The organism is Methanolinea sp., assembly GCA_030055515.1.
Lineage (GTDB): Archaea > Halobacteriota > Methanomicrobia > Methanomicrobiales > Methanospirillaceae > Methanolinea_A.
Genome location: JASFYI010000001.1, coordinates 1 through 56,561, shown reverse-complemented (window position 1 = coordinate 56,561; position 56,561 = coordinate 1). Strand labels below are relative to the sequence as shown.

The 56,561-nt window shown below is 64.2% G+C and carries 57 protein-coding genes and 2 tRNA genes (1 of these 59 running past the window's edge); 22 read left to right on the top strand and 37 right to left on the bottom strand.

Features of this window, described 5'->3' with window-relative positions; translation table 11 throughout:
- The 4 genes in view from QFX32_00295 to QFX32_00280 are tightly spaced (at most 50 nt apart) and all read right to left on the bottom strand, a layout consistent with a single transcriptional unit that may run on beyond the window.
- A protein-coding gene (locus QFX32_00295) for a CBS domain-containing protein (protein MDI9632485.1) crosses the window boundary here: on the bottom strand, window positions 1–126 show its beginning. Its footprint begins 714 nt before the window's first position; the window shows 126 of its 840 coding nt (coding positions 1–126); it begins with the start codon at window positions 124–126; its stop codon lies off the left edge, out of view.
- Window positions 127–132: 6 nt separating this feature from the next.
- Window positions 133–1,077 carry a CBS domain-containing protein gene (locus QFX32_00290; protein MDI9632484.1) on the bottom strand — a complete coding sequence of 315 codons (945 nt, stop codon included), beginning with the start codon at window positions 1,075–1,077 and terminating at the stop codon, window positions 133–135.
- A 50-nt stretch (window positions 1,078–1,127) separates the two neighbouring features.
- A complete protein-coding gene (locus QFX32_00285) occupies window positions 1,128–1,886 on the bottom strand; it encodes a CBS domain-containing protein (protein MDI9632483.1) in 759 nt (252 codons plus the stop codon).
- A complete protein-coding gene (locus QFX32_00280; GenBank protein MDI9632482.1) occupies window positions 1,883–2,452 on the bottom strand; it encodes a CBS domain-containing protein in 570 nt (189 codons plus the stop codon). Before QFX32_00280 ends, QFX32_00285 begins: the two co-directional genes overlap by 4 nt.
- Before the next feature lie 197 nt (window positions 2,453–2,649).
- Between QFX32_00280 and QFX32_00275 the strand changes: the two genes are divergently transcribed.
- From QFX32_00275 to QFX32_00265, 3 genes are read left to right on the top strand one after another with little or no spacing between them, the layout of a single operon-like run.
- Entirely contained in the window at window positions 2,650–3,291 is a 642-nt protein-coding gene (locus QFX32_00275) for an Era-like GTP-binding protein (protein MDI9632481.1), read from the top strand.
- Window positions 3,292–3,300: 9 nt separating this feature from the next.
- Entirely contained in the window at window positions 3,301–3,666 is a 366-nt protein-coding gene (locus QFX32_00270; protein ID MDI9632480.1) for a DUF2073 domain-containing protein, read from the top strand.
- A gap of 5 nt (window positions 3,667–3,671) precedes the next feature.
- Window positions 3,672–4,079, top strand: a complete 408-nt coding sequence (locus QFX32_00265) for a Zn-ribbon containing protein (protein MDI9632479.1) — start codon at window positions 3,672–3,674, stop codon at window positions 4,077–4,079.
- Between the two features lie 12 nt (window positions 4,080–4,091).
- Here QFX32_00265 and yciH read toward each other — a convergent pair whose 3' ends face one another.
- Window positions 4,092–4,397: a stress response translation initiation inhibitor YciH gene (yciH, locus tag QFX32_00260; protein MDI9632478.1), complete on the bottom strand. Its 306-nt coding sequence runs from the start codon at window positions 4,395–4,397 to the stop codon at window positions 4,092–4,094.
- Between the two features lie 107 nt (window positions 4,398–4,504).
- A complete protein-coding gene (locus QFX32_00255) occupies window positions 4,505–6,157 on the bottom strand; it encodes an adenosylcobalamin-dependent ribonucleoside-diphosphate reductase (GenBank protein MDI9632477.1) in 1,653 nt (550 codons plus the stop codon).
- Between the two features lie 54 nt (window positions 6,158–6,211).
- Between QFX32_00255 and QFX32_00250 the strand changes: the two genes are divergently transcribed.
- Window positions 6,212–7,651 carry a cobyric acid synthase gene (locus QFX32_00250; GenBank protein MDI9632476.1) on the top strand — a complete coding sequence of 480 codons (1,440 nt, stop codon included), beginning with the start codon at window positions 6,212–6,214 and terminating at the stop codon, window positions 7,649–7,651.
- A 107-nt stretch (window positions 7,652–7,758) separates the two neighbouring features.
- A complete protein-coding gene (locus tag QFX32_00245; protein MDI9632475.1) occupies window positions 7,759–8,097 on the top strand; it encodes a type II secretion system protein E in 339 nt (112 codons plus the stop codon).
- 30 nt (window positions 8,098–8,127) lie between these two features.
- Here QFX32_00245 and QFX32_00240 read toward each other — a convergent pair whose 3' ends face one another.
- From QFX32_00240 to larB, 4 genes are read right to left on the bottom strand one after another with little or no spacing between them, the layout of a single operon-like run.
- Complete coding sequence (locus tag QFX32_00240; protein MDI9632474.1) at window positions 8,128–8,394, bottom strand: hypothetical protein; 267 nt, start codon at window positions 8,392–8,394, stop codon at window positions 8,128–8,130.
- Window positions 8,395–8,400: 6 nt separating this feature from the next.
- Window positions 8,401–9,672 carry a hypothetical protein gene (locus QFX32_00235; GenBank protein MDI9632473.1) on the bottom strand — a complete coding sequence of 424 codons (1,272 nt, stop codon included), beginning with the start codon at window positions 9,670–9,672 and terminating at the stop codon, window positions 8,401–8,403.
- A 16-nt stretch (window positions 9,673–9,688) separates the two neighbouring features.
- Window positions 9,689–10,213: a nicotinamide-nucleotide adenylyltransferase gene (locus tag QFX32_00230; protein MDI9632472.1), complete on the bottom strand. Its 525-nt coding sequence runs from the start codon at window positions 10,211–10,213 to the stop codon at window positions 9,689–9,691.
- Window positions 10,210–10,986, bottom strand: a complete 777-nt coding sequence (gene larB / locus QFX32_00225; GenBank protein ID MDI9632471.1) for a nickel pincer cofactor biosynthesis protein LarB — start codon at window positions 10,984–10,986, stop codon at window positions 10,210–10,212. Before larB ends, QFX32_00230 begins: the two co-directional genes overlap by 4 nt.
- A gap of 50 nt (window positions 10,987–11,036) precedes the next feature.
- Between larB and QFX32_00220 the strand changes: the two genes are divergently transcribed.
- From QFX32_00220 to QFX32_00205, 4 genes are read left to right on the top strand one after another with little or no spacing between them, the layout of a single operon-like run.
- Entirely contained in the window at window positions 11,037–11,378 is a 342-nt protein-coding gene (locus tag QFX32_00220; GenBank protein MDI9632470.1) for an ABC transporter permease, read from the top strand.
- Between the two features lie 8 nt (window positions 11,379–11,386).
- Window positions 11,387–12,622: a histidine--tRNA ligase gene (gene hisS / locus QFX32_00215; protein ID MDI9632469.1), complete on the top strand. Its 1,236-nt coding sequence runs from the start codon at window positions 11,387–11,389 to the stop codon at window positions 12,620–12,622.
- Window positions 12,606–14,411: a DNA topoisomerase VI subunit B gene (locus tag QFX32_00210; protein ID MDI9632468.1), complete on the top strand. Its 1,806-nt coding sequence runs from the start codon at window positions 12,606–12,608 to the stop codon at window positions 14,409–14,411. The genes hisS and QFX32_00210 overlap by 17 nt, the downstream gene beginning before the upstream one ends.
- Window positions 14,401–15,498 carry a DNA topoisomerase IV subunit A gene (locus QFX32_00205; GenBank protein ID MDI9632467.1) on the top strand — a complete coding sequence of 366 codons (1,098 nt, stop codon included), beginning with the start codon at window positions 14,401–14,403 and terminating at the stop codon, window positions 15,496–15,498. Before QFX32_00210 ends, QFX32_00205 begins: the two co-directional genes overlap by 11 nt.
- Here the strand turns inward: QFX32_00205 and QFX32_00200 are convergent.
- From QFX32_00200 to QFX32_00180, 5 genes are read right to left on the bottom strand one after another with little or no spacing between them, the layout of a single operon-like run.
- Window positions 15,485–16,678: a type II secretion system F family protein gene (locus tag QFX32_00200; GenBank protein ID MDI9632466.1), complete on the bottom strand. Its 1,194-nt coding sequence runs from the start codon at window positions 16,676–16,678 to the stop codon at window positions 15,485–15,487. The genes QFX32_00205 and QFX32_00200 overlap by 14 nt on opposite strands.
- Before the next feature lie 4 nt (window positions 16,679–16,682).
- On the bottom strand, window positions 16,683–17,606 hold the full coding sequence (locus tag QFX32_00195) for a type II secretion system F family protein (protein ID MDI9632465.1): 924 nt from the start codon (window positions 17,604–17,606) through the stop codon (window positions 16,683–16,685).
- Entirely contained in the window at window positions 17,603–19,843 is a 2,241-nt protein-coding gene (locus tag QFX32_00190; GenBank protein ID MDI9632464.1) for an ATPase, T2SS/T4P/T4SS family, read from the bottom strand. Before QFX32_00190 ends, QFX32_00195 begins: the two co-directional genes overlap by 4 nt.
- A gap of 42 nt (window positions 19,844–19,885) precedes the next feature.
- Window positions 19,886–20,599, bottom strand: a complete 714-nt coding sequence (locus tag QFX32_00185) for a roadblock/LC7 domain-containing protein (GenBank protein MDI9632463.1) — start codon at window positions 20,597–20,599, stop codon at window positions 19,886–19,888.
- A 7-nt stretch (window positions 20,600–20,606) separates the two neighbouring features.
- Window positions 20,607–20,957 carry a roadblock/LC7 domain-containing protein gene (locus QFX32_00180; GenBank protein ID MDI9632462.1) on the bottom strand — a complete coding sequence of 117 codons (351 nt, stop codon included), beginning with the start codon at window positions 20,955–20,957 and terminating at the stop codon, window positions 20,607–20,609.
- 152 nt (window positions 20,958–21,109) lie between these two features.
- On the opposite strand from QFX32_00180, the gene QFX32_00175 reads away from it, so the two are divergent.
- From QFX32_00175 to QFX32_00160, 4 genes are all read left to right on the top strand, one after another.
- Entirely contained in the window at window positions 21,110–21,787 is a 678-nt protein-coding gene (locus QFX32_00175; protein ID MDI9632461.1) for a hypothetical protein, read from the top strand.
- A gap of 6 nt (window positions 21,788–21,793) precedes the next feature.
- On the top strand, window positions 21,794–22,393 hold the full coding sequence (locus QFX32_00170) for a hypothetical protein (protein ID MDI9632460.1): 600 nt from the start codon (window positions 21,794–21,796) through the stop codon (window positions 22,391–22,393).
- A 67-nt stretch (window positions 22,394–22,460) separates the two neighbouring features.
- Window positions 22,461–23,246: a cell division ATPase MinD gene (gene minD / locus QFX32_00165; GenBank protein ID MDI9632459.1), complete on the top strand. Its 786-nt coding sequence runs from the start codon at window positions 22,461–22,463 to the stop codon at window positions 23,244–23,246.
- On the top strand, window positions 23,243–23,443 hold the full coding sequence (locus QFX32_00160) for a hypothetical protein (protein ID MDI9632458.1): 201 nt from the start codon (window positions 23,243–23,245) through the stop codon (window positions 23,441–23,443). Before minD ends, QFX32_00160 begins: the two co-directional genes overlap by 4 nt.
- Window positions 23,444–23,471: 28 nt before the next feature.
- On the opposite strand, the gene QFX32_00155 is transcribed toward QFX32_00160, so the two are convergent.
- Together QFX32_00155 and QFX32_00150 are read right to left on the bottom strand one after the other, a co-directional pair.
- Window positions 23,472–24,575 carry a 4-vinyl reductase gene (locus tag QFX32_00155; protein MDI9632457.1) on the bottom strand — a complete coding sequence of 368 codons (1,104 nt, stop codon included), beginning with the start codon at window positions 24,573–24,575 and terminating at the stop codon, window positions 23,472–23,474.
- Window positions 24,576–24,721: 146 nt separating this feature from the next.
- On the bottom strand, window positions 24,722–25,135 hold the full coding sequence (locus QFX32_00150) for a hypothetical protein (GenBank protein MDI9632456.1): 414 nt from the start codon (window positions 25,133–25,135) through the stop codon (window positions 24,722–24,724).
- Window positions 25,136–25,499: 364 nt separating this feature from the next.
- Here QFX32_00150 and QFX32_00145 point away from each other — a divergent pair, with 364 nt between their 5' ends.
- The 4 genes from QFX32_00145 (at window position 25,500) to leuS (ending at window position 31,399) form a co-directional block, all read left to right on the top strand.
- On the top strand, window positions 25,500–26,291 hold the full coding sequence (locus QFX32_00145; protein MDI9632455.1) for an A24 family peptidase C-terminal domain-containing protein: 792 nt from the start codon (window positions 25,500–25,502) through the stop codon (window positions 26,289–26,291).
- 4 nt (window positions 26,292–26,295) lie between these two features.
- Window positions 26,296–26,679 (top strand): phosphoribosyl-AMP cyclohydrolase, encoded by a 384-nt coding sequence (gene hisI / locus QFX32_00140; GenBank protein ID MDI9632454.1) that lies wholly within the window; start codon window positions 26,296–26,298, stop codon window positions 26,677–26,679.
- Between the two features lie 6 nt (window positions 26,680–26,685).
- The gene (locus QFX32_00135) at window positions 26,686–28,581 is read left to right on the top strand and encodes a PINc/VapC family ATPase (protein ID MDI9632453.1); all 1,896 of its coding nucleotides are present in this window, start codon (window positions 26,686–26,688) and stop codon (window positions 28,579–28,581) included.
- A gap of 61 nt (window positions 28,582–28,642) precedes the next feature.
- Window positions 28,643–31,399: a leucine--tRNA ligase gene (gene leuS, locus QFX32_00130; protein ID MDI9632452.1), complete on the top strand. Its 2,757-nt coding sequence runs from the start codon at window positions 28,643–28,645 to the stop codon at window positions 31,397–31,399.
- Window positions 31,400–31,412: 13 nt separating this feature from the next.
- Here leuS and QFX32_00125 read toward each other — a convergent pair whose 3' ends face one another.
- Window positions 31,413–31,730, bottom strand: coding sequence for a DUF5611 family protein (locus tag QFX32_00125; protein MDI9632451.1), 318 nt, complete (start codon window positions 31,728–31,730; stop codon window positions 31,413–31,415).
- 37 nt (window positions 31,731–31,767) lie between these two features.
- On the opposite strand from QFX32_00125, the gene QFX32_00120 reads away from it, so the two are divergent.
- The 4 genes from QFX32_00120 to QFX32_00105 all read left to right on the top strand — a co-directional run bounded on the left by QFX32_00120 (window position 31,768) and on the right by QFX32_00105 (window position 33,449).
- Window positions 31,768–32,496, top strand: coding sequence for a proteasome assembly chaperone family protein (locus QFX32_00120; protein MDI9632450.1), 729 nt, complete (start codon window positions 31,768–31,770; stop codon window positions 32,494–32,496).
- Window positions 32,497–32,501: 5 nt separating this feature from the next.
- Entirely contained in the window at window positions 32,502–32,894 is a 393-nt protein-coding gene (locus QFX32_00115; protein MDI9632449.1) for a DUF473 domain-containing protein, read from the top strand.
- A gap of 131 nt (window positions 32,895–33,025) precedes the next feature.
- A tRNA-Arg gene (locus QFX32_00110) sits at window positions 33,026–33,100 on the top strand.
- A gap of 97 nt (window positions 33,101–33,197) precedes the next feature.
- Window positions 33,198–33,449: a hypothetical protein gene (locus QFX32_00105; GenBank protein MDI9632448.1), complete on the top strand. Its 252-nt coding sequence runs from the start codon at window positions 33,198–33,200 to the stop codon at window positions 33,447–33,449.
- Between the two features lie 166 nt (window positions 33,450–33,615).
- Here QFX32_00105 and QFX32_00100 read toward each other — a convergent pair whose 3' ends face one another.
- From QFX32_00100 to QFX32_00060, 9 genes are all read right to left on the bottom strand, one after another.
- Window positions 33,616–34,062 (bottom strand): NusA-like transcription termination signal-binding factor, encoded by a 447-nt coding sequence (locus tag QFX32_00100; protein MDI9632447.1) that lies wholly within the window; start codon window positions 34,060–34,062, stop codon window positions 33,616–33,618.
- A 6-nt stretch (window positions 34,063–34,068) separates the two neighbouring features.
- Window positions 34,069–34,359, bottom strand: coding sequence for a 50S ribosomal protein L30e (locus QFX32_00095; protein ID MDI9632446.1), 291 nt, complete (start codon window positions 34,357–34,359; stop codon window positions 34,069–34,071).
- The gene (rpoA2, locus tag QFX32_00090; GenBank protein ID MDI9632445.1) at window positions 34,359–35,534 is read right to left on the bottom strand and encodes a DNA-directed RNA polymerase subunit A''; all 1,176 of its coding nucleotides are present in this window, start codon (window positions 35,532–35,534) and stop codon (window positions 34,359–34,361) included. Before rpoA2 ends, QFX32_00095 begins: the two co-directional genes overlap by 1 nt.
- A gap of 1 nt (window position 35,535) precedes the next feature.
- Window positions 35,536–38,175, bottom strand: coding sequence for a DNA-directed RNA polymerase subunit A' (locus QFX32_00085; GenBank protein MDI9632444.1), 2,640 nt, complete (start codon window positions 38,173–38,175; stop codon window positions 35,536–35,538).
- Between the two features lie 12 nt (window positions 38,176–38,187).
- A complete protein-coding gene (gene rpoB, locus QFX32_00080) occupies window positions 38,188–40,002 on the bottom strand; it encodes a DNA-directed RNA polymerase subunit B (protein MDI9632443.1) in 1,815 nt (604 codons plus the stop codon).
- Window positions 39,999–41,558: a DNA-directed RNA polymerase subunit B'' gene (locus tag QFX32_00075; GenBank protein ID MDI9632442.1), complete on the bottom strand. Its 1,560-nt coding sequence runs from the start codon at window positions 41,556–41,558 to the stop codon at window positions 39,999–40,001. Before QFX32_00075 ends, rpoB begins: the two co-directional genes overlap by 4 nt.
- A 28-nt stretch (window positions 41,559–41,586) precedes the next feature.
- On the bottom strand, window positions 41,587–41,838 hold the full coding sequence (locus tag QFX32_00070) for a DNA-directed RNA polymerase subunit H (GenBank protein ID MDI9632441.1): 252 nt from the start codon (window positions 41,836–41,838) through the stop codon (window positions 41,587–41,589).
- Between the two features lie 90 nt (window positions 41,839–41,928).
- Window positions 41,929–42,002 (bottom strand) — tRNA-Lys (locus tag QFX32_00065).
- A 110-nt stretch (window positions 42,003–42,112) separates the two neighbouring features.
- A complete protein-coding gene (locus QFX32_00060) occupies window positions 42,113–42,892 on the bottom strand; it encodes a response regulator (GenBank protein MDI9632440.1) in 780 nt (259 codons plus the stop codon).
- Window positions 42,893–43,075: 183 nt separating this feature from the next.
- On the opposite strand from QFX32_00060, the gene QFX32_00055 reads away from it, so the two are divergent.
- On the top strand, window positions 43,076–44,221 hold the full coding sequence (locus QFX32_00055) for a hypothetical protein (protein MDI9632439.1): 1,146 nt from the start codon (window positions 43,076–43,078) through the stop codon (window positions 44,219–44,221).
- Between the two features lie 82 nt (window positions 44,222–44,303).
- Here QFX32_00055 and QFX32_00050 read toward each other — a convergent pair whose 3' ends face one another.
- The 10 genes from QFX32_00050 to QFX32_00005 all read right to left on the bottom strand — a co-directional run.
- Window positions 44,304–45,893, bottom strand: a complete 1,590-nt coding sequence (locus tag QFX32_00050; protein MDI9632438.1) for a glutamate synthase-related protein — start codon at window positions 45,891–45,893, stop codon at window positions 44,304–44,306.
- Window positions 45,894–46,126: 233 nt separating this feature from the next.
- Window positions 46,127–47,248, bottom strand: coding sequence for a DUF362 domain-containing protein (locus QFX32_00045; protein MDI9632437.1), 1,122 nt, complete (start codon window positions 47,246–47,248; stop codon window positions 46,127–46,129).
- Between the two features lie 94 nt (window positions 47,249–47,342).
- Window positions 47,343–47,831, bottom strand: a complete 489-nt coding sequence (locus QFX32_00040; GenBank protein ID MDI9632436.1) for a ferritin — start codon at window positions 47,829–47,831, stop codon at window positions 47,343–47,345.
- Between the two features lie 112 nt (window positions 47,832–47,943).
- Window positions 47,944–48,687: a hypothetical protein gene (locus QFX32_00035; GenBank protein MDI9632435.1), complete on the bottom strand. Its 744-nt coding sequence runs from the start codon at window positions 48,685–48,687 to the stop codon at window positions 47,944–47,946.
- Between the two features lie 218 nt (window positions 48,688–48,905).
- Complete coding sequence (locus tag QFX32_00030; GenBank protein MDI9632434.1) at window positions 48,906–51,344, bottom strand: heavy metal translocating P-type ATPase; 2,439 nt, start codon at window positions 51,342–51,344, stop codon at window positions 48,906–48,908.
- 111 nt (window positions 51,345–51,455) lie between these two features.
- Window positions 51,456–52,694, bottom strand: a complete 1,239-nt coding sequence (locus QFX32_00025; protein ID MDI9632433.1) for an anion transporter — start codon at window positions 52,692–52,694, stop codon at window positions 51,456–51,458.
- 23 nt (window positions 52,695–52,717) lie between these two features.
- Window positions 52,718–53,398, bottom strand: a complete 681-nt coding sequence (locus tag QFX32_00020; GenBank protein MDI9632432.1) for a 2,5-diamino-6-(ribosylamino)-4(3H)-pyrimidinone 5'-phosphate reductase — start codon at window positions 53,396–53,398, stop codon at window positions 52,718–52,720.
- A 187-nt stretch (window positions 53,399–53,585) separates the two neighbouring features.
- Window positions 53,586–54,509: a DUF475 domain-containing protein gene (locus QFX32_00015; GenBank protein ID MDI9632431.1), complete on the bottom strand. Its 924-nt coding sequence runs from the start codon at window positions 54,507–54,509 to the stop codon at window positions 53,586–53,588.
- A gap of 293 nt (window positions 54,510–54,802) precedes the next feature.
- Window positions 54,803–55,978: a Coenzyme F420 hydrogenase/dehydrogenase, beta subunit C-terminal domain gene (locus QFX32_00010; protein MDI9632430.1), complete on the bottom strand. Its 1,176-nt coding sequence runs from the start codon at window positions 55,976–55,978 to the stop codon at window positions 54,803–54,805.
- Window positions 55,948–56,561: molybdopterin dinucleotide binding domain-containing protein (locus tag QFX32_00005; GenBank protein MDI9632429.1), on the bottom strand; the 614-nt coding region annotated here is incomplete at its 5' end. The genes QFX32_00005 and QFX32_00010, both read right to left, overlap by 31 nt.

The window sequence follows — 56,561 nt, the reverse complement described above, 5'->3', positions numbered from 1 at the left end:
CTTCCCGGCCTCGAGGACCGGCAGGCGGGATATCCTGTGCTTGAGCATGATCTTCCGGGCATGGGCAACGTTCTCGCCGGGGGCGACGATGTAGACTGGCGAACTCATGATGTCCTTGGCCTGCACGCCGCATCACGCTCCTGAGAGTGCCTTCACGAGGTCATACTCTGTCACGAGGCCGATGAGCCGGGCATCCTCGATGACCGGCAGGGCGCCGACACCCCGCCGCACCATCTCGGCGGCGGCCTCGTTTGCGCTCTTGTCCGGGGATATGGTGTAGAGGTTCCCCGAGACGAGCGTCCTCACGGGCAGCGACATCACCTCGGTGATGTCCCCGCTCTCTATCCTGTCAAAGACCTTCCGGCTCCCGATGTACCTCATGATGTCGGTCGCGGTGACAATCCCGAACAGGACGTCGTCGGAGACGACCGGCAGCCTGCGGAACTTGTACCGGACCATCTCGCGGGTGACCTGCCCGATGGGGCTGTCCGGCTCGGTCACGCGCAGGTTCGTGCTCATGATGTCCTCCACCCTCGCGGCGACCTTCTCGTTCGCGAGCACGGTCATGACATCCCTCTCCGTGACGATCCCCGCGAGCACGGACTCGTCCTCGACGATCGGGATCCCACCGGTCATCTTCTCCTTGATGATCGCGATGGCATCGGAGAGGGACGCGGTGTGCGGGAGCGTGGTCACGTTCGTCGTCATGATGGTGCGGATACTCTCGTTGACCGCCGCGATCAGGTTGCCCCTGTGCTTGACCTGGACGAGGTTGAACTTGCTCCCGCCGCCGAGGAAATCGATGATGTCGCCGGAGGTCACGATCCCCCGGAGCTTCTTTGAGCCCGCGTCCACGACCGGGAGCCTGCGGAATCCGCACTCCGTCATCGTGCTGACCGCCCCGATGATGGTCGTCGTCTGGGGGACGGAGACCACGTCCCTCGTCGCGATTGCCATGATCTCCCCCTGCTGTTCCGCGATCCGTGACTTGAACTCGATCGGGCCCCTGTCGAGTTTCCCGGGCATCTTCAGGAGTTTGTCCCCCTGCTTGTAGGATCTTTCGCCGTGGTGTGTCATTCCCTCTAAACCCCTTCTCACTCTTCCGTTCCCCAAAAACCGGGTATCCTTCACCCTTCCCGCGGGACGGCTTTCAGGACATCGTGCCTGTCGAGGATCCCGACGAGGCACTCGCCGTCGAGGACCGGGAGGCGGCTCACGTCGTGCTTGACGAGGAGGCCCGCGGCGTACTGCAGGTCATCGTCGGGCGCGACCGTAATCACGGGCGTCTTCATCACGCTCTCGACCTTGGTCTTTGCCGAACCCTCGCGCGAGGGACGCCACCTGCCGTCGCGGAGGAGGTCGCTGCGGGAGATTATCCCCACGAGGCGCTTGCGCTTCATGACGGGGATCGCGGAGTACCCGCTCTCAACGATGAGGTTGTATATCCTCGTGACCGTGTCCTCGGTCTCGCAGGTGACCACATCCCCCGTCATGAAATCCTTCACCTTCCCGGCGAGCGGGTGGCGCGACGTGATGACGGGGAATATATCGGAGAGGAGCACGCCCCCGAGCACCTTCCCCTGCTCGTCGACGATCGGGACGCTGTCCGTCCCGTTCGCCCTGATGCGCCCGACCAGCCTCTCAACAGGGTCGTCCGGAAGGGCAGGGCTCACCTCCCTCACGAAACCCTCCACCGTCACGTCCGACCTCGTGGCAGGCACCCGGAGGACGGCAGTGATGTCCACGTACCCGAGGAGCCGGCCCTTCTCGTCGTGGACGTACGCTTCCCTGATGAAGTTATCCCGCAATACGGACCGGACCCTCGTCACCTTCTCGTCGGAAGGGAAGTGGGGTACTTCCACCATGAAATCGCGGGCCCTCTTCATTGTAACAGTTCCTCCTCACGGCACGTGGGGCACAGGAGGTTATTGTCGATCTTCCGGAGGTCGTCTGACATCTGGCCGCACCTGCTGCACAGCCCCACTTCCACCTCTTCAAGACGGTTGATCTCCACGAGGTCTGCCATCAACTCGTTGATCTCCGTCGATACCGTGAGAATGTCGCGAACTGTGACGATCCCGATGACCCTGTTCTCATCGTCAACAACAGGGAGACGACGTACCCGGTGCTTGATCATCATGTGTGCCGCGTCCCCGACGGACTTGTCTTCGTTGATGGTGATGAGGGGCGTGCTCATGACGTCGCGGGCGAGGACCGATCCGGGCTTGAGGTCCTTGGCCACGACCTTGCAGTTGATGTCCTCCTCGGTGACGATGCCGACCGGGAGGTTGTCAGGGCCAAGGACGATGCAGCTGCCCACTTCGTCCCGGCACATGAGCATTGCCGCACGGGCAACCGTCCCCTCGTAGCCGATAGTCGTCGGGTTTCGTCGCATGACCTCGCGTATCGGCACCCGGGTGTTGAAGTGGATGTTGCCGGATGTTCTGTTCACTACGTCACCTCCATGGTGTTGACTCCCGTAGGGCAAGTTGCAGTTACCATTACGGCAAGTGAAATCTATATACCTTTCTCCCTTCCCCGGAAAAAAACGATAATAAACCTAATAACCACGGTCCCCAATAGTATCAGGTAAGCAGGCACGCGGCGATTGCGACCGGCCAATTCCGTATGCCCACCCCGAGGTGATGCATGAGTATCCTGATACAGGCGAGGAAGCGAATATCCAAATTTCTCTCGGCTTTTTTCAGGAAGAAAAAGGCAAGGATAGGAATCTACGGCCCGCCGAACGCGGGCAAGACGACGCTTGCAAACCGGATCGCGAAGGACTGGACGGGCGAAGACGTGGGGCTCGTGAGCGAGATCCCGCACGAGACGAGGCGGGCCGTCCGGAAGGCAGACATCAGCATCACGGGGTCGAACGGGAGCGTGATCACGATCGACATCGTGGACACGCCGGGCGTCACCACGAAGATCGATTACCGGGACTTCCTCGAGTACGGCATGGACAAGGAGACGGCCATCGCGAGGGCGAGGGAGGCGACCGAGGGCGTCGCAGAGGCCATGCACTGGCTCCGCGAGGACATCGACGGGGTCATCTACATGCTGGACTCGACCGAGGACCCGTTCATGCAGGTGAACATCATGATGATAGGGATCATCGAGAGCAGGAAGCTCCCCGTCATCATCGTCGCGAACAAGATCGACCTCCCGGACGCGATGCCACAGCGGATCAGGAGTGCATTTCCCCAGCACCCCGTCGTGCCGGTCTCCTGCACAGAGGGGAGGAACATCGAGGATCTCTATGAGAAGATGGTCCAGTACTTCGGGTAGGAGGGGGGCATGACGCAGGGTGTCCGGATAGACCTGATATCGTCCGAGAAACTGGAGAAGCTCACCTCCATGGAGAAGGTCCACCTCATCCTCGACCACGTCCGGCAGGGGACGATCATCATCCTCGAGAAGGGGCTCTCCCCGGAGGAGCAGAGCACGCTGATCGAGATGACGATGCGGGAGATCTTCCCCGACGGTTTCAACGGGATCGAGATAGAGACGTACCCCTCGCGGGAGGAGAGCCCCGGCTTCCTCAAGAGAATCCTCGGGATGACACCCCACGAATCGCGGCTGACCGTCATAGGGCCGGCAAACCAGCTCCGCCTGATACGCAAGGAGAAGGACGTGCTCTCCGCGTGGGTCTCCACGAGGTGAACGGGATGCCACACAAGTGCGCCCGGTGCGGGAGAGAGTACAGGACGAACGAGTGCGAGATCCTGAGGGGGTGCAGGGAGTGCGGGGGGAAGAAGTTCGTCTTCATCCCCCGCGTCGAGAGGACGGCGGAGGAGGGAGAAGGGGGTGCAGCCCCGGTCCCGGCTCCCGTGAACGCCGCGCCCGTGGCAGCCGCCGCGGGGGAGGAGGAGGGGGAACCACAGCCCGAGGCCCCGCTCCTCGGCGCCGACAGGCTGGAGAGCATCCGCATCGTGGCCCCGGGGACCTACGAGCTGAACATCGAGAAGCTCGCGATGACGGACGAGCGCGTCGTGGGGATCGGGCGGGGGGAGGGGAGCTACCTCGTCGACCTCCTCTCCATGGTGCGCTCCCGGAAGAAAAAACCGAAAAAATAGTCTGTATCCCTTTCAGCTGATATTTTCCACGCTGTATCCCTTGCTGATGAGGAGTTCCTTCACTCTTTCCTTGTGGTTCCCCTGCAGCTCGATGCACGTCCCCTTGACGGTCCCGCCACAGGCGAGCCTCCCCTTCATGTACTTCGAGAGGTCTTCAAGGTCGATATCCGTCGGATTGAGTCCCTCGATGATGGTGACTTCCTTCCCGTAGCGTCTCCTGTCGACCTTCACGCTGATTCTTTGCTGTTCTTTTGCGACTTCCTCACAGATGCAGAGTTCTTTAGGCAGTCCGCACGTCGGACATATCCCACCATTCATTACAAATACGTATCAGTTCTCTTAATATATTTGTTGGCATGGGGAAAAGCCTCCCCGGACCGTGCAATGCACCGATCGGGGGAGGCGTGGCAGTTCCCGCGGGGGGTTCACGGGACGAGGGTATCCACCCTGCACGAGTCGCACCCGCGGGAGAGTACCTGGTCTTTCCGGCTCCGGTACCTATACACGGTGATTCCCTTGCACCCGAGTTCCCGCGCGTAGAGGAAGATCCCGGCGATGTCGCCCGGGGTTGCGTCCGCGGGGAGGTTCACCGTCTTGGAGACGGCATTATCGACGTGCCTCTGGAAGGCTGCCTGCATCTCCACGTGGAACCGCGGTTCGATCTCGCACGCGTCCCTGAACAGCTCCTTTAAGTCGCGGGGGACGGGCAGGTCCTGTATCGACCCCTTCTTCTCCGCTTCCTTCAGGAGGTCTTTTCCGTCCGGCAGCCCGAGGAAATGCCGCCTGAGCTCGGGGTGGACGATCGCAAACCTCTTCCCGTCTATCACGCGCTCGCTCGCGCAGGCAAAGAGGGGTTCGATCCCGCTGCTCGTGCACGCGATGATGTGGAGGGATCCCGTCGGCGCGATGGTGGTCACCGTGGCATTCCGCATGGGCCCGGAGTAGGTGCTCTTGTCGATCGCCGGGAACGAACCCTTCTCCTCGCCGAGGCTGCGGGATGCCGCGTGCGATTCCTCCTCTATGAATGCCATCAGTCTCTCCGCGAGCGAGAGCGCCTCCCGCGACTGGTACGGGATCCCGAGCCGGATGAGCATGTCTGCAAATCCCATGACGCCGAGCCCGATCTTCCGGGTCCGCAGGGTGCACTCGCGGATCGCGGGGAGGGGGAACCGGTTCACGTCGATGACCGCGTCGAGGAACTCGACTGCGATCCATACGGTCTCCCGGAGGGAATCCCAGTCGATATCCCCCTTCCGAACGAAGCGCGAGAGGTTGATGCTCCCGAGGTTGCAGCTCTCCCACGGGAGGAGGGGTTGCTCCCCGCACGGGTTCGTGGCCTCGATCTCCCCGAGGCCCGGGACCGGGTTCTTCTCGTTGATGGTGTCGAGGAAGAGGACGCCGGGGTCCCCGCACCTCCACGCGGCTGTCGAGAGGGCAGAAAGGAGGTCGCCGGGGTCTATCCCGTCCCACACCTCCCCGGTCCGCGGGTTGACGAGGGGGTAGGTGCGCTTCTGCCCGAGGCACTCGAAGAACGCCGCGTCGAACCCGACGGAGAGGTTGAAATTCTGCAGGCCCCCCTCCTCCTTCGCGTGGATGAACTCGAGGATGTCGGGGTGGTGGCTCGAGAGGACGCCCATGTTTGCTCCCCTCCTCTTGCCCCCCTGCCGGAGGGCGTTCGTCGCCTCGTCAAAAACCCTGATGAAGGAGAGGGGTCCGCTCGCGACGCCCGCGCTCCCCGCGACGACGTCCCCCCTCGGGCGCACGCGCGAGAACGAGAATCCCGTCCCGCCCCCGCTCTTGTGGATGAGGGCCATGTACCTGAGCACCGAGAATATCTGGTCGATCGAGTCCTCGATGGGCAGAACGAAGCACGCGGAGAGCTGGCCGCAGGGTGTCCCCGCGTTCATGAGCGTCGGCGAGTTCGGGAGGAACCGGAGCTCGGCCATCGTGCGCGCGAAGAGATCGGCCTTCCCTGTCCCGACTGCCCTCGCGACCCGCCAGAACATCCCTTCCGGCGTTTCCCCGGGCAGCAGGTACCTGCTCGCGAGGAGGACCTCGGCGGGCCTGCACAGCTCCATCTGGACAGCTCTCAGGACTGCCCTTTATTTAAATCCATGGAAAAGTACGAGGTGATGTCCCTGATGGTCCTTGGGACCTCGTCCCACGCGGGCAAGAGCACCGTGGTTGCCGCACTCTGCAGGATCCTCTCCAACCGCGGCATCACCGCCGCGCCGTTCAAGTCCCAGAACATGAGCCTCAATTCCTACGTGACGCGGGACGGCCTGGAGATCGGAATCGCCCAGGCAATCCAGGCGCGTGCGGCACGGCTGGAACCCATGGCCGAGATGAACCCCATCCTCCTCAAGCCAAAAGGGGACGCGGTCTCGCAGGTCGTCCTGATGGGCAGGCCGTACAAGGACGTTCCCGCGCGCGAGTACTACAGGGAGACCGACCACCTCCTCGGCGTCGCGCTCGGGGCAGCCCGGACCCTCGAGGAGAGGTTCGGCCACCTCGTGGTCGAGGGCGCGGGGAGCGCCGCGGAACTCAACCTCTACTCCCGCGACATCGCAAACATCCTCCTCGCGCGGTCCCTCCGCTACCCCATCGTCCTCGTCGCCGACATCGAGAGGGGGGGCGTCTTCGCGCAGGTCTACGGGACGGTCTCCCTCCTGCCCCGCGACATCGCGCCGCTCGTGAAGGGGATCATCGTCAACAAGTTCCGCGGCGATCCCGCGTTGTTCTCGGAGGGGAAGGAGATCATAGAGGAGATCACGGGGATCCCTGTCATCGGGATCCTCCCCCACATGAGGATAGACCTGCCGAGCGAGGACTCGCTCTCGATCATGGACAAGGTACGCGGGGACTTTCCCGTGAGGATCGCGATAATCAGGCTCCCCCACATCTCCAACTTCACCGATTTCGAGGCGCTCGAGAGGCACGCCGCGGTGAGCTACGTCCCCCCGGGGTTCCCCCTCGCGGGCTTCGACTGCATCATCATCCCGGGCACGAAGAACACGGTCGCCGACCTCGAGACCCTCTGGCAGTCCGGGACAGCCGACGAGATCCGGGAGGCCGCCGCGCGGGGCTGCCCCGTGGTAGGGATATGCGGCGGTTTCCAGATGCTCGGGAGGGAGGTCATCGATTCCGGCGTGGAGTCCCGCCCGGGGGTCACCCGCGGCCTCGGACTCCTGAACGTGGTGACCCGGTTCGAGAGGTACGAGAAGAAGACCGCGCAGGTGACCCTCCGCGCCCGGCCCGTCGGGCCCATCCTCGGGGCGATGGGGACGGTGACCGGCTACGAGATCCACATGGGGACCTCCACGAACGAGGGGGAGGAGGAGGCATTCGAGGGGGAGGGGGCGGCGCGGAAAGACGGCCTCGTCTTCGGGACGTACCTCCACGGGCTCTTCTCCAACCCCTCTGCAGTGGAGGCGCTCTGCAGGTACCTCTACGGGAGGAAGGGGCTCCCCTACTCGTTCAGGGAAGATACCGCCGATCCCTTCGAGACCCTCGCCGAGTCCTTCCTCGCGCACGTCTCCATCGACCCGATCCTCGCGTGCTTCGACGCGTAGCCCTCGCCGCGGGCGGGTGACCCGCGCCGCGCGAATAACCGGCTGGCGATGGTATTTCAGGGTGGAGATCCAACTTCACATCGAGGACTCTGTGAGGGGATCAAAGAATGCCCATGAGGCTCTCGATCACGATCGACTCCGAGACCGTCGACAGCATCGACAGGTTCGCGAAGGAAAAGGGAATGGAGAGGAACAGGGCGATAATTGAGTGCATCCAGGCAGGTCTCCAGAAACTGAGCGCGGGGGAGCCGGTGAACATCCCCAGGGCGAACCCGATTGAGGATTACAAGGAGATCAAGGCTGCCCTCGGGGACGTGAAGGCCGCGCTCGCGAACCTCTCCGAGGAGATCCGCCTGATGCACCACACCATCGAGGCAGAGTGGCTCAAGGAGAACAGGGCGGTCCCGTACCAGAGCAGGAAGTGGTACGAGTTCTGGAAGACCTGAAACGATGCAGCCGCGAGCCTCTCCACCCCGTTACCCGAGGATGTTCATCATGCTCCTGTACCCCTCGCCGCGGAGATCCCCGCACCTGACCGCTTCCACGAGGTCCATATCCACTTCTCCGGCGTCCCTGTGGCGCAGGCAGTAGACCAACGCGGGGGACTTCACGTACTCCCCTTTCACGCGGAAATACCGCGAGTGCACGCAGAAACGGCAGTGCGCGACCGGTTCCTTCTTCCCGGGGAGGCAGTCGACCATCCCCGCCTTCACCTCGAGGGTCCGGTACTTCTCCTCGCCCATCCCCCTTCACCTCTTCACGCGGACGTCCCACGGGAGGAGTGCCCGGAGGGCTCCCTCGAGCTCGTCGACCAGCTTCGCCACGTCGCGTTCCATCTCCTCGACCCTCCTGCCCAGTTCCCCGATCCTCTCCGAGACCTTCTCCCTCTCGCTCCCGACCTCCCGGATGAGCCTCGAAAGCTCGCTGCCCCTGCTCCGGTCCGGGTGCGACTCGATGAACGCCTCCTTCTCGGCAAGGAGCCTCTCGGCTTCCCGCCGCTGCTGGACGAGGGATGAAAGGTCCCGCATCGCGTTCCCCGGGGAGGAGAAGAGGGCGGCTTCCTCGCGATTCTTGAGGGGGAGGTCCCCTGACCTGACCATCGATTCCACGATCGGGAGCACCGCCCTCGCCCGGTCCACCGTCTCCTCGCCGATGCCGCCCGGGTCCCACGAGAGGGCCTCCGTGACGCTTTTCAGGTCCCCCTGCACTCCCCCCCGTTTCTGGAAGATCTTCTCGGCCTTGGAGAAGACCCGGGCGAGGGTGGACGCGGTCTTCTGGATCTCCCTCCGGATCTCTGCAACCCTCTCCCCCGCCGCGTCCCTCTCCCTCAAGGCAGCCTGGAGACTCCCGTCGGTCCCGGCCCTCCGGTCGCAGGCCTCCTTCTCCCTCACGAGGTCATCGTACTTCTTCCCGAGGTCGCCCCGGCGGGACAGAAGGACGGAGAGCTGCTCCCTTGCGCCGGCGAGCGCGGACTGTTTCTCCCGCAGCGCGCCGAGCATTACCCTCGCTCGGTGGAGCGCGAGGCCGCGGTTCCTCCTCCCCGCGACGAGGGGGGTCATCCGGTTGACGAGCCTCCCCATGTCGTCCACGAGTGCCCGGATCTCCCTCATCTGTTCCGGGAACGCGGACCCGAGGTACCTGCCCGGCCCGGCCACCGCTTTCACGCACCCCTTGAGGCTCTCTGCCGCGGACTCGTAGAATGCGAGGGGGTCCTCGGGGATCCTCCTCTGGAGGGCAAGCATCATCGCCTTCGAGAATTGCGGGAGTGAATTGCGCGCGATCTTCTCGAGTTTCGGGTGGAATGCCCCCCCGGACTCGCTCCCGGAGAGGACGGACACGCGCTCGAGGAGGTGGGAGGATATTTCGGCAAACTCCTTCCTGAGGGGACCCATCTCCTCCCCGAGCCTTTCCTGCCAGTGCGATTCCTCCCTCTCGAGGAGGGGTCCCACCTCCTCGAGTGTGACCTCCCGCGCCTCGCGGGGCTCGCCGGCCGAGAAGAGCTCCTTCAGCCTCTTCAGCATGCGGGCCTGCCCTCCCTCACAGGCACCTCCCCTCGCACTCGTCCCGCGCGAGCTGCCTGATCCGGGCCACCCCGTCTATCTCGCGTATCACCCCGGCCACCGCGGGGGGGACGAGACTCTCCCAGTCTTCCCCTTCGAGGATGCGCCTGCGCACTTCCGTCCCGCTGTGGGAAGCCCTCTCGTACATCGCCGGCGACTCCACGTGGACGCCTTCTTCCTCAAAGAGCCTCACCACGAGAGGATTGCTCGAGAAGACGATCGAGAACGGGGGGGCCATCGAGCGGACGTGAGCGACCCAGAGGGCGTTCCTGTGGAGGTCCTCGATGGGGATGACGTAGATGGGCTTTTCGATCGGGCGCAGCGCCCGCGTGATCATGAGCAGCCTCTCCCCCGCGGTGAACGGGTTTGAAAGCTCGTGCGAGAGCTGGGCACTCCCTATCCCGATGATGATCTCGTCGACGCGCCGGGAGATCTCCTCGAGGACGTACTGGTGCCCGTTGTGGTACGGCTGGAATCTCCCGATGTAGAGGCCCCTTATCATCCGCCCGCCACCATGTTCGCGATCCTCGCCGCGAAGGCCCCTGCCACGAGCCCCGCGTCGATGTTCACGACGGCGATGACGGCACAGGACTGGAGCATGCTCGCGAGGGCCGCCCTGCCCCCTCCCATGTACCCGTACCCCGTGCTGACCGGCACGCCCACCACCGGACGGTCCACGAGGCCCGCGACGATCGCGGGGAGCGTCCCCTCCCTGCCCGCCGCGACCACAAAGACGTGGGCATCGAGGCACTTTTTCAGCGCCGGGAAGAGCCTGTGGATGCCGGCGACCCCGACGTCGTACGCCGTCCTGACCGTGCACCCCATCTCCTCGGCGATCACCCGCGCCTCCTCCGCGACCCGGAGGTCCGAGGTTCCCGCGCTCATCACCGCGACGACCCCCTTCCCCCGCGGGACGCCTTCCCCCGACGAGACCACGCCCATCGCTGCCTTCTCGTGCCAAGTGAATGCGAGCCCCTCCTCGCTGCAGACACCCCGGACCGCTTCCACGTGGGCGGGGGCCATCCGCGAGATGGCGACCCTTCTCGATGCAGCCGCCGCCCTCCTCACGATCTCCCCGAGTTCGCGCGGTGCCTTCCCCTCCGCGAGGATCACCTCGGGGACCCCGCACCTCGCTGCCCGCCCGGCGTCGAGGCACGCGAGCCCCTCCACCTCCTCTATCCGCAGGCCCTCGATCTCGCGGACGGCATCGTCGATGCTGATCCGCCCGCCCGCGTAGTCCTCCAGCACATCCCTGAGCCGGCGATTCAGAATCATGGTGTGACAATTAAGATATGGGGCCCGGTATAATAAGTGATGCAACAATCATGAGCTACCTTGTCTTTGTGGCCGCCTTCGGGTGCGGCGTGGCTTTTTTCCTCTGGATCCGCGATGCCCGGATATTCGTGCGAACCGGCCTCCCCGGGTACAGGAACGCCGCGTACCGGGGCGTACTCCACTGCGCACTCGCGCTCCTCGGTTTCTTCCTCGCGTACACTTCCGACCCTGCCCACCCCACGGAGCTCATTGGGCTCGGGATCATCCTCGCAGCCCTCTACCTGCAGGGGAGGGTGGAGAGGGAGAGGGTCTTTTCCCCTTCCGGGAGCGCGTGGGACAGGCTCACGGGGAAGGCTCCCCGCGGTGACCGCGGGCGGCCGGGGACGGGGTGAGGACGCGCATGCTCCAGAAACCGAGGGGTACCCGGGATTTCCTCCCGGGCGAGATGGAACAGCGGCGGAGCGTCGAGGCCACGATGCGGCGTATCGCGCAGTCGTGGGGTTACCGCGAGGTCTGCACGCCGACCTTCGAGGAACTGGAACTCTTCACGCTCCGCTCGGGCGAGGGCATCATCGAGGAGATGTACGTCTTCGAGGACAAGGGCGGCAGGAAGCTTGCCCTCCGGCCCGAGGTTACCGCGTCCGTCCTCCGCGCCTACGTGAACGTAGGCAAGACCCTCCCGAAACCCCTCCGGTGGTACTACTTCTCCGACTGCTTCCGGTACGAGAGGCCCCAGAAGGGGCGGTACCGGCAGTTCTGGCAGTTCGGCGTGGAGCTGATAGGCGCGGACACGCCGCTCGCCGAGGCCGAGGTCATCATGCTCGCGCGCGACCTCCTCTCCTCCACCGGGATTTCGTTCTCCCTCCACGTCGGGCACCTCGGGTTCATGCAGGCCCTCCTCGGCGGCCTCCCCCCCGAGGAAAGGAAGAAGGTGAGGGTACTCCTCGACAAGAAGAACTACGAGGGGCTCTCCGCGTTCCTCGCCTCGAGGGGGGAGGATGCACTCGCCGACCGGCTCGTCTCGCTCGTCCAGTGCAGGAAGCTCGACGACGTCCTCGCGGTGACCGGAAAGATCCCGGGGGACGAGAGGATAAGGGAGCTCTTCGCGGTCCTCGACGACGCCGGCGTGTCGTACACGCTCGACCCGGGGATCGCGCGGGGTCTCGACTACTACACGGGGATGGTCTTCGAAGCGTTCGCCGAGAACCTCGGGGCAGAGAACCAGGTCGCGGGGGGCGGGACGTACCGCCTCGCGCACCTCTTCGGCGGCGAGGACACGCCGTCGTGCGGTTTTGCGATCGGGTTTGACCGCGTGATGGTCGCCCGCGGGGAGGTCCCGGGACCGGCGGCAATCCGCGTCGGCGTCGCGTACACGCCCGAGGCGCGCCGTTGGGCGTTCCGCGTGGCAGGGGAGTTCCGCGCGGCGGGGATCCCCACCGAGATGGAGCTCTCCGGGAAGGGCATCAGCCAGCAGATCGCGTCCATCTCGCGGAACGCGGACTATGCCCTCATCATCGGCCGGCGGGAGGAGGAGAGGGGGGTCGTCACCCTCAAGGACCTCCGGACGGGAGTCCAGAAGGAGCTCCTTCTCCCGGAGGCCATCGGAGAGGTGAGCGGCGGTGAGCCTCGCGGATGAACTCGCGCGGCAGCAGAGGAGCATCAGCGTCGCCGAGTTCTTCGAGAAGAACAAGCACCTCCTCGGTTTCGACTCGCCCACCCGCGGGTTGATCACGACCGTCAAGGAGGCCGTGGACAACGCCCTCGACGCCTGCGAGGAGGCGGGGGTCCTGCCCGACATCTACGTCCGGGTGGCCCGCACCGGGCAGGACACGTTCAGGATCACGGTCGAGGACAACGGCCCGGGGATCGTCCCCGAGCAGGTCCCCTACGTCTTCGGCAAGCTCCTCTACGGCTCGCGGTTCCACCAGCTGCGGCAGAGCAGGGGGCAGCAGGGGATCGGCATCAGCGCCGCCGTCCTCTACGCGCAGCTCACGACAGGCCTTCCCACCCTCGTGATCTCCCGCACCGGCCCGGAGAGACCGGCGTTCAAGTTCCTCGTCCAGATCGACATCGGGTCCAACGAGCCCGCCGTCCTCGGGAGGGAGGAGGTCGTGTGGGACAGGACGCACGGGACGCTCGTCCAGATCGAGTTCCGGAGCACGGTCTCGGCCAAGAAGAAGCTCCTCGAGTACCTCAAGTACACTTCCATCGTCAACCCGCACGCCCGGATCCGCGTCGATATGGAGGGTGAGACCACCCTCTTTGAGCGCGTGAGCGACGAGCCTGTCCCGTGCCCGAGGGCGATCCTCCCCCACCCCCACGGGATAGAGATAGGCCAGCTCTCGCGGATGATCGCGGGGTCCACGCAGGACTGCAGCGAGTTCCTCGCGTCCTGCTTCTCGAGGGTCGGGAAGAAGACCGCGCTCGAGATCTGCAGGGCCGCGGGAATCCCGCCCGATACTCCCGCGGGCTCGCTCTCCCCAGCGGAACAGAAGGCGCTCCTCACCGCAATGCAGGGCGCGAAGGTCCCGCCGCCCGCGACGGGGACGTGCCTCTCGCCCATCGGGGAGGACCTCATCGTCCGGTCCCTCGAGAGGGAGTTCCAGATGGACTTCGTGAGGGCGAGGACCCGCCCGGTCTCGGTCTACTCGGGCCACCCCTTCCTCGTCGAGGCCGCGATCGGGTACGGCGGGAAGCTGCCCGCCGACGGGAACGCGACGATCCTCCGGTTCGCAAACCGCGTCCCCCTCATGTTCCAGCAAGGGGCGTGCGCGATCACGGGGTGCGTCGCGGGGATCACGTGGAAGAACTACAACGTGGCACAGTCCGTCCTCCCGACGGGTCCCCTCCTCGTGATGGTCCACGTCGCGTCCACGAACGTCCCCTTCACGAGCGAGAGCAAGGACGCGATCGCGGCGATCCCGGAGATAGAGAGGGAGATCACCCTCGTCCTGCAGGAGCTCGGGCGCGAGCTGAGGGCGTACCTCTCCCGAAGGGAGAAGACGAGGCTCGCGGAGGACCGGGCGAGGGCGGTCTGCGCGATCATCCCCGACATCGCGGCGAAGGTGGCCGAGATCGTGGAGCTGCCCGTCCCCGACACGACCGTGATCGAGGGGAGGCTCATGAGGAAGGTCGTCGTGAAGAGGGTGGCAAGGGACGGGAAGGTCAGGATAGACGCGAGGAACCACATGAATGCACCCTGCACGCTCTCGCTCTACGAGATCTCCCCCGACCCCGCGCCCGATGCATCCCCCCCGCCCGCCTTCACGACCGCGGTCGACGGCGAGTACACGCGGGTCTGGCAGGTCGCGCTTCCTCCCCGCGAGGGGTGGTCCGCGGAGTACACCGGCTCGGGGAAGGGAACGGTCCAGGTGAGGGGCATCCCGCCTGAGAACGTCACGGTGGTCGATCTCGATGCAGAGTGAGTCGCTCGACAGGAAGGCCCTCGAGAGGCTGAGGGCCATTGCCATGCAGTGGTACCGGCAGATGGAGGAGGGGAACATCCCGTCCATCACGCTCCCGACCCGCACGAAGCAGAACATCGCCTACGACGAGGAGGCCGAGGTGTGGACACTGGGCGACCGCGAGAGCACCCGGTCGGCGCACACGGAGAGGAGCGCGCTGCACCTCCTCAAGATGTCCTACGTGATAGGGTTTTTAAAAACCCAGCTCCTCGAGAACCGTTCCTCGACGCTGAGGGAACTGTACTACATCTCGGAAGGGTGGAAGAGGGCGAAGTTCTCCGCGCAGGAGGAGAGCAACTACCTCGTGGAAGACCTCGAGATCCTCACCGACCTCCAGCGGGAAGCGTTCCACCTGCGGCCCGAGGAGGACGGCGCGACCATATTCGGTCCACTCCGCCTTAAGGAGATGACGCGGAGGGGCGAGAGGGTGATCCACTGCAGGGACGACGTGGGCGAGGCAGGGTACCAGATCCCGTGCAACGTGGAGACCGTGGAGCTCCTCGACCACGACGCGGACTTCGTGATCGCCATCGAGACGGGCGGCATGTACGCCCGCCTCATCGAGAACGGGTTCGACGAGGATTACCGGGCCATCCTCGTCCACCTGAAGGGCCAGCCCGCGCGGTCGACCCGGAGAATGCTCCACCGGCTCTCGACCGAGTTCGGGCTGCCCGTGTACGTCTTCACCGACGGCGACCCATGGTCCTACCGGATCTACGCGAGCGTCGCCTACGGCGCGATAAAGAGCGCGCACATGTCCGAGCTCCTCGCGACGCCGGGGGCACGGTTCATCGGCGTGCAGCCGAGCGATATCAGGGACTACGACCTCCCCGCGGATGCCCTGACCGAGAAGGACGTTGCCGCCCTGAAGGCCGAGCTCTCGGACCCGAGATTTGCCTCGGACTACTGGCAGGAGCAGATCGCGCTCCAGCTTTCCCTCAACCTCAAGTCCGAGCAGCAGGCGTTTGCGGCCCGCGGCCTCGATTTCGTGACCCGCGAGTACCTCCCCCGGAGGCTCTCGGAGATGGGTGGCCTCACGCGATCATGAACCTGAAGATCACCCACGCGATCACGAGCATGGTGGCTGAGTACTTCAGCCCCGCCGTGACCCTCCCCTCGCCCATCTGGCCCGCGACGAGGCCCGAGAATATGCCCTGTATCATCGCGGCGTGGGAGAAGAGGCGCTTGTAGAAGAAGAGGTCGATCGCCCCGATGAACGAGGCGGCACCCGCGCCGGCCGAGGCCGCGGCGCTCCCCGCGGTCGCCATCGTCGAGAGGAACGTGCTCACGAGGATGAATATCACGAAGACGAAGACGAGGAACGAGATGAGCACGATGATGACGTAGATGAGCATGTTGTTCCGCCGCTCCGTCCGCAGCGCGAGGACTTCGTAGGTGTCCCTCGCGGCAGCGCGGAGGATCTCGGAGACGTCGCCCCCCGCCATGCTCGCCTTCGCAATGAGGTCGATGCTCCGGTCCGCGAGAGGGGTCCCGAGGCGGGCGCGGAACCTCTGGATCGCCTCGATGAAGGTGACGTTCCACGACATCTCGTTGTCGAGACGGCGGATGAACGGGGTGAGCGTGCTGTACTCCCCCTGCGCGACGAGGTGGACGGCATTCGGGAGGGTCATCCCGCTGTCGTTCATCCCCGCGAGGTCGCGGAAGAAGTTGGGCAGGGCCTCCTCGAGGTTCTTTATCCTCCGGCTCTCGCGGATGTCCATCACCGCCAGGGGGACGATCGCGACGAGGATGGAGAGGACCACCACATCGTCGACGAGCGTCGTCGAGAAGAGGACGCCCATCCCGTACTGCTTTATCGCGAGGGCAGTCCCGACGACGAAGACGATGAGCGAGGCGGGGAGCGAGACGATCAGGATGTTGAGCGGTTTTTCGAGGAGGACCTCGACCGGGTGCTTGATCACCCGCATGATCCCGGACCTCTCCGCCTTCGCCTTCTCGAGTTTCCGGAGGATCTCCTCCTGCTCGCGGGCGAACCGCCCGATCTCCGAGGGGGAGAGGTCCACCCCGCCCCGCTTCTTCCCCGGCAAGCTTGAGAGGGGACCCTGCTCCTGTCCCCCCGGTTGCGCCTCCCGCGGCGCGGGCTCGCTCGCGGCGCGTGCCCTCTCCTTCTCCCCTCCCGCGGGCTCCGCACCACCTCCTGCCTTGCCCTTCTCGCCCCCGCCGGCCCGGCCGAGGACGCTGTCCCTTATCCTGTCCCTTAGGTCCACGGTTTCACCCCTCCGGCGTCATGGAGCTGATGAGGATGACGAACATGAGGCTCCCGAAGGGGATGATCATGTAGATGATGATGTAGAGGAAGATGGGCTGGGAAGACTTCGAGAGGATCGACATGATCGACTGGAGGATGATGAGGAAGAGGGGTCCTGCCACCATGGCGGTGACGTAGGACTCCGAGATGAGGCCGAGGGTGTCGAGGAAGAGCTTCTGCGTCTGCCTGTTCTCGAGGGAGTACTGCTCGGCCTTCGTCCTGAAGTACTCCGTCAGGCTGCTCCCCGCCGAGATGCACCCCATCGCCCCCTGCAGGAACTCCTTCATCCGGAGGCTCGGCGTCGTTGCCGATATCAGCCTGAGCGCGTCGAGGAGGTCCCTCCCGAAGAGGTCGATCTCCATCGCGATGAAGCGTGCCTCGACCGCGCTCTCGCCGTACATCGGGCTGTTCCCGAGCTGCCGGAAGATCTCGGCGGGCGGGATGCCGGCCGTGGACATCGCGGTGATGTAGTTGATCGCGTAGGGGAGGGTCGCGTCGATGTTCCTGCGGCGGTTCCCCGCGACGATGCTCGGGTACACGAGGAAGACGAGGAAGGTGATCCCCCCGACGACCACGAAGGATATGACGACCGCGAGGACCGTCCCGATGATCAGGCTGTACTGCGAGATGAAGAGCATGAACTCCGGGACGGCCCCGTGGTACTTGATCATGGAGGGGATGTTGAAAATGTACGTGACGAGACCGAGGACGACCGACGCGACCGCGCCGGCGGTAAACGAGCTCAGGTACGCGGTCGAGAGGTAGACCTCGAAGGGAACCTTCATCCGCGCGGTGACGAGGTCGCTGCGGAGTGCCGCGTACTTGTCCCTCCTCTCCTCCGCGAACTTCCCGAATAACCGAAACGCGAGGCGTTCCCAGCTGTTCATGGCTCCCCGTACAGGTCGGCCCTGACCATCTCGATTGTCCGCGCCGGGTCGCGGAAGTACTGGACGAGGATCTTGCTCACGTCACGGAAGTGCCTGATCTTCTTGATGCGCATCCACTCGAGGACTTCCTGCCTCATCTTGAGCTCTTCCTTCATCCTCTCCTCGTCCCACCCCCTCGACTCCATGATCTCCTCGAGGACGTAGGACTTGCCCGAGTACGTGATCTCGTCCGTCGCGGGGTGCCACCGGAATACCTCGTTCGTGATCAGCTCGTTCGTCCTCGGGTCGATGTCGAGGATCTCGATGATCTGCTTGTTCCGCCGGATCCTCTGGCCCCCTACCCGGGCCTGCACCTGGACCGAGATGAGGTCGAGGGCCGAGAGCATGTTCCTCGGGACGTTCAGGGGCGGGTTCTCCAGCCTGTGGACGATGCTCGCCACCGAGTCCGCGTGCATCGTCGAGTACGTGACGTGCCCCGTGCTCATTGCCTGGAAGAGGGTGAGCGCCTCCTTCCCCCTCACCTCGCCGACGAGGATGTACTCGGGCCTCTGCCGCAGCGCGGCGCGGAGGAGCTCGTACATGTCGATCTCGCCCTTCCCCGAGGCGTCAAAGGACGTCCGCGTGATGCTCGGGATCCAGTTCGGGTGGGGGAGCTTGAGCTCCCGGGTGTCCTCGAGGGTGACGATCTTCGCGAGCGGCGGGATGAAGAGCGAGATCGCGTTGAGCGAGGTCGTCTTTCCCGACGCGGTGCCGCCCGCGAATATGCAGGACTTCCCGCTCTCGACGGCGAGCCAGAAGAACGCGATGGAGAGGGGTGAGAACGTGCGCCACTCGATGAGGTCGGTCGGCGTGATCGGCTCGTCCTTGAACTTCCTGATGGTGTAGGTCGACCCGTGCGCGGTCACCTCGGACCCGAGCGTCATCTGGATGCGCGACCCGTCGCTCATGGTTGCATCGAGCATGGGTTCGGAGATCGAGATGTACTTCCCCGCGCGCTGGGCGAGCTTGATCACGAAGGAGTCGAGTTCCTCGGCGCTCCTGTACACGAGGTTCGTCCGCATGGACTCGTACCGGTTGTGGAAGACGAAGAGGTTCGTGTTCACGCCGTCGCAGGAGATGTCCTCGATGTACCTGTCGTGCATCACGGCATCGATCATCCCGTTGCCGAGGAACTCCTTGTACATCGCGTAGAGGATCTTCTCCCTCTGGACGGGGCTGAGCGTGATCCCGTAATCCCGGATGATCTCGTCGGTCACGTCGCGGAGGGTCTTCTTCGCGATCTCGTCGGCGACGTTCTGCGTGTTAATATCGAGCCTCTCGAAGATCCGCTCCTTGATGTCGAGGAAGAGCGCGTTCTCGGCCGGCGTGAGCTTGGGTTCGAGGACCTCGTAGAAGTACTCGTGGGTCGCGTTGTCGTAGGTGATCCGGACGTACGCGTAGGGCTCGTTCACCGGGTACACCTCGATCAGCTCCACCCCGGGGCGCGGGCGGAACGTGAGGTCGACGAGCGGGCCGTGCGTCCGCGGGTTGTACTCCACGGGGGGCCTGTGGATCACGTTCAGCGGGTTGAGCTTCGCGAGGATGCTCCCCACTCCCTGCTCTCTCTGTACCTCGGACGCGGCCTCCGTGACCTTCTTGATACCCGTGTCGAGCAGGTCGGCCTTCCCGAGGTCCTTTGCCCCGGCGAGGTCGCCGGTACCCTTGAACTTGAAAATGTCGCTCTTCGGGGGGAGCCGTATCTCGTCGATCGTGAAGGTCGCGCCCTTCGGGAGGATGAGCCCCGAGAGGTCGTCGATGTCCTCGACGGAGATAACTGGCTCCTTCTCGGTCCCCTTGCCCTGCTCCTTCCGCGGTTCTTTCCCGCTGGGTTCAGTGCTCTTTTTCGCAGGCGCGAAGGTGGGGGGGCGGACCGGACGGCCTTCCCTCTCTACCTCCCTCCCTTTTTCCGCGGGAGGAGGTGCCTCCGCCGCCTGCGGGAACTGGCCGGGAGTCTCCCTGCCGGCCAGCGGGGTTTCCGGGGGTGCGGTCGTTCCGGCTGGCTTTTCCGCGGGGCCGCCGTCTCCCCGTTGCGCAAGCCCGATCCTCTCCATAAGGCCCTGGAGGTCAGGCCTCTCACCCTTCGAGGGGAGATTCACATCGGTGGCTCCGCCTGCCTTCCCCGCTTCTCCTTCCCTTTTCCCCTCCTTTTTCCCGAAAAGGGAGTCGAACAGTCCTTTCTTTTTTGAGTCAGATGTCATCTCTTGGACCCGCTTCACCTCGCCCGACGATACAATACCTAATCAGGTGATAGTATCTCCCCCCACACCATGAAACATTTCTTTGCGGACGGTGCCGAGCGCGAGCCTTATCATCCCGAGGTGCGCGGTCCTGTCGGCGAGGACGCAGAAGGAGAGGTCACCGTCGCGGGCAAAGAGGCACACACCCCCCGGCCCCTCGACGGTCACCTGTTCCAGCCCAAAGAGCTCGATCTCCCCCGCGACCTTCGCCGCGCTCCTCATGAAATCCTCTCCCAGCGCCGCGATCTTCTCGAAGTCCCCGGTCCCCGCCGTCTGGACGGGGAACCCCTCGAAGAACGCGATGACTGCCCGGACCCCCCGGAGCCCGGCGAGCCGCTGGAGGGCCTTCTCGTCGAGCCTCGTCCCCGGGGAAGGGGCCGGTGCACCCTTTGCGCCGACGGAAAGCCCCCTTTCCGAGCAGAGCTCGAGGGCGAGGGCCAACTCCTCCGGGCCGTACCTGTACTGGATGAACCGCGCCTCGAGGGCATCTCCCCCCCTGCCCCCCATGACGTAGGCGAGGGCTTCCTTGCCGTGAAGCTCCCTGCCCTTCTCCCGGTAACACGCCGCGATGACCTCGCCTTCCCTCACGAGGAAGAGCCCGGCCCCCGTCGCGGTGAGGACCTCCACCCTCCCGGAGAAAGGTTTCGTCCCGCCCGATGCGGCATCGGTGAGGGGGTCTCTCGCGACGCCGATGTACGTGCCCCTTGGAAATTTCATGGCATTTTCAGAGTGCGGCCACGAGCCGTTCCTTGTTCTTCTTCAGTTCGTACCGGATCCTCCCCACGTTCGCCTCGTTGGATGCGACGATCGCGATCATCTCCTCGGGGGAGAGGAGGGACATGAGGATCGGGCCCTGTTCGAGCTCGACAATCATCTGCCGGAGTTCCCCCTTCCCAAGCTCCTTTCCCATCGCTTCAGACGTCCCTAGCCCCGTCGACGCCATCGCCCCCAGTGCGTCGATGTCCATCTTCCCCGTCGTCGCACTCTCTATCACGAACCCGTCCCGACCCACCACGACCGCCGCAGACACCCCGTCGATCTTCAAAAATTCGTTTAAAATTTGTTTCAGCATCATTGCCACCTTTGACTCAAAGTATCTCTCCCGATATATAATAAAAAACTTTGCAATCTTTTTCTGTACCTCGCGCGATTCCATGTCGATTTTCACGGGATTCCCGCTCCTTTCACCAATAGCATTATCACCACGTGTGCACTCAATTCCTTACGATGCAACTACCGAGGGGGAGATTCCGGTCGCTGGAGAGGGGGGTCAGGATCGGTGACATTCTCGCCCGTATGGGTGCCGACCGGTTCTCGGGAATATGCACGTTCTCCAGCGAGGAAAGGTGCATCGAGATCGTGATGGAAGCGGGGAGGATCGTCCTCGCCAGCGTCGACACCGTCCACGGCGACAACGCGATGAGGCTCATCTCAGGACTCCTCGAACAGACCGCCGACGTCGCGATCTCTGAACTCACCCCCGCGCAGCTCGCACTCGCACGCGAATTCAACGGGGATTGCGTCGTCCGTCACCCGGAGATTCCCCTCGGGGAGAAGAGTTCACCCCCGGTTGGGAGCGGGGCAGGGGGAGAGGGAAAGGAGGGCCGGGCAGAGGCAGTATCCCGGGAGGAGACCCCGCAGGGACGGCAGGGACCGGAAGCTGTTTCTCCACCAGGTGGCGGGGAGACGCAAGGTGATACCGGTGGAGAGCCTCCGGCTGATGTGGGAGAGTGGGACGTGGTCGCACGCGAAGGGTTCACTCTGAGGCCCGACGACCTCGATGCCCTCGACTCGATGGACCTCGAGACGATGACGAGGAAGATCAGGGAGAACTGCAGGCTGATGGTCGAACGCCTCCAGCTCGGCTACCTCGTCGCCGACAACGAGGAGAGGGGAGAGGGGTAGGGGAGCATGGACCCCGTCTCCTTTGACCTCTTCCTCCTCCTCGTCGCTCTCGTCCTGACGGGGATCATCCTCTTCCTCTCGCTCGTGAGCGTGATATACACCGTCCGCCTCGCGTACAAGATGGATACCCTGATCGCGCTCGTGGAAGGGTTGCGGCCCGTCTCGGCCACGAGGCGCGCTGAACGTGCCGGAGAGGCGGGTGTCGCAGCACCGGTCCCCGAGTCCGCGGTGCGTGGAAAACCGCCCGTCGCCCCTGCAGAATCCCGTGCCCGGGAAAAATTCGACCCGGACCGCGATGCACCCGACATCGAGTCGGGGATAAGCCGTATCGCGGAGATCTACGGGTTCCGGTCCCTCACGCTCTCCACGCCCGACGGCCTCGTGGTCGCATCGAGCAGAAAAGCACCTGCAGACGAGCTTGCCGCACGCGTGAGTTACGCGAGGCTCACGGGGACACTGCCCGTAGAGGGGGACGTCTTTTCCTTCCCCGTGCGCTACCGCGAGAACGAACTCCTCGGCATCGTGGAGGGCGTGGGGTCCGTCCCCGAAGGGACCCTCTCTTCCCTTCAGGAAGATATCGGCGCCCTCCTCGGGAGATGGGTGTAGGGCATCCATGGGTTTTTCACCAGTCTTTTATATAAAGAGCGGGAAGATCTTCCCCACGGAGGGGTGAATGGTCCGGGTCATCACTTTTGCGTCCGGAAAGGGGGGGACCGGGAAGACAACTGCTACCGTGAACATCGGGACGTGCCTTGCCGAGTTCGGGAAGAACACGATCATCATGGACGCCGATATCGGGATGGCGAACCTCGGCCTCGCCCTCGGGCTCGAGGATGTCCCCGTGACGCTCCACGAGGTCCTCGCGGGCAAAGCCCACATCCATGACGCGATATACGAAGGCCCTGCCGGCGTGAAGGTCGTCCCGAGCGGGATTTCGCTGCAGGGGTTCCAGCAGGCAAACCCCGAGCTCCTCAAGGACGCGCTCAAGGATCTCGTCGAGGTCTGCGACTTCCTCCTGATCGATGCCCCGGCCGGGATCAGCCGGGACGGCATCATCCCCCTCGCGGTCGCCGACGACGTCATCCTCGTCGTGAATCCCGAGCTCTCCTCCATCGTGGACGCCCTCAAGACCAAGATCCTCACGGAGGTCATCGGGGGGCACGTCTTTGGCGTCATCGTCAACCGGGCGGGGATCGAGAGGTCCGAGGTGATGACCCAGAAGATGGAGAAGGTCCTCGGCGTCAGGGTGATCGGGACGGTTCCCGAGGACCCCAACATCAGGAAGGCAACGTCCTACAAGACTCCCGTGGTGATCAAGTTCCCCGCGTCGCCCGCGTCGGTCGCGTTCAGGAACATCGCGGCGGAACTCGCGGGCATCCCGACGGAACAGAGGGAGGGGATCGGCCGGGAGAGCTTCATCGACCGGTTCTCGAAGGTGCTGTTCAGGGGGAAGAAATGACGATCGAACAGGTCCTGCTCCTCTCCGCGAGCATCGTCATCGTCGTGCTCCTCGTCCTCGTCTTTTTCATGTACGTGCGCATCCGGCAGCTCACGCGGGACCTTGAGGTCCTCCAGTCGCGGCTCCGGATCTCGGACTCCGAACTGGACACGCTCATCAACACGGTCGAACAGATGATAAAGAAGATAAAAATCTGAAGGGCAGGAAAAAAATTCAACTGTTCTCTCACTGCTGCCGGTCCTTTACCTGGAAGACGCAGTGCGGGTCGCCGCGCGACCGGCACATCACCTCTCTTGCCTGGACCTTGACCCCGAATGCCCCCTCCACGATCCCCGCGAGGAGCCCCGCGGTGCAGAAACAGACGTTCTTGCCCACCTGCCCGAAGGATTCCGACTCGACGGTGTGCTCGAGGGTGATGGTCTTGGTCTTCGCTTCCTCGTTCCACTCCATGCTGATGATCCTGAACCACCCCATCTGCGAGTAGAACGTGAAAGCCATGTCCGCGAGGGTGTTAGGGTTCGTGATCCCCATCTTCTTGTAGTGCGCGACGTTCTCCTTTCCCATCTCCATGTATGCCCTGTAGTTGACGCCCCCCGCGGGAGCCTCTCCCATCGTCTTGATGAGGGAATTCATCATCGACGTGAAGATGAAGCGGGGCATCATCACGACTGGCTCGTCGATCAGGTGGATCTTGCCCTGGAGCGGCTTGTGCTCGATGAACTCGGTGATGGCCGACTCCCCCCTCACGACAGCCTCTGCCTTGTACTTCCAGCTCGGCTCGACCTGGTCTGCCACGAACTCGCAGTAAGGGTCACCCTGCGCGTGGCAGCTCTTCTCGAGGCAGTACCAGTTCTTCCCCGTGACCGCGCTGAGTATCCCCTCTATCCACCCCTGGTGGATCCCGCACACCGGCATCTTCCAGTCCCTGAGGACGACTGACTCGAACGTCTGCTTGCACCGGACCACGATACGCTTCTCGGACGCCTCCACGAGTTCCATGGGGGCGCCCCACCCCTGCTGGTGCTGCAGCTTGAAGACGAGCATCAGGAATTCCTCGGGTTTCAGGGCGAGACCGAGCTTGCGCAGCAGCCTGTCCAGCCCGACAGACCCGTGGCCCACCGAACGGAAGAGTTTCCGCATCGCCTTGTTCGCGAGCTTCCTGTCGAGGTTGGCCTCGTACATCTCGTACAATGCCTTCACGAGGTAGTCCGGGTTGCTCGCGGTCCTGACGCCAAAACAGGTGGTCGTGCCCTCGGCCGGGTTCACCTGCATGTACGCGGTGATGTCCCTCGTCCCCTTGAGGATGGCCTCGAAGTCCTCCTTATTCATACCAATCTGACTCGTACCTGATCTCTCCCCTGCCAAACCTAAACGTTGCGCTTAAAAAATGGATACAGGCCGCCCTTTCCCGCGGGGAAAAGAGGACCGTTCGCCGCTTCGGATGCGCCTTTCCCTCTACCTGCAGGGAGGACAGGTCAGACGGAGTGGCCGATGTCGAGGGTGACCGGCCTGTTGTGGAGGCCGGGGTGGAACTCGAACTCGTACACCCTCGTCGAGAGGTCGCGGGAGTGGACGATGCACTCGTACTTCCCGTAGAGGAGGCGGAACGAGACCTTCCCGTCCGCGCGGGTGAAGTCATTCCCGACTATCTGCCCTTCCTTCCTGATAGAGACCCTGTAGCCGGGGAGCGGGACACCTTTTTCCACCACGACAACGGAGAATACACCCGCCCCCCCCTCTCCCTCCCTCCTCACCTCGGGCAGGTCGACGGGCAGGATACGCCTGAGGATCTCCTGGTCGAATATGCGGCAGCCAAGGACGATTCTCTCCACTATCTCCGGTTTCGCGGGAAAGAGCGTGAAATTCTCGTTTCCCTTGAGGAGGTACACCGCCTTGTTCCCAAAGAGCGTCCCCTTCGAATCGTGGAGAACCGCGCCCTTCGGTTCCCCCGCGAGGAAGAGGAGGTAGAAATCCCCCTGTCTCTCCCTCGCGCGGGCAATCCCGGAAAACGACCTCTCCCGCGCGTGGGAGAGGGCCCGCGGGAAGGGGAACGGGCCTTCGCCTGCGGACGCCGCGATGACGGACTCGAGGATTTCCCTGCTCGTCAGGAGAGTGCACCCCCCTTTCCCTCAATCCCGGCGCGTCCCCGCGGCACGCCCGGACCGCGAGGCCTCGGGCCGCGAAGAGCCAATTCCCGGGTGACCGCCGGGGCCATACATATCAACCTGTGCATCCCACGATATATCTGTATCCATGATCGTCCCCCTCGCCGTAAGCGCCGCCGCGGTCTCCTGCACGTTCCTCTACGCCTCGTTCCGCGACATCAGGGAACGGCGCGTCCCGTTCCGGACGTGGTACCCGATGCTCGCGGTGACCGTGCCCATGGCCGCGTGGTTCTACCTCTCCCTCCTCCAGAGGGGCCTGTGGGGACTCTGCGCGTACTTTCTCGCGCTCGTCCTCGTCTTCTCCGTCATCTTCTACGCGTTTGCTGCCTTCAACTTCTTTGGCGGTGCAGACGCGTGGGCGCTCATCTTCCTCTGCGTATCGGTCCCTGCGTTCCCGTTCGAGCCGCTCTTCGGGGTCCCGCCGCTCGGGTTCCTCCCGTTTTCGGTCCTCACGAATGCACTCATCCTGAACCTCTGCACGCCGCTCCTCATCTTCTCGTGGAACGCGGCGCACGGGAGGTGGGGGCCGTTCCCCTACGCGTTCCTCGGGTTCCCCGTGCCCGCGGACTCCCTGCCCGACGCGTTCGGTTTCGTGATGGAGGAGGTGAGAGAGGGCGAGGGGGGGAGGATCGAGAGGCGGTTCATCCGGCCGGGGGAGGCGATTGGGAGAATGGTCTCGGGGAAGGGGAGACTCTACACGAGGGACCTCAAGAACAACCCCGGAGAGTACGCGCGCGAAATGGAATTGTTCCGGAGAGCGGGGACCGTCTGGATCTCGTACGGGATTCCCTTCCTCGTTCCCCTCACGGCAGGTCTCCTCGCGGCGCTCTTCGCGGGGGACCTCCTCTTCGTTCTCATCGAGGTCGCGACAGGTGCTTGACATGATCGAGCTGCACTACAGCAACGGGCTCGTGCCGGTGGTGGTCCAGGACGCCCGGACACGGGATGTCCTGATGCTCGCGTACGCGAACAAGGAGGCGATCGACCTCACGCGGGAGACGGGGTTTGCCCACTACTACTCCCGCAGCCGGGAGAAGATCTGGAAGAAAGGGGAAGAGAGCGGGCACTTCCAGCGCGTGGAGGGCATCCTCGTCGACTGCGACGGCGACGCGGTCCTCTACCTCGTCGAGCAGACGGGGGCAGCATGCCACACGGGGTACCCCTCGTGCTTCTACAGGACGCTCGACGGCGAGATCCTGCAGGAGAGGGTGTTCGACCCCGCGAAGGTATATGCTAATAAAGGGGAGCAACAAGACTATAAACGGTGATATTTTTTGATCATCGTGCCGGATACAAGCGTGGTGATAGACGGTCGTATCACCTCCATGATACAATCGGGTGAATACAAGGGTGCAACAATAGTCATACCCGAGGCGGTGGTCGCAGAGCTCGAGGCGCAGGCGAACCAGGGGAGGGAGATCGGCTTCCTCGGCCTCACCGAACTGCAGGCCCTGTGCAGGCTCGCCGCCGAGGGGACGATCACCCTCAAGTTCGTGGGGGAGAGACCGACGCTCGACCAGGTGAAGCTCGCGAGCGGCGGGGAGATAGACGCCCTCATCAGGAGCGCGGCGCTTGAGCACGGGGCGAAATTCATCACGAGCGACACCGTCCAGGCAGAGGTCGCGAAGGCCAAGGGCCTGGACGTCACGTACCTTCGGCCCCAGGTCGAGGGATTCGCACCCCTCGCGATAGACCAGTTCTTCGACGAGCACACAATGGCGGTGTACCTCAAGGAACGGGTCCCCCCGATGGCGAAGAAGGGGACGATAAAGGAGATGCGCCTCGAGAAGATCAGGGACCAGCCCCTCACGGAGTACGAGCTGCGGAGCATCGCGCAAGAGATCCTCGAGCGGGCGAAGCGCCACCCCGACGGGTTCATCGAGCTCGAGAAGAGGGGGGTCACGGTCGTCCAGATCGGGTCGATGCGGATCGCGATCACCCGTCGCCCGTTCTCCGACGGCATGGAGATCACGGCCGTGCGGCCGATCGCTGACGTGAAGCTGGAACAGTTCAGGAACGCGTCGATCATCAAGAACCGCATCACGGGGGAGAGGCGCGGCCTCCTCATCGCGGGGCCGCCCGGCGCGGGGAAGACCACTCTTGCCCAGAGCATCGCCACGTACCTCGCCGAGAACGGCTACGTGGTCAAGACGATGGAGGCCCCGCGCGAGCTCCAGGTCCCCGACCACATTACCCAGTACACGGCGCTGGACGGCAGCATGGCGCACACGGCAGAGGTCCTGATGCTGGTCCGGCCCGACTTCGTCATCTTCGACGAGGTCCGGCGGGACGAGGACTTCAGGGTCTTTGCAGACCTCCGCCTCGCGGGGATCGGGATGATAGGCGTGATCCACGCGATAGGAGCCCACGACGCCCTCCAGAGGTTCTCTGACCGCGTCGACTTCGGCGTCCTCCCGCAGATCATCAACACGATCATCTTCCTCGAGAAGGGCGAGATCACGAACATCTACGACATCGGCTTCACCATCAAGGTCCCGGAGGGGATGTCGAGCGAGATCAACCTCCGCCCCGTCACCACCGTCACGGACCATGAGACCGGCGAGATCGTCTTCGAGATCTTCAAGTACGACGGGGAGACGATCGTGATGCCGGTCATGAGCCCTGTCCCCGCCGCGCCCGCGCAGCCCCTGAAGGCACCCACCGCGCCGGCAGCACCGGCAAAGGAGGAGAAACCGCACTGGAAGGTCCTCGAGAAGGACATCCAGAGGGAGATAGGGCGGTTCACGGACGGGTACGTGGATGTCCACATGCTCTCCGACAGCAAGGCTGTCGTGTACATCGAGGACAAGGACGTCCCCGCCGCGATCGGGAAGGGCGGGAAGAACATCGCCGCGATCGTGAACAAGCTCGGGATAGGGATCGACATCCGGCCGAGGAGCGAACTCGAAAAGGCGCAGGCCGCGGCACCCGGGGAAGAGGAACTCCACGTGGGGGGCGGCGTCAAGATACGGGTGGACAAGAAACAGCTCACGATCTCCTGCCCAGAGCACAGCGGCAAGATCGTCGACGTCTTCGCGGGGAAGGAGTACCTCTTCACCGCCACGGTGAGCGACAGCGGGGAGATCCACCTCGCGAAGAACTCGACCATCGCGCAGGAACTGATCAAGCGGTACAACGACGGCGACACGATCCGCCTGCGGCCCGTGTAGGGCGGGGACGGGGAATCTCGCGGGAGGTGATTCGACGGTGAGTTCACACGACTGGCGGGCAATGGAAGAGGAGTGCATCTCGGCGTGGGAGCACGCGTTCGAGCCGGATCCCTCGGGGAAGGAGAAGTTCTATCTCACGGTCGCGTACCCCTACCCGAGCGGCGCGATGCACGTGGGGCACGGGAGGACCTACATCGTCCCGGACGTGATCGCGCGGTTCTGGCGCATGCGGGGCAGGCAGGTCCTCTACCCGATGGCATTCCACGTCACGGGGGCGCCGGTGATAGGGATCTCGAAGCGGATCGCGAGGGGCGACGAGAAGGCGGTGCGGCTCTACCGCGACCTCTACAAGGTCCCCCCCGCGACCCTCGAGCGGTTCGTGGACCCGCTCGAGATCGTCCGGTACTTCTCCGAGGAATACCGGAGGGTGATGCGGCGGTGCGGTCTCTCCATCGACTGGAGGCGCCGTTTCACGACGGTCGACCCGCAGTACAGCAAGTTCATCGAGTGGCAGTGGAAGCACCTCCACGAGGGGGGTCACGTGAGGAAGGGGGCCCACCCCGTCCGGTTCTGCCCCCAGTGCGACAACCCGGTCGGCGACCACGACCTCCTCGAGGGGGACAAGGCCGAGATCCAGAGGTTCGTCCTCGTCATGTTCCGGTGGAAGGACGCGTTCATCCCCACCGCGACCCTCCGGCCCGAGACGATCTACGGTGTCACGAACCTCTGGGTCAACCCGAGGGCCACGTACGTGCGGGCGAGGGTCGACGGCGTCCCGTGGATCGTGAGCAGGGAGGCCGCGGAGAAGCTCTCGTACCAGGACCACGCCGTGTCGGTCGAGGAGGAGATCCCGGGTTCCGCCCTCGTGGACCAGGCGGTCTCCCACAGGCTCTGCGGCAACGTGCCCATCCTCCCCGCCGAGTTCGTTGACCCGGGGATGGCGACAGGGATGGTCATGAGCGTCCCGGGGCACGCGCCCTTCGACTACATCGCCCTGCGCGACCTCCAGTCCCGCGGGCTCTACACGCACATCAAGCCCGTGCGGCTCATCGAGGTCCCCGGGTACGGAGAGTTCCCCGCGAAGGATGCCGTCGAGAGGGCGGGGGTGAAGGACCAGAACGACCCGAGGATGGACGAGATCACGCAGGAGGTTTACTCCGCGGAGTTCTCGTCGGGGAGGCTCCTCCCGGAGTTCGGCGGCATGACCGTCCGCGAGGCCCGGGAGCGCGTGGGCGAGATGCTGGTCTCGAACGATTCCTCCACGTACATGTACGAATTCGACACGCGGCCGGTCGTGTGCCGCTGTGGCGGGCAGGTCTTCATAAAGATCCTCCACGACCAGTGGTTCCTCGGGTACAGCGACCCCGCGTGGAAAGCGAGGGTGAGCGACCACCTCAGGGAGATGTCGCTCGTTCCCCCCGAGGTGAGGGCAGAGTTCGAGCGGACCGTCGAGTGGCTGAAGGACTGGGCCTGCACGCGCCGCGTCGGCCTCGGCACGCGCCTCCCGTGGGACCCGGCGTGGCTGATCGAGCCGCTCAGCGATTCTACCGTCTACATGGCGTACTACACCATCGCCCACCACTTAAAGGAGTTCTCCCCCGAAGAGCTCACGCCCGATGTCTTCGACTACCTCTTCCTCGGGAAGGAATGCCCGGACCACCCGCGGAAGGAGGATCTCCTGAAGATGCGGGAGGAGTTCCTCTACTGGTACCCCTACGACTACCGGTTCTCCGCAAAGGACCTCATCTCCAACCACCTCACGTTCCAGCTCTTCCACCACGTGGCGATCTTCCCCGCCTCCTGCCTCCCGAGGGGGATGGTCGTCTTCGGGATGGGTCTCCTCGAGGGGGCGAAGATGTCCTCCTCGAAGGGGAACGTCGTCCTCCTCGAGGACGCGATCGACGAGTTCGGTGCCGACACCGTCCGGATGTTCCTCGTGGGGAGCGCAGAACCGTGGCAGGACTTCGACTGGAGGAACGAGCTCGTCTCCTCGACGCGGAGGCAGATAGAGAGGTTCGCATCGACGGTCGCGGAGTGCCGCAACGCCCCGGCATCCATGAGCACGGCGGACGCGTGGCTCCTCTCCCGGCTCCAGCAGCACATCCAGAGGGCGACCGAGGCGCTCGAGAGGTTCCAGACGAGGCAGGCCCTCCAGGCCGCGTTCTACGCGGTGGAGGCCGACCTGAAGTGGTACAGGAGGCGGACCGCCGCGGGGGAGGGCGGCGGGGGGGCACTGCGCGAGCTCGCCTCCACGTGGACGCGGCTCATGGCGCCGTTCATCCCCTTCACGTGCGAGAGGCTCTGGAAGGAGGCGGGGGGCGAGGGGCTCGTCAGTTACGCGGCGTGGCCGGTTCCGGACCCGGGCAAGGTCGACGGGACGCTCGAGGTCGCCGAGGAGCTCCTCCAGCGGACCATCGAGGACATCGAGTCGATCCGCAAGGTCCTCCAGTTTACGCCATCCTCGCTCACGATATGCCTCGCACCCCCGTGGAAGCGCGAGATCTTCGCGCTCATCGCCCGCTCGCCGGACCGGAACGCCGCGATACGGAAGGTGATGGAGGACGAGCGGTTCAGGAAGATGGGGCGGGAGGCCGCGGAGACCGCAAAGCAGTGCACGGCGCTGATCCACCGCCTCCCGCCCGGGATCGTGGAGAGCTACGTCGGGGGGAGACTCGACGAGGGGGAGGTCTTCCTCGCCGCACGCGGTTTCTTCGAGAGGGAGACCGGCACGAGTGTCACCGTCACCGGCGCCGACCGGTCTTCGCACCCGAGGGCGAAGATGGCACTCCCGCTCAAGCCCGCGATCATCTTCGAGTAGGGCGGAAATCCCGCTACTCGAGGAGCTCCCCCTTCGCCTTCTTTATCCTCTCCTTCGTCGAGTACCCTGTCACCGCGTCGAGGAACGACCGGAACCGCTTGTTCGTGTCGAGGATCACGTCGTCGGGCGCCCCGATATCCGACTCGGTGTGGACGACGAGGGTCTTGCCATCCTTCCCGGGTGCCGCCTCGAGGAGTCTGAGTGCCCCGTAGGCGATCCGGAAACGGTCACCCTCCCTCTCGGGTTTCACCCCAAAGCACCTCTCTAGTTCCCTCTCGATCGACCCGGGCAGATCGCGGTAATATCCCCTTTTGACTGGATACTCCTGCATAATACTTTTTTAAGGGTCACCGGAATATGTTAAGGTAATGTCTCCAGATTCAAAACCGGATATCAAGATATACTCGCGTCCCCTCTCCACGGAGGGGTCGACGGTCCTCATGGGGTTTCCGGGCAGCGGGCTGGTGGGGAGCATCGCGCTCCAGTACCTCGTCGACCAGCTGAACTTCGAGCAGATCGGGAGCATCAACAGCAGGTTCTTCCCACCCCTCGCCATGATGAACAAGGGGGTCGTCAACGTCCCCGTGAGGGTCTACGAGAAGGGGAACATCTCTGCCATCGTCGCGGACATCCCCATCCACCCCATGATATGCTACGAGGTCGCGAACGGGATCATGGACTGGCTCGAGCCCTTCAAGGTGCGGGAAGTCGTCACGATCGCGGGCATCATCACGAACGAGCCTGAAAAGAGGGTATTCGGGGTGGCGAGCAGCGAGGAAGCCCTCCAGCGCATCCAGGATTCGACCATCATCCTCCCCATCGGGAGCATCTCGGGGATCGCGAGCAGCATCCTCATGGAATGCAAGATACGCAACATCCCCGGGTTCGGCCTCCTCGGCGAGACGATCAATGCCCCGGACCCGAGGGCATCCGCGGCGACGATCGAGGTCCTCAACAAGATGTACGGCATCAACCTCGACGTCCAGCCCCTCATCGAGCAGGCGGAAGAGATCGAGTCGACCATGCAGAAGCTCGCCGAGCAGGTCAAGTCTGCCGAGACGATGCCAAAGAAAGAGCACCTGCCGATGTACGGGTGATCACGATGAAATGCTACGCGATAACCGGGATATCTCCCCAGATCATCAGGGAATTGCGGGAGGGGAAGGCCCGGACACTGGAACTCCAGAGCACGCACAACGTGGTCACCCTCGCCGGCATCAATCCCGGCGAACTCGTGTTCATGACGTCTGTCGACCTCGAGGACCTCTCCCCCGGCGACACGGGGATAGTCGTCGAGGTCCTCTCGCTCTCCATCACGATGAAGAGGGTCATGGAATACTCCCACGGCCTCCACTACGAGGAGAGGGAGAGGATGTCGGCGCGGATCAAGGTACGGTGCCTCGGGGGATCGACCGTGAAGAGTGTGACATTCGAGGGGTACGCGCGCCCCGTCACTGTCGACGTGATGAAGACGGCATGCTACCACGCCGGGTGATGAGACCCCCGGGGGGCGCGCTCCCCCACCTTTCTCCCTTCCACGTTCCCCCCATTTTTCCGCGCGCTGCCGCGGAAGAACGATTAATTACCCGCCCGTTCATAAATGAATAACGGCAGGGGATCAGAAGGGGGCTTGTGGCTTAGCCAGGACAGAGCGCCGGGCTTCTAACCCGGATGTCGAGGGTTCAAATCCCTCCAGGCCCGTTCCCGTGGTCCCCCTCCGCGTTTTCCCCGGGATTTGCGGCACAGCGAGAACAACTATTTTTCGTCCCGGGGGAAGATGGAATGTACGTGAGGAGAGATGAGGGAAGGGTGCATCGAGACCGACAACGTGCTGGAGACGGCGATCGCGGAGATCGAGGACGCGTTCTTCGACATCGAGAGCATCAAGAACGATCTCCGGGACATCCAGTACGACCTGCGGGACCTCGAGCAGAAACTCCACGACATCACCCTCCGCCTTCGGGACATCCAGTCGTTCCTCTCGTCCGTCTGCGCAGTTCCGCCCCGGGGGCAGGAAGAGAGGGGGGCGGAGCGCGAAGTGAAACCTTGAAAAGTTGACCTTGAAAAGAGATCCCTGACTGGACGTGGGCCTCTCCCACCGTCGGATGTCATTCTGGGGGGAATGGGGCCGGCCGCTTCATGCCGGTTGGTATCGGTACCGGACCCCCGGCATCACGCGGGACGATAAAAGGATGCGAGGGGGTTTTCCCGCCCCTTCAGGCCTGCTGCCGGTTGACGAGGAGGACGTCCGCGATGTTGTGCTGGCGCTGGGCGAGTTTCTTTGCCTTGAAGATGTTCTTTCCGTCCTTCCCGATCGCAAGGCCCCTGTCCTCATCCCTCACCTCGACCTGGGCAACCTGCTTCTCGCCCTCCCCCGAGAAGACGACAGATACCACCTTCGCGGGCAGGAAGCAGTTCTTTATGAACTGCTCGGGGTTCTGGGCGTACTCGACGACCTCGATCCTCCTGCCCATCACTTCCATCGCCTTCTTGATGCTCGCGCCGCTCTTCCCGATTGCGAGGCCCATCTCGCCGGGATTGATGACGAAGATGACCCGGTTGTTCCGCTCGTCGATGATGCAGTCCCTGCTCCCCGCGCCCGTCAGCTTCTCGAACTGCGACATCAGGCGCATGCAATCCTCGTTTAAGAGTACTTCTGGCATGTCCCTTCAGGCCTTCTTGAGACTGAGGATATCGGACTCACCGGGGTCGACCACGACGAGAGCGCTCACCGTGAAGGGTTTCCCGCAGGCCTTCCCGAGCGCGACGCTCGAGCCGTCGTACGTGTGCACGAAGAGGTTTTCCCTTGATTTCAGCATTTTCAAGAATTTTTCGGGGCAGTTCTTGGCCACGACGACCATCTTGGCCGAACCGCTCTCGATGCATTTTGCGGTCATGTTCTGTCCAAGGAGGACCTTCCCCGTCTTGATGGCTCTCCTCAAGGATGCATTGAAATCCATTACGATTCTCCCAGTTTGAGTGGTTTTGCGATGAGCTTCACGTCGCCTGTACCGAGCTGGATGGGCTGGCCGACGATGACGTTCTCGGTCACGCCCGAGAGCTCGTCGACCTCGTTCGTGATCGCCGCGTCCAGCAGGTGGTTCACGGTCACCTCGAACGCCGCGCGGGAGAGGACGCTCTCCTTCTCCCCCGCGATCCCGTGGCGCCCGATCTGCTTGACCTCCCCGTCCATGCACATCATGTCGGCGACGAGCATGATGTGCCTCACGTCGACGAGGATACCCTGCTCGCTCAGCGTCGAGAGGGCCTCGTGGATGATCGCGTTCCGCGCAGCCTCGATGCCGAGGACCTGGGCGATCTCGCTGATGTTGTTCGTGCGGGTCCTCGTCGTGTCCACGCCCTCGACCTCGAACACGTCTTTTAGGTTGGAGCCCTCGGTATAAAGGATATACTCCCCGCTCTCCTTGCGGACGACGACCCTCTCGATGTCGTCGATTCCCTGCACTATCACGTTGCGGACGTGCTCGGCGAGCTGGAAGAGGTTCTGGTAGCTCTCCCTGTCCTTGGGGATGAAGACCATGCTCGCGCCCTTCTCGTCTGCCTCGCAGTCGAAGTCGCGGTAGTGCCGCCGGTCCCTGATCTTCCGAGGCGCGATCTCGAGGATGTCCCGCACCGCGATGCCCCTCTTCTCGCAGACCTGCGTGTTCAGCTGGACGTGGATCTGCATATTCTCCATGTCGATGGTGATGTCGCCGAACTCGTGGAGCGGGGCCGCCTCGATCTGCCAGCTCACCTCGCGTGCCTTGTCCCTGTCGGTCGCGTACTCGCCCTCGAGGTAGATCGTCATGGTGGGGGTGCTCGGTTCCTTCCTCGCGTCCATGATCTCGATGAGGCGCGGCAGGCCGAGGGTGACGTTGATCTCCGCCACGCCCGCGTAGTGGAACGTCCGCATCGTCATCTGCGTGCCCGGTTCCCCGATCGACTGGGCCGCGATGATCCCCACCGCCTCGCACGCCTCGATCCGGGTGTTCATGTACTCCCGGATCACCCTGTCCATGATCGTGCGGAACTGCTCCTCCGTCACCTCGCGGTCACCGAGGTACTTGCGGAGCTGCTCCTTCGTCTTCTCGGGGAGGTTTGCGGCCGCGATCGCCTCCTCGAACTCCGGTTTCATCTCACACCTCCTCCTTGAGCACGCTCTCCACGATCCCCTTGACGTCGACGGGGTCCCCAAAGCTGCTCTTCATCGGGTCGGTCCCGTCCTCGCCGTAGCAGAACTGGATGATCCGCCCGCCGGTCGTCCGCACTGTCCCGTCGTACGCGACCTTGAGGTCCTGGAGCGCGTTGATCATCCGCCGCTGGAGGTACCCGCTCTGCGACGTCCTGACCGCCGTGTCAACGAGACCCTCGCGGCCGCCGATCGCGTGGAAGAAGAACTCGGTCGGGTTGAGACCGGACTTGTAGCTGTGGGAGATGAACCCGTGCGCCGCGGCCCCGCGGTCACCCTTCTTGAAGTGGGGGAGCGTGCGCTCTTCGTACCCCCTCATGATCCGTTCCCCGCGGACCGACTGCTGGCCGACGCAGCCTGCCATCTGGGTCAGGTTCAGCATGGAGCCCCTCGCGCCCGAGACCGCCATCACGACGGCGCTGTTCCCGAGCCCGAGGTGGCGGCCCGCGATCTCGCCCGTCCTGTCCCTCGCCTTCCCGAGGACCTGCATGATCTGCATCTCGAGGGTCTCCTCCGGCGTCCTGCCGGGCATCGCCTCGAGCTGGCCGTCCTCGTAGATCCGTATCCGCCGCTGCACGTCAGACACGGCGTGGGAGATGACCTCCTCGATCTGGCCGTACTCGGTCTTCGAGAGGTCCTCGTCGTCGATCCCGAACGAGAACCCGTTCAGCATGATCGCCCTGATGGCGAGGTGGGTGATGTCGTCGATGAACTCGGCGGCCCTCCTCATGCCGTACTGCCTGATGATGCGGTTCACGATCTGGCCGTCGAATGCACCGATGGCCTTCTTGTCGATCGTCCCGGACTCGAGGTTCCCGTCGATGATCCGGACGTACGCGTCGCGCTCGCACTGCTGCCTCTTGCACGTCTCGCAGTTCTGGCACGAGCTCGCGCGGAAGACCATGTTGAGTTCCTTTGGCAGGACCATCGAGAAGATCTGCTTGTTGCTCCAGTAGGGCACGCCGTTCTCCACTTTGCCCGGCGGCGGGAGGTGATCGACGTCGATGTTCTTGAGGAGGTAGAGCGCCTCGCTCTTCGTGTGCCACCGGAGCTGGTTCGTGAGCATGAAGATGCCCGAGACGTGGTCGTGGATCCCGCCGATGATGGGTCCCCCGAACCTCGGCGAGAGGATGTTCTCCTCGACCGCGATGAGGATGGCAGCCTCTGCCCTCGCCTCCTCGGTCTGGGGGACGTGGAGGTTCATCTCGTCGCCGTCGAAGTCCGCGTTGTACGGCGGGCAGACCGCGGGGTTCAGGCGGAAGGTCTTGCCGTCCATCACCTTCACGCGGTGGGCCATGATGCTCATCCTGTGGAGGGAGGGCTGCCGGTTGAAGAGGACGATGTCCCCGTCCCTCACCTGCCGCTCGACGATCCAGCCGGGCTCGAGCATCTCGGCGACCGTCTCGAGGTTCCCCTCAGCGAGCCGTATCCTCTTCTTGTCAGGGCGGATCACGTAGTTGGCGCCGCACGGCTGGGATATCGACTGCCGGAACGGGCCGTTCCTCACCATCTGGCGGAGCTCCTCGATGTTGTAGGGCGTCACGGTGACCGGGAGGGTCATCTCGTTCGCGACGGCGAGGGGGACTCCCACCTCCATGACGCTCAGGTTGGGATCGGGGGAGATGACCGTCCGCGCGGAGAAGTTCACCCTCTTGCCCGAGAGGGAGCCGCGGAACCTCCCGTCCTTGCCCTTCAGCCTCTGGGAGAGGGTCTTTAAGGGCCGGCCGCTCCTGTGGCGGGCGGGGGGGCACCCCGCGACCTCGTTGTCGAGGTACGTGGTGACGTGGTACTGCAGGAGCTCCCAGAGGTCCTCGATGATGAGCTGGGGTGCCCCCGCGTCCTGGTTCTCCTTGAAGCGCTGGTTGATCCTGATGATGTCCACGAGCTTGTGGGTGAGGTCATCCTCGGACCTCTGGCCGTTCTCGAGGATGATGGAGGGCCGCATCGTGACGGGCGGGACAGGGAGGACGGTGAGGACCGTCCACTCGGGCCTCGCGACGGCCGGGTTTATCCCGAGGTGCCGGAGGTCCTCGTCCGGGATCTTCTCGAGGCGGGCCCTGATGTCCGCCGGCGTGAGCTTGTGCTCGATCTTCCTCCCGTCCTCGACGTAGATCTCGGAGAACGTCGTCGGCTTCTCGAAGTTAATCTTGAGCTGCTGCTCGCCGCAGTGGGGGCAGACCCTCTCCTTCTTGATGTCCTTCTCGGAGAGGACGTCGCCCGTGAGGTCGTCCTCCGTCCCCACGACCTTCTCGATCTCCTCGGGCGAGAGGAGGAGCCTGCTGCAGCTCCTGCAGGTCACCCTGAGGAGCTTGCGGATCAGGCGCGTGTAACCGACGTGGATGACGGGTTTTGCGAGCTCGATGTGGCCGAAGTGGCCGGGACAGTCGCTCGCCTTCTGGTCGCAGGTCTTGCACCGGAGTCCCGGGTCGATCACGCCGAGGTGCAGGTCCATCAGGCCCTGCGGGTACGGGAAGCCGTCGTCATCGTACGTGTCGGCCCATATGATCTTCCGGACGCTCATCGTGCGGATCTCCTTTGGGGAGAGGAGACCGAACTCGATCTTCCCTATTCTCTTGGGGCTGGGCACGGGGTATCCCTCCTAGACGACATCCTCCAGCTTGAGCCGTGGGGCGATGCACATGCTCTTCATCTCGTCGAGCAGGAGCTTGAAGGCGTACGACATCTCGACCTGGTAGATGTCCGTCTCGGCGCCGCAGGCGAGGCACTTGGTCGTGTTCGACTTCCGGTCGAGCATGGCCACCATCCCGCAGTGCGCGCAGACGTACTCCTGGACCTTGTCGGACTCGTCGAGGAGGCGTTCCTTCAGTGCCATCGCCGCACCGTGGCCGATCATGACGTCGCGCTCCATCTCCCCGAACCGGAGGCCGCCCTCGCGCGCCCTCCCCTCGGTGGGCTGGCGCGTGAGGACCTGGACAGGACCGCGGGAACGCGCGTGCATCTTCGACGAGACCATGTGGTAGAGCTTCTGGTAGTAGATCACGCCCATGTAGATGTCGGCGGCAAACCTCCTGCCCGTGATCCCGTCGTACATGACCTCGCGGCCGGTGTGCGCGAAACCGTGCCTCTTGAGGGCCGCCCTCAGGTCGTCCTCCCTCTCGCCGGAGAACGCAGTCCCGTTCACGCGGCGCCCCTCGAGCGCGCCGACCTTCCCCCCGATCATCTCGAGCATGTGCCCGATCGTCATGCGGCTCGGGATCGCGTGGGGGTTGATGATGAGGTCAGGGGTGAGGCCCGACTCGGTGAACGGCATGTCCTCCTGCGGCGCGATGAGCCCGATGACCCCCTTCTGGCCGTGGCGCGACGCGAACTTGTCGCCCACCTCGGGGATCCTCAGGTCCCTCGTCTTGACCTTCACGAGGCGCGAGCTGTTCTCGCCCTCGGTGATGATGACGGTGTCGACGATCCCGCGCTCGTTGCTCCTCATCGTGACGGAGGTGTCGCGCCTCTTCTCGACGGTGATGAGGTCGCTCGTGGGCTCCTCGAGGAAACGCGGGGGAGAGGTCTTCCCGATGAGGACGTCCTTTTCATGGACGATTGTCTCCGGGTTGATGATCCCGTCGTCGTCGAGGTTCTTGTAGCTCTCCGCCCCGTGGGCTCCGATCACCTCCTCGTCGGGGATCTCGATGCGGTCGAGCTGGCCGCCCGGGTACCTCCTCTCCTCGCCCTCGTACGTCCTGAAGAAGTGCGAGCGGCCGAGGCCGCGGTCGATGGACGCCTTGTTGAAGATGAGGGCGTCCTCGATGTTGTACCCCTCGTACGAGAGGATCGCGACCACGAAGTTCTGCCCCGCGGGCCGCTCGTCGGACCCGATGAGGTCCGAGGTCTGGGTGTGGACGATGGGTTTCTGGACGTAGTGGAGGAGGTGCCCCCGCGTGTCCGGCCGGATCTTCATGTTCGCCGCGCCGAACCCGAGGGCCTGCTTCACCATCCCGGCCCCCATCGTCACCCTCGGGCTCGCGTTGTGCTCGGGGAACGGGACGTGGGCCGCCGCGATCCCGAGGATGAGGGAGGGGTCGATCTCGAGGTGCGTGTGCTCGGGGGTGATGTCCTCGGGGTTGACGGCGATGTAGAGGTCTTCCTCCTCCTCTGCGTCCACGAACTCGATGAGGCCCCTCCGCACGAGGTTGTCGAAGTCTATCTCCTTGCGCCGGAGCTTCTCGATGTCATCCTCGGTGATGAGGGGTTTGCCCTCCGAGAGGACGATGAGGGGGCGGCGTGCGCGGCCCCTGTCCGTGTGGATCACGACGTCGTTGTTGAACTCCTTGTACGAGACGTTCACCTCGGTGGAGATGATCCCCTGGCGCCTCATCGCGCGGATCTGCGCGACGAGGGCTCTTGGGTCCTCCACGAGGCCGATCAGTGCACCGTCCACGAAGACGCGCGCTTTCTTCACGCTGCACCTCCCTTGATGTGCTCCACGCCGAGGGAGTACAACATCCGTATCACCTCTTCCTCGTCCGGGACTCCCCGGCTGATCTCGACCATCTGCGCGAAGTTCTTCACGAGCCCACAGTTCGGGCCCTCCGGCGTCTCGCTCGGGCATATCCTCCCCCACTGCGTCGGGTGGAGGTCGCGTGCCTCGAAGTGGGGCTGGGAGCGGGAGAGCGGGGAGATGACCCTGCGCAGGTGGGAGAGGACGCTCATGTGGTCCACCCTGTCGAGGAGCTGGGAGACCCCCGTCCGCCCCCCGACCCAGTTCCCGGTCGCGAGCGGGTGGAGGAGCCGCTCGGTCAGGACGTCGGCCCTCACCGCGGTCGCGATGGAGAGGTCGCGGTGGCGCATGCTCGCCCGCTCGAGCTGGTACTTGATGTCGCGCGTGAGCCTGTTGAGCGAGATGCGGAAGAGATCCTCCATCAGGTCACCCGCGAGTTTCAGCCGCTTGTTGGAGTAGTGGTCCTTGTCGTCGATCCTCCTCTTCTGGAGGACGAGGTCGAAGCACGCCTCTGCCATGCGGCCGAGGAAGTGGGCCTTCGCGAGCCTCACCTCCGCGACAGCCTCCCTGTACCCCTCGTCGCCCTCCTTGAGGTTCGTGGGCATGAGGTAGTTGAGGTGGGGGAGGAGGTAGTTGTCGAGGACGAACTCCGCGCGTTTCTTCTGGTAGTCCCTCGTCTGGTTCGGGGCGAGTTTCTTCCCGACGTACATGATCCCTGCCTCCACGCTGTCGCACTCGCTCTCCTCGAGGTTCTGCATCATGAACGTGAGGATGTCCTCGTCGGTCGAGACGGCGCTGACGATGTCGTGGTCGCTCACCATCCCGAGAGCCCGCATGAGGTCGACGAACCGCAGGTGCCCCGCGACCGACGGGAAGGAGACCTCGAGGAGGTTCTTCCTGTTCCGCTCCACGACGACGAGTGCCCTGTACCCCCTGTACTGCGAGAACACCTTCGCGACGTAGATCCGCTCGTTGTACCGCTCCGTGTACTCCGTCATGATCTTGTTCGACGCGAGGTCCTCGAGGGTCATCAGGACGCGTTCCGTCCCGTTCACGATGAAGTATCCCCCGGGGTCGAGGGGGTCCTCCCCGTGGGCGATCCTCTCCTCGGGGGACATCCCGTAGAGGTTGCAGGCGATCGAGCCCACCATGATGGGCAGTTGCCCTATCGTGGCGACGACCGGCTCCTGCCTGTCCTCCCCTTGGACGAGCGTGAGTTCGAGCTGGATGGGCGCGGCGTACGTGAGGTTCCGGAGCCGTGCCTCGCTCGGGAAGAGATCCCCCTGCGAGCCGTCTGCCTCGCGGACAATCGGCTTCTTCACCTCGATCTTGCCGAGTTCCACCCAGACCGGCTCGTTGCTCCTCCCCCTCACCTCGATGTCCGTCTCGATGATCCTCTGCTCGTTCACGACCTTCTGCAGGTTCTGCGTGAGGAAGTTGTTGAACGAGTCGAGCTGGTGGCGCGCAACATGCTCCTGGGAAAAGTATGCCCTCGATAATACGCTCCTGTCAATCAGAACGATCAGCCCCGCCTGTCCCGTGGTCTCACTTCTTCGGCCTCTTCACCACGATCCTGAACGACTCAGCCCTTCCCGCCGTGTGGGACGTCCGGATGATGCGGATGACGTCCCCCACCTTCGCACCGATTGCCTTCACTGCGGGATCGTCGTGGTAAATCTTGGGTAATTGCTCGCTCGTGATATTGTAACGAGAATAGAGTTGCTGGATTTCTTCTTCGCTCATGATCCTGTGGTCGGGGACCATGGTATGTTTCAGCACGTTCAACCTGCTGCTCACCGAAAAACCCCCTTTTCCATGAATTTTTTCTCTCCCTTTTTCCACCCTTTCCTGTAAAACCGCTGGTCACGACCGCGACGACCGCGGCAGCGGGCCCGGAGGGATTTGAACCCTCGACCACCTGGTTAAAAGCCAGGCGCTCTACCTAGCTGAGCTACGAGCCCACCGTCTCCCCATGCGTGGCATTAATATAACGCGGGAAAACTATATAAATATATTCACACAACCTATATTCCCTCAGATTTTTCCGGAAATGCCCGCCGCTCCTGCCGTCTCACTGGTCGGGGATGTGCCCCTCGAACCCGATGCTCACGTGGTATTCCCGTAACCTCGATTCGAGTGTTTTTCTCTTCGCATCCTCGCCGCGAATCTCCTGTTCCGCCACCGGCTTTTCCCCGGGTTTACCCCCGGCTTCCTCACCCCCTCCCGGCATCGCCGGTTCCGTTATTTCTGATTCACTCGCGGGTACCGTTGCTGCTCCTCCCGGAGCTCCCTCTCCCCTCCCATCTCCATGCTTGGATAAACTCCCGGCACGTACGTCACCCTCGCTTGCCTCCACCTTGGAGGATTCTGTCTCCATAACCGCGGCGACCGGCGGGCTCTCTCCCACCCCCGGCGCGGGTTTTCCCTCCCCCGTTCCGGGCACGGCAGCGACGTCTCCCGCGCCGGTTCCTGCACCACCCTCTCCCGGGTTCAGGACCTTCTCGATCGCATCGAGGAGGCGGGACGTATTGATGGGCTTTGCGAGGACTTCGCTCACGTTGTACTGGTGGCACGCCGCCTCCTCCGAGAGCGTCTTCCGGGCGGAAAAGACGATGACGGGGACGGACTCGAGCCCGGGGCACGACCGCATCCTCCGGAGGGTCTCCCACCCGTCTATTGGCTCCATCGTGATGTCGAGGAGGACGAGGTCCGGCACGGAAGAGGAGAGGAGCGCGAGGGCCTCCGCACCGCCGAGCGCGGAGACTGTCTGGTACCCCCTCCTGCGGAGGATCGCGTGGAGTCCCTCGACGATGAACTTGTTGTCGTCCACGATGAGGATCGTCTGGCCCATGGTCCCTTCGCCCCGGGTCTCGCGGGAGTCATGCGCTCCTCTCCCTCGCCGATCTCCCCGCGGGGGGATGGGAGAGGTACTCTCCGGTATCCACCCTTCTCCACGGGGGAGGTCGCGGGAGGGAATGGGGAGGGTATGACCGGCTGTATTAATAGTTACATGGGTTTTATATATAATTAGAGAATGGTCCCGCTGACAGATTGCCTCGGGGATATATCCCCCTTTCTCCCTCCGAAACCCTCCACGGTACGGAGGGCTGCCCGGCACCTGTCGAGGGCGGAACGCGCGAAGCTCTTCTCCGCGGACATCGACAGGATGAGGACGGCGGAGGGCAGGTGGTACGAGGCGATCATCTACGAGACGTTCGTCGAGATCTCCGCGGAAAACGACGCGATCCGCTCCGTCGCGCTCAAGGGCGCGGATGCCCCGCGGCGCAGGAGGAACGCGCGGCTCGGGCAGAACGGCATCTTCTACTCGCGGTCCGGCGATATCACCATCCGGGGCAACGGCCAGGACCTCGCGGAGTTCGACCTGCTGATGGTCGACGCGGACGAGAGGATAATGTTCGCGGAAGTCCTCACGTCACCATCGGATTTAAAGGAATTCGAGGTGGAGGTCCAGTACAAGAGGAACCTCCTCGGCTACCTCTTCGACCAGCCCGTCGTTCCCTTCCTCCTCGTCTCCTCCTTCGATATCACCCACTACTCGGCGGGCCGGAGGATACTCCAGGCACCCCACACGTACCACCTCATGACCGGCTCGTGCGAGAGCATCAAGGCGTCCCTCGGCTCCAAGAACGCGGGGAAGAAGGCCGGGTCCCCCGTGGCACTCCACGAAAAGATGGTCGATGCGACCACGATCCCGTTCCGCCGCCCCTTCGATTACCAGAAATTCCACGACTGGCAGAGGAACTGGGTCTTCTCCCACGTCTCCCAGTCCCTCGACGTGAGGAACGCCCCGAATCCCCACGAGACGGCACCCCTGGTGAAGAAGATCCTCTACGGGGGTCTCTACCCCTCGGCCGTCCGGAGCGTGTGCAGGGACTACGCGTTCGAGATCAGGGGGAGGAAGGTGGGGTTCGACGAGCTCCAGAGGAGGTTTTCGAAGGTGATCCTCGCGACGGACCTGCCCGGGTACGAGCCGCTCATCTACCTCCGCTCGCGGGAGAAGAAAGAGTACCTCAAGATGGTCCTCGACAGGGAGGGGAACTTCAAGTTCGAGCGGAACACCCCGCCGCGGGTCGGATTCTTCCTCTGGCTTGAGTCGCTCACCCCGTCTCTCGGCTCGCGCATCACGCACAGGATCCTCGAGGCATTCTCGCCGCGGTAAGATCGGGCCGGGACACCGCGGGCATTATTGACCCGGGATTCCCCGGGCCGGGAAAAATTCGAAAAAAAAATTGGATTGTGAATCAGTCGAGGAGGACCGTGAACGCCTCGTCGGCATAGGCGTCCATCACGTAGGGTATCCCGGATACCCGCGAGGCCTCCTCCGTGAGTGCCATGACATCGTTGCGGGAGATCGACGAGATGCTGAAGTTCCTGCTCCCGGCCATGATCTGCTGGAGACCGACCTTGAACTTCTGCGCGTACGTGTAGATCCCGATCGCGCCCATCGGGATCTCCTTGAACCGGGCGCCGTACTTCTCGCGGAGCTCCTCCCACGTGACGAATATCTCCTCGGGGGTGGACCCGTACTTCGAGACGGTTTTCGGGAGGTCTCCTGCCTCGAGCCACTTCCCGATGTTCTTGCCCACCATGCCCGGGATCATGAGGCCGCGGCCCATGCAGACGGCCTTGAAGTAGGGGCTCCCCATCGCGAGCGCCTTGAAGACACCGGGTTCGTCGGAGAACCCGCCCGCCATCGCGAGGTCGGGGACCCTTTTACCCCTCTTCCTGAGGAGTTCCGCGTACTCGTACGCGAGGGACTGGAGGTAGAACGTGGGGATGCCCCACTCGTTCATCATGGGCCACGGGCTCATCCCGGTCCCGCCCGGGGCACCGTCGATGGTGAGGAGGTCGATCTTCGCCTCTGACCCGTACCGGAGCGCCATCGCGAGCTCGACGGCCGAGTACGCGCCGGTCTTCAGGGTGATCCTCTTGAACCCGATGTCGCGGAGGCGGTCGACCTCCTCGAGGAATCCCTCCTTGGAGACGAAACCGAGGCGCGAGTGCCTCTCGAACTCCTTGATGGCTCCAGCCCTAAAGGCTGCCTGCACGTCGGGGAGTGTCGGGTCGGGCAGGACGATGTACCCCCTCTTCTTGAGCTCGATCGCCCTCTCGAGCGTCTTTACCTTGATCTCCCCCCCGATGCACTTTGCGCCCTGTCCCCACTTGAGCTCGATCGTCTCGAGGTTGTGCTTCGACGCGACGTACTCGGCGGTCCCAAGGCGCGTGTCCTCGACGTTCAGCTGGACGAGCATCTCGCCGTACCCGTCCCAGAACTTCCTGTACGTCTCGATCCTCCGGTCCATCTCGGGTGATTTCTTCACCTTGCCGTTGTTGTCGAGCTGGAGGGCGGGGTCCACCCCGCAGACGTTCTCCCCGCACACGATCGTGATCCCGGAGATCGCTGCCCCGACCGCGAAGTGCTCCCAGTTTATCCTCGCGATGTCCGTCGAGCCGAGGGCCCCGGTGAAGATCGGGATCTTCATCCTCACCTTCTTGTCCCAGCCGTACTCCGTCTCCGTGTTGACCGCGTAGAAGACCGCGCTGTCAGGCCCGATCTCGGTCCCCTCCGGGAGACCCCGGGCACCCATGGCATACCCCTGGATGTTCAGGTGCGAGTAGTCGACGGGGTAGTTCTTGTCCGCCCCCGCGGTGATCTCCCCGAACGGCCCGGGGTAGAGGACTTCCCTCCCCCTGAACGAAGACAACCATATCTCACAGCTCCCCTTGCACCCGTCGATGCAGCGGGTGCAGATCCCGGAGACCGGGGCGACGTTGCGCGACCGGTTCGACGTGCCTGTCGCCTCGTTTGCATTCGGCTGACGAAGATTCATACCTATCTCCTGCGTTTCCGTGAAATCCGAATTTTTGAAACGAGTCTGGGATTCGAGACCCAAACTGGCAACAATTTTATAATTTAAATGTTTATAAGCGCTTGCCTTCCCTCATTATATTAAGTTATCTGTAAACGGCAAGTTGTGGCCCGGTCTTTCAAATGGCGGACGCGGGGTGTCGCGGGAAAAAAAGACAACCACGCCGGGATACTCGCGCGACGAGGGGGGAGGCGTCAGGAGAGGACGACGAGCTCGTAGTCGCGCGACCCGAGGCCGACCTCCTCGCCGTACGTGATCTGGCGGTAGCCCTCGGTGTTCCTCCTCATTCCCCGGAACTTGTCCTCGCCTTGCCCGAGGTTCTCCCGGAGGAACGATCCTTCCCTCCCCCTCTCCCGGTTCACGAGGTCGAATGACGCGGCGTCGATCGCGACAGGGTCCCGGGAGGCGAGTATCCCGATGTCGGGGACGATGGGCGTGTCGCTCCACGGGACGCAGTCGCAGTCCGGGGTGACGTCGAGGAGGAAGTTCATGTACCCGGTCTTCCCCTCCTTGCCCTTCACCGCGCCCCGCGCGTACTCGACCATCCTCTCCACGAACTCCGGGATCTCGGTCTCCCAGTCGACGTCGATCGCGCGCGCGGGGCACACCGTCATGCACTCGAAGCAGCCGATGCACCGCGTGTGGTGGAATCGCGCGACGGCACCCCCTCGTGGTCTCTCGATGTGGATTGCCTCGCGCGGGCAGGCAGCCGCGCACTTGCCGCACCCCGTGCACCTCTCGGCGACGTGGAGGGGGCGGGCGCAGTGCTGCGCCTGCTTTCCCGCGGGCGGCGCGCACCCCATCGCGAGGTTCTTGATCGCGCCGCCGAATCCCGCGACCTCGTGCCCCTTGAAGTGCGAGAGGACGACCATCGCGTCCGCGTCGGCGATGTCCCCCGAGACGAGGACCGTGGAGAAGTGCCGGAGGTGGACCTCGACCTTGCGGTAGTTCTTGCCCCGGAGGCCGTCTGCGATCGTGACGGGGGCCTTCACGACGGCGAATGCGAACCCGTGCTCGATTGCGGTCACGAGGTGGTCGGCCGCGTTCGCCCTCCCGCCGAGGTAGAGCGTGTTTGAGTCCGTGAGGAACGGTTTTCCCCCGGCTTCCCTCACGCAGTCCACCACCACCCGGGCGTGGACCGGGCTTATGAAGGAGTCGTTCCCCACCTCCCCGAAGTGGATCTTGACCGCGGTGAGGTCTCCGGGCGAGACGAGGGACTGGAACCCCGCCGCGTGGAAGAGCCGCCTCACCTTCGAGACCGTGTTCTGCCCGGGATCCCTCCCGCCGGCACGCGCGAAGTACACCTTTTCCGGCATCGCTCCTCTGCCTCCTCCCGCTCCCGGGGCGGGGTTTTGCGGTACGGGGATATCACCCTTCGCCCCGGGGTGAGACGCGGGTCGGGAAGGTCCTTCACTCCCTCTTGCCCATCTCCTTGTCGAGCCAGAACATGTGGCCCGCGACGTCCTTTAACATCTTGATGCGGGCGAGGATCTCGCTCGCGTTTGCCTCCTCCTCGACCTGCTCCTTCACGAACCACGAGAGGAAATTCTGCGTCGCGTAATCCTTCTCCTTGACCGCGAGGTCCATGAGCGCGTGGATCATCCCGGTGACCTTCTTCTCGTGCTCGTAGACCTGCGCAAAGACGTCCCCCACGGAGTTCCAGCTCCCCTCCGGGGCATCGATGCGGGAGAGCTTCACCGTCCCCCCTGCCTCGATGATGTAGTCAAAGAACTTCATGGCGTGCTCCCTCTCCTCGCCCGCCTGGAGCCGCAGCCACCGCGCGAAGCCCTTCATCGGTATCGTCTCGCAGTAGGCAGACATCGCGAGGTAGAGGTACGCGGAATACAACTCCGCGTTCAACTGCGCGTTCAGAGCATCTTCAACCTTCTTCTTGAGCAAAATCTCTCACTCCTTTCACCCGGTACATCCACTCCCCCCGCAATTAATGCTTTCCCAAGGGAAAGCCCCCGCAGAGACCGCGCGGGAGCCCGCGGGGAGATGGGGCAGGGTATCACTCCCCGCCGACGACCACGCGGGCATTCCTGTCGAAGGGATTGGTCCGCACGGCGAGCGAGAAGAGGTACGGGTAACTCTCCTTCAGGTGGCGCATGTAGGAGAGCCATTCCCCGCACGAGAGCCGGTAGACCCTTTGTGCGTCCTTCCGGAGGTGGAGGAGGTCGCTCTCGGGGATGGCCCCGAGGTCTCCCCTCCGGTCGAGTTCCTCTGCGAGGTGGAAGACCGCGCGCAGGAGCGCCGTGAAAGACTGGTGCTCGAGGAGGAGGGGATTTTCGAGGAGGCGGAGGAGGAAGTTCCTCTTCTCCCTCAGGAATGCCCGGAGCGACGCGAAGTCATCCCGCCCAAGCTCGGTTGCGAACGTGTGCGCGGAGAATATCCCGCGTACCCTGCCAAAGTCCCGATCGTCCCACCCGTCCCTCACCACGAGCGAGTGCGCAATGCGGTCGATCTCTGGGTCCCTGCGGACCATGACCCCGAGGAGGTCCGTGCCGGCCTCCGAGAAGTAGGTCCCTATGACCATGTTCAGCTTCTCCATCCGCTCGTTCCGGGCCCGGACACTCAGGAGCTCGTTGAGGACGACCGTGACGAGGAGGACGTTCACGGGGAGGAACCCGAGGGCGTTGAACACGTAGAAGTACGTGTTTTCCGGGTCGCCGAGGACGAGGAACTTGACGAGGTAGACGAGGAACGAGAGGAAGAGGAGGAGGGCGCCGAGTTTCAACTGCCACGAGTATCTCATGGGGATCCTCTCCCTGCGTCTCGCCTGCCGGGGGATTAAATGATCTGCTCCATCACGGACCGGGCGGAGGGATCGCCCGTCCGACCGCGTGACCGCGACTCCCGGCCAACCCCCCGCGGGGGATTTCCAAGAGAGCGGAGACTCGGCGGGAGATCACCCCGCTTGCCACGCGGCACGGCAGGTCCCGGTGCAGAGCGCGGGTCCCGCGGTGACCTCCCTCATCCCCCCTCTCTTCCCGCGGCGGCCAGTGCGGGCGGCACGTACCGCTTTAGCGTGAGCGAGAGCGAGACGACGGAGACGGAGCTTGCAGCCATCGCGAGCGCCGCGAGCTCGGGGCGGAGGAGGGTGCCGGTGAGGGGGTAGAGGGCACCCGCGGCGATCGGGACGAGGGCCGCGTTGTACGCGAATGCCCAGAAGAGGTTCCCGCGGATCCTCGCCATCACCTTCCGCGCGAGCTCCAGCGCCGCTGCCGCGTGGAGGACGTCGTCGCGCGTGAGGACGATGTCGCCGCTCTCCACCGCGACGTCCGTCCCGCCACCCATCGCGATCCCGACGTCGGCCGTCGCGAGGGCCGGGGCGTCGTTCACCCCGTCCCCCACGAACGCGACGACCCTCCCCTCCCTCTTGAGCTCCTTGATGACGTGCGCCTTCCCGTCGGGGAGGACACCCGCCACGATCTCGGTGATCCCGAGGGCCTTCCCGAGCGCCTCGGCGGTCCGCCTGTTGTCGCCGGTGACCATCCGGATGGAGAGGCCCATCCGCCGGAACTCCCCGATCGCGGCCTGCGTCGTTTTCCGGGGCGGGTCGGAGATGCCGATGATCCCTGCCACCCGGCCCCCCGCGGCGACGAGGACCGCGGTCTTCCCCTCTCCCTCGAGCCCCGCGAGGATCCCTTCCTCCCCCGGGGAGACGGGGACACCGTTCTCCTCCATGAACTCCCGGTTCCCCACGAGGACCACCTCCCCGCGGACGCGCGCGGAGACGCCCCTCCCCCCGTGTTGGGAGAAGTCCTCCGCCTCTCCCGGGGGAACGCCTTCTCCTGCCGCCTTCTCCACGATGGCCCGGGACAGGGGGTGTTTCGAGTTCCTCTCCACCGCTGCCGCGAGGGAGAGGAGCGTCTTTTCGTCGGTTCCGACCGGGACGAGGTCTGTCACGGCGGGTCTCCCCTCCGTGAGGGTGCCCGTCTTGTCGAGGACGACGTCCGTGACGCGGTCGGCGACCTCGAGTGCCTCGCCATTGCGCACGAGGATCCCGAGTTCCGCGCCCCGCCCGATCCCCACGGTGACGGCCGTGGGTGTCGCGAGGCCGAGGGCACAGGGGCACGCGACGACGATGACAGAGATGAATGCCGTGATGGCGAAACCCGCGGGGGCGCCGAGGACGAGGAACCACAGGAGGAATGTCGCCGTCGCGACGGCGAGGATCGACGGGATGAAGTACGCGACCGCCGTGTCCGCGAGCCTCTGGACGGGGGGACGGGATGCCTGCGCCTCGCGGACGAGGGCGACGATCCGCGCGAGGACCGTCTCCTCCCCCACCCTCTCTGCCCTCACCTCGAGGACGCCGTTCGTGTTGATCGTGCCCGCGACCACCCTCGAACCGGGCGCCTTGTAGGCGGGCAGGGGCTCGCCCGTGACCATCGACTCGTCGACCGCGCTCTCCCCCCGCACGACGACCCCGTCCACCGGGACGCTGTCGCCCGGGGTGACCCTGACGATGTCGCCCACCCTCACCTCGCTGACCGGGACCTGCCTCTCCCCCCCGGGTGTCACGAGGGTTGCCACCCGGGGCGCGAGCCTCGCGAGCGCCCTGATCGCGTCCGTCGTCCTGCCCTTCGCCCTCTCCTCGAGGTACCTCCCGAGCATCAGGAACGAGGCGAGCATGAGCGCGGTATCGTAGAGCATGAATTCGCGGGGGAGCCCGAGATCGAAGGTCGCGGCCACGCTCGCCGCGAATGCGACCCCGGTGCCCATGGCATACATCACGTCCATGGTGAGTGCCCGGTTCCGGAGGGATGCAGCCGCGGCCCTGTAGATGGGGTACGCCACGTAGAGGAAGGCAGGGGTGGTGATCCCGAGGAGGACGAGGGAATACCGGTGGAGGGTCCCGGGGGGAGAGAGGAGCATCGCGGCGAAGACCGGGATGCTCACCCCAAAACCGATGGAAAACCTCCTCGATATGTCGCGGAGGCCGCGGGCCCCCTGTTCCTCCCCGGGTTCCGCGGCCCCGACGCCGGCGACACCGAGGAAGGCGTAGCCGGCATCCCCGATCGCCCGCCCCATCTCTCTGACCGTCGCAAGGGACGGGTTGTAGAGGACCGATACTTCACCCGTCGCGAGGTTGACGGTCGCCTTCGCGACACCCGGGAGCGACGCGAGCGCCCTCTCCACGGCACCCGCGCACGACGCGCAGTGCATCCCGCCGACCTTCAGGGTGATGCTCTCGTGGACCACCTCGAACCCGGCCTTCCTCACAGTCTCCTCGAGTTCCGAAAGCGTCACACCCGGGGGACCGGGGGTGACCCGCACCGTCCCCCCCACGAGGTCCACCTCTGCCGCGTCGACCTTCCCGGTCGCCTCGAGGGCTCTCTTGAGGGTGGCCGCGCATGACGCGCAGTGCATCCCGGAGACCTTCAAGATCACGTCCTCCTTTCCCACGGCTCACTCCCCGTCTCTTCTCACAGGAGCGCTGTTCTCCCGCGGTGACCATAAAGGGATCCCCCGCGTCACGGCGAGCCGGTCCCGGGCAGGAATTCCCCTTGTCCCCCGTCAGAACCACGAGAGGAACGCCCAGTACACGAGGACCTGCGCGGCGGTGAGCGGTGCCCCCACCCTCAGGAACTCCCAGAACGTGAGGGTGTACCCCCTCCTCTCCGCGTTCTCGATGACGATGACGTTGCTCGCCGCGCCGAGCACCGTGAGGTTCCCCGCGATCGTGCTCCCCGCGGCGAGGGCCATCAGCGAGCGGACCGGCATCCCGTCGCCCCCCATGAGCGGGAGGAAGAGTGCGATGAACGGGACGTTCGAGATGAACTGGCTCATGACGACGCTCGTCCCGAGGAGGAGGGGGACCGACGTGACGGCGCCAAAGTCGATTCCCGACTGGAAGAAGCCCGTGTCGTACACGCTCTGCATCAGCACGAACATCGCGGCGAAGAACGCGAGCGTGGGCCAGTCGATGTTCCTCACGATGGTGAGACGCTCGCGGGACAGGAGGAGCACGGGGAGCGCACCCGCGAGCGCGATGAGGGAGAGGGAGAAGAGATCGTGGCCGATCGCGGTCCTGACCGCGATGAGGGTGACGATGAGGACGAGGGAGAGACGGGCGATGCGTGCGAGGTCCCTGTCCTTCACCCGGCCCTCGCTCCCGTCGAACGTGCACCTGTACTCGTCCTTCCGCATGCCGCGGGTGAGGAAGATGTACGCGACGGCGAGGTTCACGAGCGTCGGCAGGGCGAGGAAGGCGAAGAAGGTCGAGAATGGCTGGGGAAGACCGCCGTACGTGGCGATGAGGAGGTTCTGGGGGTTCCCGATCGGGCTGCACACGCTGCCGGTCGTCACGGCGATGCAGAGCGCGAGGAGGGCCCTCTTAGGGTCGATCCCGAACCGGCACGCGTACGTGATCGCGACGGGCGTCCCGATGATCGCGACGGTGTCGTTCATCAGGATGGCCGAGAACGATCCCATGGCGAGGAGGACGAGGAGGATGAACTCCCTCCCGTCGCGGGCCCTCGAGAAGAGCCGGAACGCGAGGCTGTTCAAGTACCCGCTCCGATCGAGCGCCTCGCCGACGACGAACATCCCGAAGAGGAAGAGCATCACGTCCGGGTTGACCGCGCGGAGGGCGCGGAGGGGATCGATCTGCCCGAGCACGAGGACCGCCGCGGCGCCGATGCACATCGCCTGCCAGATCCGGAACCGAAACCTCCCGACCTGCCGGACCGCGATCAGCACGAAGACACCGAGGAGGACGAGGACGGGGACCGCCGGGACGGGAACGGGGGACATCTGGTTGCGCCCGCGGGAGAATGTTACCTCTCCACCATCCAGTGGAGGAGGACTCCCTGGTCCATCCGCTCGAGGGAGAAGAGGGAGAGGCGGGGGAACTCGTCCTCGCGGATGAAGCCAGCCCCGTCGGCCGGCGTCGGCGCATCCCTGCCCCCGATGACGATGTTCCCGACGAACGTGATCAGCTCGTCGACGAGCCCCGCGGCAAAGAGGGCCCCAATGAGCGTGCCGCCTCCCTCGACCATCAGCCTCGAGATCCCTTTTTCGTGGAGTGCTCCCATGAGTGCGGGCAGGTCGACCTCCGATTCCCCGGCGACGATCACCTCGGCGTACTCCCTGAGGGCCGCGACGCGCCCCCCATCCGCTGCCGCGCTGCACGCGACGATCCTCCTGCCGCTCCCCCGGTGGAGCACCGCCGCGGTGAGGGGCGTCCGCGCGCGGGAGTCGACGACGATCCTCGTGGGATGTTCGGGAAGGCCCCTCCTCACCCTCTCCTCGACGAGGTGCGGGGACTTCACCGTGAGGGAGGGATCGTCGGCGAGGACGGTCCCGATCCCGACCATGATCCCGTCGCACTCCGCCTTGAGCCGGTCCACGCGGGCGAAGTCAGACGGGCCCGAGATCTTCACCTGCCTTCGTTCCCGCGTCGAGATCTTCCCGTCCGCGCTCATGGCGAGATTCACGATGACGTGGGGGCGCTCCATTGCCATTCCGCGGGATCATGGGTCGCGCGCGGTATTCAAAATGGCGGGGGAGCGCGAGGAGGAACGCGGCGTCTCCCCCGTCCTCCCGGCCGGGCAGGGCACCCGCACAATCGGGGAATCGGGGCGCTGCCGGGGGAGAACGCTGCATTCCGCGGCGGTCATTTTCTCCCCGCACTCCCCTCCTCCCTCACTCCTGTTCCCGGAGCGCGACGTACCGCACTGACTTGTAGAAGAAGAATCCCACTATCGCGAAAGTGACGAGGGGCGAGAGCCAGCTCGGGATGTGGGCGCCGAAAGCATCGAGGATCATGATCGTCCCGAGGACGAGGATGGAGTACATCGCGCCGTTCTTGAGGTACCGGTACTTCCTGATGTTCTCCACGTTCCTGACCGTGAGTTCCCTCACGACGAACGCGCCCATCCCGTTCCCGAGGATGATGAGGGGGACCGAGAGCGTGAACGCGAATGCACCGAGCACCCCGTCAATCGAGAACGTCGCGTCGATCACCTCGAGGTAGAATATCTTCGAGATGTCCGACATGTTCCCGCCGACCATCCTCTTCTCCTGCTCCTCCGCGTTCTGGCGGAAGCCGTGGACGATGAAGAACGCGGTCGACCCGACAACGGCGCCGAAGGCCATCATGGGGTTCACGCCGAGTGCCTCCCAGACGAGGAACGTGAGGAGGACGGAGACGACCGCGAAGAACCAGACGCCCTTCGTCGCGATGTACCGCTCGCCGCGGAGCCCGTAGAACTTCGGCTCGAGGAAGAGCCAGTGGAAGAAGAGGAAGACGAGGAACGTTCCCCCTCCCATGAGGAGGACCGGCGCGGACTCCTCGATCGCCGCGATCACCGCGGGATCGCTCGAGAACGTCGCGGTGAGGGCCCCCACGGGCCCGAGGGACGGCGTGGACATCCAGACGATGATCCACGGCATGACACCCCGGACCACGAAGACCGCGAAGAGGAGGCCCCAGAGGAGGAACCACCGCCTCGCCCACTCCTTCATCGTCGAGAGGACCTCTGCGTTGATGATCGCGTTGTCGATGCTCGTGATCGTCTCGAAGAGGACGAGGCCGGCGACGATGAGAATCGAGGAAAAAACGTCCATGAGTGCTACTTCTCTATTTTACTCTCATCCCACCGCAAAAATCTTCCCTGTCTCTCCCCTGTCCGGGCATGCACCGGGGCGCTGTCTCGCGCGCGATCAATCCACATCCTCGTTGAAGGGCGCGCATGCGATACCGGAACACGACGTGGACCGAAGACTCCCTAAAACTCCGTGCTTCATTCCCCAGTTCCACGCACAGACGGAATTCAGGCATTTTTATCCGCGCCCGCCCCCTGAAGGGGCAGAGACGTTCTGCGAGTCACTTTGCGCCAAAAAAAAAGGTGTGTGATTTCTCAGTTCTTGTACTCGGGTCTCCCGAGCTTTGGTTCAAACGCAGAATCTGCCTCGACCCTGATTGCGTGCGAGAACCGGGCGAGTGGGATGTCCATCGCGCAGAGCTCCTCGCACTGGCCGCAGTTGATGCAGGAGTCCGAGATGTGGGCAAACCGGCGGAGGTGGAACATGGGGTTGGGCGGGACCTCGCCTGGTCTCACGAAGTATCCCTTCCTTGTGAGGGCATCGGCAGAGGGGAAGCAGACGGGGCAGTTCTCGATGCACGAGTAACACTTGATGCACCGGGATGTCTCTTTCCTGATCGTCCCCCACAGGTCGCCGGAGAGTGCCTCGAAGTCCTTCTTCCTCCATTTCTCCCCGAGCTTGACCATCGCGCCCTCGACCTTCGCGCGCATCTCGATGCCCTTCGGGTCCGGCTTCTCTATCTTGAGCGTACCATCTCTCACCGCGCGCGCGAGGAGGTCGGCACCCTTCTCGCTGCAGACTTCGACGAAAGTCGCCTTGCCGGCCTTGTCGCCGATGACACCCCAGTTCCCGCACGCGAGGTCGGCCTGGCGCGGGACCTTGTAGAGGCACCGGCGGCAGTTGGAGCGGCGCCCGTAGCCCTCCTCCTCGAGGTCATCGATCTTGATGCCCTTGTGGCCTCCCGGGTACTCGATGATGAACTGGCCACGGTCGATCTCCTCCTTCGTGACCGTGTCGGGGTCGACCCCGAACTTCTCGCGGATCATCTTGCGTGCCATCACGGGGCTTACCGTCCCCCCGCAGTTGACGCCGATGAGGAGGAGATTCCCGAGGTCGACCTTCTTCCTCTTCGCGAGCTCGTGGAACGCCATGACATCGCAGCCTTTCACGGTGACCGCGATTTTCATCCCCTTCGAACCTTCCGTGAACTTCCGGGCAGCATTCGCGAGGAGGAGCGTCCCGCAGTGGAGGGACCCGGCAGTCTCCTTCAGCTGGGACGGGTCGGTGACGAGGACCGGGACCGCGTCGTAGATGTCCTGGCCCTTCCTGACAGCAATGACACCGTCCACTATCCCCTGTGCGAGGGCATACTTCAGGAGCCCCGTCACCGCACCGCCGCACTCGGCTCTCTTCGCGATATCCTCGTCACTTGTCCACGCATAGAACATGTCGCCTTTCTTCACGTCTGTTTTCCCGGAAAAGAGTCCCATTTCACTTCCCCCCCCTCGATCTTCTCGATTCTCACGGCACAGGCCTTGAACTCCGGGATCTTCGCGATGGGATCGAGCGCGTTGTTGGTGAGGATGTTTGCGGGGCACTCCCTGTAGTGGAACGGCATGAACGTGACACCCTTCATGATGTCGGGCGTGACGCGCGCGGTGACCTCGACGGACCCGCGGCGGGTCGTTGCCCTGACCATCTCGCCGTTCTTGATCCCGAGTGCCTTTGCGTCCTCGGGGTTGATCTCGATCCAGCCGGTGGGTTCCTCGGCCTCGAGCGACGCGGACCTGCGGGTCATCGTCCCCGTGTGCCACTGCCAGATGCACCGGCCTGTGGTGAGCACGAACGGGTACTCGTCGTCCGGGACCTCGGCGGGCGGCTTGTACGGGACGGCGAAGAACTGGCCGAGCCCGTCGGGGTGGGCGAACTTCTCCCTGTGGAGGATCGGCGTCCCCGGGTGGTCGGGCGTCGGGCAGGGCCAGTGGAGCGCCTCGGGCCTCGAGAGCCGCGCGTAGCTCATCCCCGCGTAGGACGGCGTGACCTTCCTTATCTCCTCGAAGATCTCCTCCGCGC

Coding starts and splice junctions, on each gene's coding strand:
- QFX32_00290 (MDI9632484.1), bottom strand. CDS start 1,077: ATGACACACCACGGCGAAAGATCCTACAAGCAGGGGGACAAACTCCTG.
- QFX32_00285 (MDI9632483.1), bottom strand. CDS start 1,886: ATGAAGAGGGCCCGCGATTTCATGGTGGAAGTACCCCACTTCCCTTCC.
- QFX32_00275 (MDI9632481.1), top strand. CDS start 2,650: ATGAGTATCCTGATACAGGCGAGGAAGCGAATATCCAAATTTCTCTCG.
- QFX32_00270 (MDI9632480.1), top strand. CDS start 3,301: ATGACGCAGGGTGTCCGGATAGACCTGATATCGTCCGAGAAACTGGAG.
- QFX32_00265 (MDI9632479.1), top strand. CDS start 3,672: ATGCCACACAAGTGCGCCCGGTGCGGGAGAGAGTACAGGACGAACGAG.
- yciH (MDI9632478.1), bottom strand. CDS start 4,397: ATGAATGGTGGGATATGTCCGACGTGCGGACTGCCTAAAGAACTCTGC.
- QFX32_00255 (MDI9632477.1), bottom strand. CDS start 6,157: ATGGAGCTGTGCAGGCCCGCCGAGGTCCTCCTCGCGAGCAGGTACCTG.
- QFX32_00250 (MDI9632476.1), top strand. CDS start 6,212: ATGTCCCTGATGGTCCTTGGGACCTCGTCCCACGCGGGCAAGAGCACC.
- QFX32_00245 (MDI9632475.1), top strand. CDS start 7,759: ATGCCCATGAGGCTCTCGATCACGATCGACTCCGAGACCGTCGACAGC.
- QFX32_00240 (MDI9632474.1), bottom strand. CDS start 8,394: ATGGGCGAGGAGAAGTACCGGACCCTCGAGGTGAAGGCGGGGATGGTC.
- QFX32_00235 (MDI9632473.1), bottom strand. CDS start 9,672: ATGCTGAAGAGGCTGAAGGAGCTCTTCTCGGCCGGCGAGCCCCGCGAG.
- QFX32_00230 (MDI9632472.1), bottom strand. CDS start 10,213: ATGATAAGGGGCCTCTACATCGGGAGATTCCAGCCGTACCACAACGGG.
- larB (MDI9632471.1), bottom strand. CDS start 10,986: ATGATTCTGAATCGCCGGCTCAGGGATGTGCTGGAGGACTACGCGGGC.
- QFX32_00220 (MDI9632470.1), top strand. CDS start 11,037: ATGAGCTACCTTGTCTTTGTGGCCGCCTTCGGGTGCGGCGTGGCTTTT.
- hisS (MDI9632469.1), top strand. CDS start 11,387: ATGCTCCAGAAACCGAGGGGTACCCGGGATTTCCTCCCGGGCGAGATG.
- QFX32_00205 (MDI9632467.1), top strand. CDS start 14,401: ATGCAGAGTGAGTCGCTCGACAGGAAGGCCCTCGAGAGGCTGAGGGCC.
- QFX32_00195 (MDI9632465.1), bottom strand. CDS start 17,606: ATGAACAGCTGGGAACGCCTCGCGTTTCGGTTATTCGGGAAGTTCGCG.
- QFX32_00190 (MDI9632464.1), bottom strand. CDS start 19,843: ATGACATCTGACTCAAAAAAGAAAGGACTGTTCGACTCCCTTTTCGGG.
- QFX32_00185 (MDI9632463.1), bottom strand. CDS start 20,599: ATGAAATTTCCAAGGGGCACGTACATCGGCGTCGCGAGAGACCCCCTC.
- QFX32_00180 (MDI9632462.1), bottom strand. CDS start 20,957: ATGATGCTGAAACAAATTTTAAACGAATTTTTGAAGATCGACGGGGTG.
- QFX32_00175 (MDI9632461.1), top strand. CDS start 21,110: ATGCAACTACCGAGGGGGAGATTCCGGTCGCTGGAGAGGGGGGTCAGG.
- QFX32_00170 (MDI9632460.1), top strand. CDS start 21,794: ATGGACCCCGTCTCCTTTGACCTCTTCCTCCTCCTCGTCGCTCTCGTC.
- minD (MDI9632459.1), top strand. CDS start 22,461: ATGGTCCGGGTCATCACTTTTGCGTCCGGAAAGGGGGGGACCGGGAAG.
- QFX32_00160 (MDI9632458.1), top strand. CDS start 23,243: ATGACGATCGAACAGGTCCTGCTCCTCTCCGCGAGCATCGTCATCGTC.
- QFX32_00155 (MDI9632457.1), bottom strand. CDS start 24,575: ATGAATAAGGAGGACTTCGAGGCCATCCTCAAGGGGACGAGGGACATC.
- QFX32_00145 (MDI9632455.1), top strand. CDS start 25,500: ATGATCGTCCCCCTCGCCGTAAGCGCCGCCGCGGTCTCCTGCACGTTC.
- leuS (MDI9632452.1), top strand. CDS start 28,643: ATGGAAGAGGAGTGCATCTCGGCGTGGGAGCACGCGTTCGAGCCGGAT.
- QFX32_00125 (MDI9632451.1), bottom strand. CDS start 31,730: ATGCAGGAGTATCCAGTCAAAAGGGGATATTACCGCGATCTGCCCGGG.
- QFX32_00120 (MDI9632450.1), top strand. CDS start 31,768: ATGTCTCCAGATTCAAAACCGGATATCAAGATATACTCGCGTCCCCTC.
- QFX32_00115 (MDI9632449.1), top strand. CDS start 32,502: ATGAAATGCTACGCGATAACCGGGATATCTCCCCAGATCATCAGGGAA.
- QFX32_00105 (MDI9632448.1), top strand. CDS start 33,198: ATGAGGGAAGGGTGCATCGAGACCGACAACGTGCTGGAGACGGCGATC.
- QFX32_00100 (MDI9632447.1), bottom strand. CDS start 34,062: ATGCCAGAAGTACTCTTAAACGAGGATTGCATGCGCCTGATGTCGCAG.
- QFX32_00095 (MDI9632446.1), bottom strand. CDS start 34,359: ATGGATTTCAATGCATCCTTGAGGAGAGCCATCAAGACGGGGAAGGTC.
- rpoA2 (MDI9632445.1), bottom strand. CDS start 35,534: ATGAAACCGGAGTTCGAGGAGGCGATCGCGGCCGCAAACCTCCCCGAG.
- QFX32_00060 (MDI9632440.1), bottom strand. CDS start 42,892: ATGGGCCAGACGATCCTCATCGTGGACGACAACAAGTTCATCGTCGAG.
- QFX32_00055 (MDI9632439.1), top strand. CDS start 43,076: ATGGTCCCGCTGACAGATTGCCTCGGGGATATATCCCCCTTTCTCCCT.
- QFX32_00050 (MDI9632438.1), bottom strand. CDS start 45,893: ATGAATCTTCGTCAGCCGAATGCAAACGAGGCGACAGGCACGTCGAAC.
- QFX32_00045 (MDI9632437.1), bottom strand. CDS start 47,248: ATGCCGGAAAAGGTGTACTTCGCGCGTGCCGGCGGGAGGGATCCCGGG.
- QFX32_00035 (MDI9632435.1), bottom strand. CDS start 48,687: ATGAGATACTCGTGGCAGTTGAAACTCGGCGCCCTCCTCCTCTTCCTC.
- QFX32_00025 (MDI9632433.1), bottom strand. CDS start 52,694: ATGTCCCCCGTTCCCGTCCCGGCGGTCCCCGTCCTCGTCCTCCTCGGT.
- QFX32_00020 (MDI9632432.1), bottom strand. CDS start 53,398: ATGGAGCGCCCCCACGTCATCGTGAATCTCGCCATGAGCGCGGACGGG.
- QFX32_00015 (MDI9632431.1), bottom strand. CDS start 54,509: ATGGACGTTTTTTCCTCGATTCTCATCGTCGCCGGCCTCGTCCTCTTC.
- QFX32_00010 (MDI9632430.1), bottom strand. CDS start 55,978: ATGGGACTCTTTTCCGGGAAAACAGACGTGAAGAAAGGCGACATGTTC.